Source organism: Myroides albus, from assembly GCF_009711045.1.
Lineage (GTDB): Bacteria > Bacteroidota > Bacteroidia > Flavobacteriales > Flavobacteriaceae > Flavobacterium > Flavobacterium album_A.
In genome coordinates, this window is the sequence record NZ_WMJX01000022.1 from 1 (window position 1) to 47,825 (window position 47,825).

A 47,825-nucleotide genomic window follows, 5' to 3' on the forward strand; every position below is an offset into this window, starting at 1 on the left:
ATTTATCAGGACTTCTAAACGAGTAGGTTAGATAATCTAGCGCTAGGAGTAAATCTTGTTCAATATCGACTAATACCACTTGATAGGGCTTTTTAGAAATAGTAGTATTTGACTTATAATCGGTTGAGGTCGTGTAGGGAATATCTCCATAGAGTTGTACTAGATTTTGATAGTATAGCGCTCTAAGCGTATAGGCTTCTCCCAACAATGTTTTTTTCATTTNATATCTCCATAGAGTTGTACTAGATTTTGATAGTATAGCGCTCTAAGCGTATAGGCTTCTCCCAACAATGTTTTTTTCATTTCTTGTTCAATGTAAGGAGATTGTGTTAAACCTTCAATAAAAGCATTGATGGCATACATATCTTGATAAGCATTATTCCACCATAGTATAGTTTCTTGACCACTTGCTTGTATCATATTTAGATAATAATTATTATCCGATGTTCCAATGTGTTCAAGTTCATCGTCATATAAACTTAAACTGTGATGTATCCCTGTTGGACTTTTAGATAAAAAAGCATTATTTCTAATATTGGTATATAAATAAGTTAAAGCTGCTTTTGTAGTAGAAATATCTTTGTAAACATCTTCTTTATTAACCATATTAGTAGGTGAATCAACTTCAATCATACGCTCACAAGAAGTCAAAATACTTGCAAGTAAAGCAATAGTCATTGAGACAATTGCGCCTATATTTATTCTGTTTATTTTCATAACAATAGTTTTAAAAAATTAATTGCATTCCAAAGGCATACGTACGTAGCGGAGGTAGATATCCAAAGGTTGTGAATTCTGGATCCATTCCTTTGTAAGAAGTTATTGTCCAAAGGTTTTGTCCTTGCAGGTAAATTCTCAATGATTCTATGTGAGCTCTTGGGATTTTTAAAACATAAGAAAGAGATACATTTTTTAATCTGATATAAGAAGCATCACTAATAGTGGCATCACTTCGTTTAAATGGGGTAGCGAGTTTATTAAGATCACTATTTCTATAACCAGCAGGCATGTAGGTTCCATTTGGGTTAGATGCAGACCATCGATCTGTCATCTGTATAGGTTGATTAACAATAGCAGCACCAGCTACATTGTAGTATTGATTTAGGTTGTAGTTTTCCTGCTTTTTAAAGTAAAACAAAAAGTCTAGAGTAAAATTCTTGTAAGAAATTGTGTTTTGTAAACCTCCATAGAATTTTGGATTAAGATTTTTTATTACCTGCTGATCTTGAGCGTTAATAATACCATTATCATCAAAATCTTTAAAAGTAAATTTCCCTGTATCTGGATCAATACCTTCATATTGATAGAGTTTAACGATGTTTAATGGTTCTCCTACAACATAAAAACTACTTTGAGTTCCTTGTTCAAGCCCAGGATAGGATACTAATACGTTTTTAGGAAAAGATATATTAAAATTTGTAGACCATTTCCAATCAACAGTACTAATGTTATTAGTGTTAAGTGTAAACTCCCAACCTTTGTTTTCAACTACAGCAGGTGAATTCATTAAAATAGTGGAGAATCCAGTAGTTGTAGGTAGTGTCATTCCAACTAGTTGATCTGTAGATCGGTTGTTGTAATAAGCAATAGAAGTATTGATCCTATTCTGCAAAAAACTAAGTTCTAAAGCTGTTTCAAACTTGGTCGTTTTTTCCCATTTATAACTTGTATTGTGTAATGAGGTAGGGGATAATCCTGTTTCTGCGTTGTATTGAGGAGTAAATACAGTATAGGAGTCTAGATATGCATAGTCTCCAATATTATCACTCCCAGTTATCCCATAACTAGAGCGTAGTTTTCCAAAGGATAACCAGGTTAGATTTTTAGCAAAAGATTCTTCTGAGAATATCCAAGCGGCACCAAGGGCACCAAAGTTTCCAAAGCGGTTATTTTCAGCAAAACGCGAAGAGCCGTCTCTTCGTCCAGTTAAGTTTAGATAATATTTGTTGTCATATTGATAATTAATACGCGTGAATAAGGCAGCATATTTATATTGTGCTTTTGATGATATTCCTATGTATTTATCCTTTGCTGCACTAATATTTCTGATGAGTGCATTTGAAGAGAAATTTCTACCACTAATATTTTGATTATCTGATTCTGTGGATTGCAAAGTAGAACCAACTAAGAGCTCAAAAGTGTGTTTGTTCCAACTCTTTTTGTAGTTTAATTGGGGCTCTACAATGAATGATTGGCTCTGACTGGTAGCTAAAGAAGATTCAGACATTTCACTGGTATATTCATCACTAGGATTGAAAACAGTATGAGGGATGATATTTCTTTCTTCAAGATTATTCGTTGTCAGCCCAGTATTTATTCTAAAATCTAAATTTTTAAAAAGGCTGTAAGAGAGGTTCATATTAAGTATTAGTGAATTTGTTTTGTTTTCATAGGAACCTTCTAATTGAGCTAATGGATTGGTAAAGGTTCCCTCTTGCCAATTGAGATTCCCATTTTGATCATGTAAGGCTGGCGCATTGGGAGCTAAGGTCAATGCTTGTCTTGTTAGATCCATTGTTGGTAGATTATTGCTTTGGTTTGAGTAGGAAGTAGACAGGTTAAGGTGTAATTTATTGTCTTGACTTTGATGATTAATTCCTATTAAAACAGAGTTTCTTTTATATCCTTTATCAATCGGAAATACTGTATTGGAATTATTATGATTTAGATTAATATTAAAATGAGTTAGATTACTACCTCCATTTATTCCCAGAGAGATGTCTTGGGTTGTTGCTGTTTTTCCAATTAATTCTTTCTGCCAATTGGTATAGCGATCTCGATCCCAAGTACCGTTTAAATCATACGCATTAACAGGAAGAGTAGTAGTACCACTATTAGCAAAAGCTTCTTCGCGCATTTGTATATATTGCTGTGTATTCATAAGTTCCATGTATTTGGGTACTTTGCTAAAACTAGTTGCAGATGATACGGTAAAGCGAGTTGTTTCTGATTTACCTTTTTTAGTGGTTATAAGCACTACACCGTTGGCTCCACGTGAACCATAGATAGCTGTGGCATCCGCATCTTTTAAAACTTCAATACTTTCTATATCATTTGGATTTATGGCATTAAGTGGAGATATTCCATTTTGCAGTATCTCAATACCTGTATTTCCACTTGATAGACCAAGGGCATCTGAGAGAAAAGGAACACCATCAATGATATAAAGAGGGTTGTTTCTACCAGAGAGTTTATCTCCCATAAAATTTCTTCCTCGTATTTCTATATCCATATTACCTCCTGCAACACCACTGCTTTGTGTAATATCCACACCAGCTACTCTTCCTTGAATAGCTTGTAATGGATTCACCACTGGCTGAAACTCGATATCCTTAGCTGTCACTCTTGCAATACTTCCAGTGCGCTCTCGATCTTTTACAGAGTAGTACCCAGCATTAACAATAACTTCGTCTAAAAGTTGATCATTAACCTCTAATGTTACATTAAAAAAGTTCTGATTTGTTATTTTTATTAATTGCGTCTTGTAACCAATTAGTGAGATTTCTAAGAAAAGCTCTTTGTCAGTGTTTGATTGTTTTGGAATATCAATTGTAAAACTACCATCAAGACTAGTTGTTACAGCTTTATTTGTTGATTTTATCTTTACTATCACTCCTGCTAATGGACCTAAATCATCATTAACAACGCCTTTAATCTCACGAAAATAGTCTTGATTAATTTTATTGGAATTAGAATTAGGTTTGTTAGTTAAGATAACTTGATTGTCCATTATAGTGTAGTTAATTGTAGAGTTTTTAAAGAGTTTTTTTAGTACTTCTTCTACATTTAGATTATCTACTTGAAGAACTTTTTTCTCATTTACGTTGACTTCATTTGTATTATAAATAAAACGATATTCAGACGACTCTTCAATAATCTCAAGTATTTCATGTAGAGGTATGTTTATAACATCTACTGAAATTTTTGATTGAGAATAGGTGTTTGTTGCAAATAAATTAAGTGCAAAAACAAAGGAAAAAATAAAGGATAGTTTCATTTTTAACTCGAGTTTTAACAGAGGAATTCCTCTACTTCTTAATAAAGAATTTTTCATATATTTGAAATAGTTAAAGGTTGTTACTTAGGTAATAATCACATTGTAAACACTGGTTATTTTGCCGAATAGCCAGTGTTTTTATTTAATAATAATTTTATTGTTTTTAATGGTATATTCTATGGCAAATACTTCATTGAAGTATGTCATTATCTCTTGTATTGTTTTATTATCAAATGAAGCTGTAAAGACTGTATTTGCTAATTCTTTGTTTTGATTAACAATCTCTACATTAAAGCTTCGTTCTAAGGTTTTAATTATTTGATCAAAGCTTTGGTTTCTGAAGATTAATTCTCCACTGATCCATCCTAAGTATAGTCGGGTATTGACATTTTCAACTTGGATTTTTGAGGTAGAATTCTCTAGGCTTACTTTTTGTCCTGGTGTAACTTCTGCTTTTTTATCTTGTTGTGAAGTACTTGAAAACTCAACTTTACCATGAGTTAAAACAAGCGAAGTATAGTTCTGTTTTTCATATTCAGAGAACAAGAACTTAGTACCAAGAACTCTAACTTTTGCATTTTTTGATTCAACTAAAAAAGGTTTATCACTTTTTTGTATTTCAAAATAGGCTTCACCTGTTATAGAGACTTCTCTGTTTTTAAGATTTTGAAAACTTGTTGGAAACTCAATGCTTGTTTGTGCATTTAAAAATACCTTTGTTCCATCTGAGAGAACCAATGAAAAGGTTTTACCTTTTGGTACAATAAGCTTATTTAGTTGCATTTGAGTAGTACTTGGATCAACAGTCATTGTTTTATCTTCAACTTTAGCTAGTGCTTGACCATTTTCATCAAATATTGTTTCACTATCTGTATCATTTATTTGAATTTGTTTTCCTTGAGAGGATACAATTGTTATACTTTCTTGGTTAATATTAATAGACTGCTTTGTTAGGGAAAAAGGCTGAAATACAATAATTAAAACACAAGCTATTATTGCAAAGGGAAGCACTGTGGTTAATAATGTTTTTTTTAATTTTTTAGCTCTTTTTCTTTTTGTGATAAAGTAACTTATACGTTTAAGGGCTAAATCCTTATCAAATGACTTTATAACATTATCAGCAATAAAGTCATTTTCAATAATTCTTTGTATTGTTTGATTGTCATCATTGGTTTGTAAGAGTTTTAAAAGTTCTTGTTTTTCTTGGGGCGTAATTGACCTTGAAATATATTTCAACATTAATATTTCTGTTCTATTTTCTTTCATTTCACTAGCTTTTATACTCTTATTACGTCTGACTAAAGTAATACCCTATGTTTTTTTAAGTTTTTTTTTAGTTTTTATTGATAAATTATTTAGTATAAAAAAAGGCTATCCCAATTTCTTTGTGTTTACAAGAAAAAGGAATAGCCTACTGCAAATTATTATCTTAGAATTCAAAAGGTAGAAAATAGCACTTAGCTAACTAACTAATAATTGATTTGAAGAAAATTGATTTGACTTGTGCTAAAAACTAAAATTGATTTAGTTGTGATACTTTCTTTTAAGCAGTGCCTTGTGTTTTCATAGATAATGTAAGTAATAAAGTTCGCAGTTTGTAATAAAAAAAAGAATTTTCATTTATATTTTGATGATAAATGTTAAATACATCATTTAGCAATTAATTTTATATATATTTGGATTTCAACATTTATTTCTAGTATTTATTAATCATATTTCACTTTATAGTTAGTAACGTTACATTTTTACATAACCCTATGTTTGAATGTTTTTTTATTTTTTTTCTTATGAATAACCTTACTACAGATACGGAATTAGTTGAAATGATTGTCCTAAGTAATGAAAAGGCATTTACCTTGTTGATTGAAAAATATTATCAATCACTATGTGTTTATGCCTATAAGCTTATTGGTAATGAAGAAGCTCAAGATTTAGTACAAAATGTATTTATGAAAATTTGGATTAAGAGACTAAAGCTCAATCCAGAGGCAAATATTAAGAACTTACTTTATAAGTCTGTTTTTAATGAGTTTGTAGATACCTATCGCAAGAATAAGAAGCTTGAGCCTTTAGAATATCAATGCTTGAAAGTAATCAATGCTTATGTGGAAACAAATTCTCAAGAAGACCTAGAACTTGCTATAAATTTAATGCAAAGGGAGATAGATAACTTACCTAACAAAAGTAAAGAAGTCTTTATTTTAAGTAAACGTCAAGGATTAACAAATCAAGAGATTGCAGATTATTTAAATATTTCTTTAAAAACTGTTGAAGCTCATATTTCAAAGTCATATAGTATTTTAAAGAAAAGATTAGGAGAGAATACCAATATACTTCTTTTCCTAGTTTTTGGTCGAGTTAATTAAATTTCGGTAAAAGAAAAGTTTTTCTTGACATATGTAAAAACTACAGCATGTTGTAATATTTAATATTACCTTACAAACCTTCTAATAGTGACAAAGATTGTTAGCTATTAGAGGTTTTAGATAATGTGACTATCTGTTTACTTCAAAAAACATATAATATTTAGTGATCTAATTTTGTAAGAAATTTTAAAAGAGATAATCTAATGTGCGGCTTTTATTGTCAATAACAGATGTTGTTTTTTTTGAATTTTCTCTCTTTGTTACTTTTATATAACGCAATAGGGGGTGAAATATGTCACAATAAGGGATAAAATGTCATTTTAGGGGATAAATTTATCTTAGATCATTATAGAACTTTGTTTTAGTAGAATACACCCTTTTATACTACTTTATGTAAAACAATTTAGTTTATCACTTTAAATTAGCTACTTAAAGTGACTTATTACTGATTAATTCTATAGGCCAATAGAGTTAACTATTAGATTGTGTTTTTAAGTTAACCTAAAGCAAAGCAGTGTGTTTTGTTCAAATATAATATGGCTAAAGACAAGGTGTTTTTAGTTTAACATCAAAAAGCAGAAAAAATGAAAAATTATATTAAAAACCTATTCACAGGATTAGCTGTTATTGCAATGCTGAGTGTAGGTGCATTCACAGTGAATGCTAGCGAATTAAAAAAAGATTCCCAGAAAGAGAGTCCTGTTGTAGAATCAATTGAAACAGTAAAAGCTGAAAATGGATATAGTGGAAAGATTTATTATAGATATTTAAATGAATCTGAAGAATATGTCTATGAATTGATTGATAATGTTGAACAAAGTGATTGTACAGAGTTGATCTCTAATGAGAGGTGTACAACTTTCGTTGACGGTATACAAAGAAATCTTTGGGGAGAATTAGCTCCGGGACATTACATCCCACTTTATAAAGAAATGTAATATTTAAAGTAATATAGGGAAGCTGGTAAAGCTTCCCTATTGTTTTTATAAATAACTTTTTGAGTACTTATTTAAGTTTAACCCATTTTCAATCCATTGAATGTCTTTATTGTTTTTTAAATGGTAATCAAACCAATCAATAATTCTGTAGGTTAAATCAATGTTAGCTTTAGCTTCGTTTTTCTGTCTTGAAAGATTGTGTGCAATTTTATTATAAAATAGAGCTATGACAGGTTTTTTTTCACGTTTTAAAGCTAGAAACATTTTTTGTGTATTTTTCCACGGTACATTGATATCCTCTAACCCTGTCCATAATAGTATTGGTGTATTGATTTTATATGCGTTTAGTAGAGGAGAGTTTTTATAATATTTTTCAGGGTTTTCTGAATATTTTTGGTTGAAATTTAATTGGACTTTTTCAGTGCGATACCAATCAGGCATAAGTCTCATATAACTATATGCAAAATTAAACTGTCCTAAGATATCATATAAACCTGCTCCTGCTATAGCTGCTTTAAATATATCTGTTCCTGTAATAATAGCTGCAGATTTATACCCTCCGAAAGAGTGGCCAATAATTCCAAGATTTTCCTTATCAATTGCATGCTCAACAATTAATGCTTTTTCTACGGCATTTACAGTACAGTCAATAGCACTTATAGTAGCACCTTCTTCGCTTACATAAGTTTGTGCTTGAAGAACAAAGTAACCTTTTTCAGATAAGAGTGTTGGGTTAAATCCTGAATGTGATGCAACTGGTAAGGGGGTAGTAAAATAATTCAGACTATTGGAAAAAGTTAAATCATATACATTTACAATCATGGGGTATTTTTTATTAGGATTGTAATCCTTTGGATATAATAAGGAACCATGTAAGGTTACTTTATGTTTGTCCGAGTATGTAAATTCTACTTTTTTTCTCCAAGAATATAAGTCGGGATCTATCGGTGAGTTTATTAGTTCTTTGATCTTCCTTCCTTGTAGTATTAGTATTTTAGGAGGAAGATTATAATTCTCTATTGAAAACAATACGGCATTTGCTTTATCAGAATAGGGATTATTGAAGTTAGTTTGTAAATTAATAATGTTATCGGTCTCGTAGATATGTTGTAGGTTATCTTTTTCATATATATAGATTCTATTATCTGTTTGTGAATTTACATAAAAGTAAAGAGGACTTTTTAGATTTAAAAACTGTGAATTATTCTCTTTTTGTTTATTATTGATTAGATATATTTTTTGTCCTTGATTTGCTTTTATAAACTCTCCAATTTCTCTTATTTTTTTATCTTCTATATTAAAAATCTTTAGAATAGAGTTACTGGCGTAGATGATTGATTTTGAATCTTTAGACCATATTGGTGTTAAATTAACTTTTTCAGATTTACCTTTTATTATTGGAGTCTTTTTTAATGTTTCAAAACTTAATATTTCCCATTGTGCATCATCACTAGTTTTAGGATATAACAAATGTTTGTTGTCTTTTGACAAAGAAAATACTTTACTTGTTGTTGTTGTTAGTAAGGCTATATTTTTTAGTTTTTTTATATCAAATAAGTGATAGTCTATAATAGCATTAGAAGTTGAGAAGTCTTGTTTTAAGTATGGGTTGAATGATAATAAAAAACCTGGTACGCCTATATTTAAATAATTTGTATCATTGGAGGTATCTAATTGGGTTAAAATATTTTCTGCAGTTTTATATACAAAAGCTTTTTGTAGTGTAATGTATTTAAGGGAAAAAGAGCTTGGTATTAAATGCTTTGAGTTTGTTTGCCAAATATCAATGTATTGAGTCTCTGGTATAGGCTGGTTCGTTATTTCGTTAAAACTAATAAAAAGATCGTTGTTTGAAAAAAAACTAATATCAATAGCACTTGTTTTTTCAGGAAAAGGTATTTTAATTTCAGATATGTTATAAGTATTTAGATCCACGAGTTTAAACTTGTTTTTATTAGATTTTATTAGAAAAGCATCTTGTTGAATATTCCATTGTAACTTTTCAATACTGTAATCTATTGAAGTTATTTTTTTTATACTAAAATCTGAAAGATTGACATGAAGTATCTTATTGTCTTTACTAAGTAGAATTAAATGCTTTGAGTTCTTACTTAAATAAAAGCTTTGAATATTACTTTTTGTAAGTATTATTTTATTACGATTTAACTTTTCATTTAGTTGCATAATACTAACATCAAATTCATTATTTAGATATATAAGTAATTGATTTTGTTTACTTACATCGAAATTTTTAATATTAGAAATAACTAAAGAGTCATTGTGATTTAAAGTATGTACAATTATTTTTCCATTGTCTTTAGCAATAAAAAGGCCATCGTCTAAGAAGTAATCATAGAAATGATCTAAGTGTGAAAACTCTTTTTTTTCCTTAGTTTTTGTATTTACAAAGTATGTTTTATTAGACTTAGAACTTGTATTGTCTGTCTGAGAAATAATCGCCCATTTACCATCAGGTGATAATTTAGTAGGAATTACTGTATTCCAAAATGATTTTTCATTGATTGAATCATTATTATCTTGTGCTTTTAGACTATGTAAAGCACAAATAATTACCAACAAAATGATATATAGATTTAAGTTTTTATTCATGATTAGAGTTCTAAATTAATGATTGTATCTTGAGTGATAAAAAAATGCTTTCTTAAATTAAATGCATCAATAATTATCTGAGAATTTTCAGGTGTTTCTATGAAGAACTGTCCTAAGCTATCTGTTAAGTGATGAATAGAAGTATTATTAGTATTGTTCTGATATAAAAGACTAATATCTTTATTCACTAAGGGTTCATGTGTATTAGAGCTAGTTATTCTACCGGCTACTCTTACTATTTTATCAGGATTTATTTTAGAGATATGTTTTTCAAATATTTCAAAGCCGTTGTTTTGATATTGCTTTCTTTGTGATATGTATCTCTCAGGCGTTTCTTCTAGTTCAATATTGAGTGTTTGATTATGAGTAAAGCCTGTAAAGAAATTAGGTTTTTTGTAAAGAATATCTGGTGGCAATAAAACTAAGGTATCATTCTTGTCTATTGTGATTCTGTAGTAACCATCTTTATTTACAAAAACTCTTTCATTTTCTCCATATGCTGTTTGACTTTTAAGTTCTTTAACAAACGACCATTTATTTTTAATATTCATTGTTGTTAAACCAATAGGTGGATAGTCACGATCTTTAACTGTAACTTTTCCTTGAATAGTAATGGACCCATCATTATTAGTCTGTTTTATAGGTTCATTGATATTGTCTTTTTCTATTGAATGTTGACAAGACATCAATGTTATGCTTATAGCACACAATATTATTGGTTTTATCATTGCAGTATAATTCATGTTAGTATCCAGGATTGTTAGGTAAAAGGTTTTTATTTATTTGTATTTGACTTGATGGTATTGGAAATAAATCATGGTAAGGCCTAAAATTTGGTTTACTCTGAGTTAATTCATTTAGTTTTCCAGCTCTTTTTAAACTAAAGAATCGTCTACCATTCTCAGTATAAAACTCCTTTAAGTCTTCTTCAAGAATTGCATTTATTGTTTCTTGCTTACTTAGAGTTAAGGAAAGGTCTGAAAGTCCTCTTTTTTGTCTTAATTGATTTAAGACAGTTAAAGCCTGTTCTTGTTTTTCTTGCATTGTTAATGCAAAAGCTAAGTCTATATATATTTGCTCTATTCTATATAGAATTGAAAACTCATCAAGATTGTTTGTTTTGTTTTTGTATTTATAAACTTGATAAAACGTTTGATCATTAATTATGATCTTATTTAACCAATGTTGTTTTCTTTTATCATTGTCATCAAATAGGCTAAGTACTTTTTTAGATAAAACGGAACTTGAAGTGGTAAAATTTGAAAAGATGTATAATGTAGCTTCAGGTGTTGCGCTATTTGCAGTTAAAAACAATGGGCTAAACTGCCAAATAGTACTTGTAGCCTCTTTTTTAAAAGTGTTAAGTAAATCATCTTCAATTTTGTATTGTTGTCTATCTATTATTGAACTTGCTAGTTCTTCTGCTTCTTGGTATTTTTTTTGAAGTATATAATTTTCAATTAGTAGTAGCTCTGGTACAGTTTTATTGATATAGAATTTATCTTTATTTGTATAGGTATAATCTAAATATTCTATAGCTTGATTAAGGTCTAATTCTATTTTGGTAAGTACATCGAGATACGTGGTTTTTGAGATGTTTTTGTTTTCCAGATAGTTGGTGGAAGTTGTATAGGGTATATCACCATATAGTTGTGCTAAATAATGATAGTACAATGCTCTTAAGGTTAGAGCTTCTCCTAACATTTTTTGTTTTAGTTCAATGGAAATAGCATCTGTATTTGTAACACCTTGAATGAAGTCATTTATTGCGTATAAATGTTGATATGAAGTATTCCACCATGATGTACTTTGTGAGTTATTATCTGAAAATGTATTTAAATACATCTCTGAGCCAGAGATATTTGTACCATAATAATCTAAGGCATCAGTATATATCGATAGGTTAAAGGAAATTCCACTACCACTTTTATTTAATAATGAGTTATTTGAAAGATTCAAATAAAGGTTGTTTAATGCTGCTTTAGTTGTAGATAGATCGTTGTATACATCAGTTTTGTCAATTTGAGTAGTAGAGGAATCAATATCTACAAGTTTGGTACATGAACTTGTAGATATTACTAATAAAAACAGGTAAAGTGATATTAGTGTTTTGTATGTTAAAATATATGTTTTCATGTTGTTTTTTATTAAAAGGTTAATTGAGCACTAAATGAAATTGTTCTAAGTGGTGGTAGGTAACCAAATGATACAAATTCCGGATCCATACCTTTGTAGGAAGTAATAGTCCATAGGTTTTGTCCTTGTAATGAAAGTCTTAGCGATTCTACTTTAATTTTTGGTATTTTCATTACATATGATAGAGCTACGTTTTTTAATCTGATATATGAAGCATCAGATATTGTAGCGTCACTTTCTGTATAGTTTATTTGTAAACTGTTTTTGGGATTATTGTATATAGCTGGCATGTATGTTGCATTTGGATTGCTACTTGAATGATAATCATTCATAGCAGAAGGAAGATTAAGCATAGCTGCTCCAGGAGAGTTGTAATACTTGTTGATATTGTAGTTGTCTTTTTTAACGAAATAGAAGAGAAAATCTAAACTTAAGTTTTTGTAAGAAATTGTATTGTGTAATCCTCCGTGAAATTTTGGTGCTAAACTCACAGTATGTTCTTTATCAAGTGATGTTATTTTTCCATCTCCATTGTAATCATAAAAGGTAAACTCACCTGTTTTTGGATCTAATCCTTGATATTTATACATTTTTATAATTTGAATCGGTTTACCAATAACATATTTACTACTTTCAGTTCCTTGTTCAAGGCCAGGGTAGGATACTAGTTCATTTTTAGGAAATGAAAGGTTAAAATCTGTAGTCCAAGAAAAGTTTTTAGTTTTTATATTTTGACTAAAAATTGAAAACTCCCATCCTTTATTTTCAACCACAGCAGGTGAATTTCCAGATATACTATTAAAGCCCGTTGTGGATGGTAGAGTTGTACCTATTAATTGATCTGATGATCGATTATTATAATAAGCAATTGATGAACTTAATCGATCATTAAAAAAACTAAGTTCCGTTGCTATTTCAAACTTTGTTGTGTTTTCCCATTTAAATTTTGGATTATATAGAGCGGTAGGGCTTAAAGTTACTTGATCATTATATTGATATCTATTAATTGTATAGGTATCTAGGTAAGCATAGTCACCGATATTATCACTACCTGTTATTCCATAACTTGTTCTTAGTTTACCAAATGAAAGCCATGAGATATTTTTAGCAAAATTTTCTTTGGAGAATATCCAAGCAGCACCTATAGCTCCGAAGTTTCCAAATTTATAGTCATCTCCAAACCTACTAGAGCCATCACGACGAGCAGTTAAGTTTACTATATATTTTTGTGCATACATGTAATTTATTCTAGCAAACACTGAGGCATATTTGTATTGGTTTTTTCCAGTAGAAACTATAAGTTGTTCTTTGGCTGCTCCAATATTTTTTATAAACGCATTTGAACTAAAATTTTTCGCCCTAATTTGATCAGATTCGTTGTCATTTTGTTGATAAGAGAATCCTATTAAAGTGTTTAAGCTATGTTTTTTAAATGAAAGATTGTAAGCGAGTTGTGGTTCAATAATGAAGCTTTGGCTTTTTTGGTTTGATAGGTTTGACTCTGAACGTTCACTCGTGAGATTTGCAGCAGGATTAAATATTGTGTGTGGAATAAGTACTCTTTCTTCAAGGTGATTATTTGTATAACCAATATTGATTTTAGCATTTAAGTTTTTAATTAATGTATAAGATATACTTGAATTAAGAATAATTGTTGATGTTTTATTCTCATAAGAACTCTTGAGATTAGCCATTGGATTTCTAAAAGTTCCATCTTGCCAGTTTATTTCTCCATTTTTGTCATATAGTGAAGGTGCATTTGGAGCAAGGGTTAATGATTGTTTTGTCAGGTCTGCAGTTGGCAAGTTATTACTCTGGTTAGAGTATAGTGTAGATGAGTTTACAGAAAGTTTTCTGTTTTTACTCATATAATTATAGCTCATAAGTGCAGAGTTTCTTTTATACCCTTTATCTGTTGGAAAGACTGTTGTGCTTTCACTATGTGAGTAGTTAATGTTGAAGTTTGAGAACTCATTACCACCTCTTATTCCTAATGAGGTTTCTTGAGCCGTTGCTGTATCTCCAATTAATTCTTTCTGCCAATTGGTATATCTGTTTTTATCCCAAACTCCATTTATATCATAGGCATTAGCAGGAAAACTTGCATTAGCATTCAAATATGCTTCTTCACGCATTTTGATATATTGTTGGGTATTCATCATGTCTAAAAACTTAGGCACTTTACTAAAACTTGTAGTAGAACTTATAGTGAAACTAGTTTTTGATTGTGTTCCTTTTTTCGTTGTTATAAGTACTACTCCATTAGCTCCACGAGATCCATAGATGGCTGTAGCATCAGCATCTTTTAATATCTCTATACTTTCTATATCACTTGGGTTTATTGCATTTAAGGGACTTATTTTAGCTTGTAATATTTCGTATGATAAGTTGCCATTGTTTGTACCTAATGCATCGGATAGAAATGGAACTCCGTCAATTATATAAAAAGGATTGTTTCTGCCAGAATTTTGCAACCCCATAAAATTCTGTCCTCTAATTTCTATGTCTATTCCACCGCCAGGTACCCCTGAGTGTTCTGTTATGGAAACTCCGGGTGTTCTTCCTTGAAGTGCTTGTAATGGATTATTTATTGGTTGAAGCTCTATATCTTTTGCCGTTACACGTGCTATACTACCGGTACGTTCTCTATCTTTTACAGAGTAGTACCCTGCGTTGACAACAATCTCATCAAGTGTACTTGTTTTTTGATTTAAGACTATATTGAAGTTGTTTCCACTTTGATAAGTAATAGTTTTATCTTCAAATCCAATCATTGAGAAAACTAGGGTTTGTCCTTTAGCTACCTCAATTGTGAATTTACCATCTAAATCAGTTGAGGTAGCTACGTTTGTTTGCTTGACTATAACGTGAACTCCTGGAAGCGCTCCGTAATTGTCTTTAACTAGGCCAGTTACTTTGTTTTTTTTATTTTGATCAAAGTCAGTAAGGTTTGCATCAAAATTTACGGCATGTGTGTTATAGGTGAGTAGTATACTTAGAAAAAGTGCCATCCTATAACCGATTTTGATTGTGTAATTTAGTTTCATAATGTTTATAATTGATTGGATACACTAGTTTTAATCATTAAGATTTTTATTGCCGTTAAGTATCACTAGGGTATCTCTTTAGTTAGTTAATAATATTTATAGACTATCTCTAGCCTCTATAGCATGTCTCCCAAAATGCTTTATCTAAGAGACAAGAGATAGTCATAGGACTTAATAGCGCTTTTCAAAATCCCTTTGACCAGCGCATTGTGTTGTTTTTAGTGCCCTTAGCTAAACTATCTTTCCCGTTCTAACTTTATGAATTTTGGATTACTTTACTGTTAAAGAAGTTTATGCTAAGAGCTAAGTGTTTCATAATTAAATAGTTTTAGTGGTTAATAAATAGCATTAATAGATTTGCTTCTACGGCAATTTTTTAAATAAACTAACACTATAGCCTTGTTGTCGAATGGATGATTATTGTTGTTGTTTAATTGTGGATTAAGGCAATAGCTATCCTGTACACTGAAAAAAGAGTTGTCTTTTTACGGTATACTAATTATCTGTAGTATTACAATTCAATGAATTTTAAGGTAGATTTTACCTATGTCTTATCTTTTAGCAGCGCGCTATATGTAATTGTGATAATTAAGGACATAATAGATAGTTTAGTTTTATAGTTGTTGTTTGTCTTTAATGCTTAATTGACCATTACTTTTTATTTGCTTGATCAATTAAAAAGTAATGGTGTTTGTCTGTATGCCATTTAGCTTCCCGCTAAAGTATGCATGAAGTGGTTTGATATATTAAACTTGTTAAGCAGTACTAACTAATTCACTAATTCAATTTTATATCAAAGTTTGTCTGCTTGTAAAAGTGAGTTTATTGGTAAGAAAATAAAGTTTAGGACGTTAATATCACAATTGTAAATAATCACTTTAACAAGTTTGTTTTTTCATAGTAATTACTTGGTTTAGTTTGGTTAATAATTGTTTTTTTGTAATAAAAAATAATTGAAAATTCTCGAATAGGATTATTCGATAAGTCCTTTAAGGAAGTGGTATTGCTTTTATAAAAAAAAACACTTATACCTTGTATTTTAATCTCTTAATGCCTAATTGGGAGACTGGCATGAATAAGAGATTTAGTATTATTTAAGCATAAAAGATATAAATCCAATGCTTTAGTTTCACTGAGATAGCCTAGCAATTAATTGCTAGACTATCACTTTTGTTGCAACCTTTTGCTTTTAGACTTGCTTAAAAATGTATCTGTTTTGGAAAACAGCAAGAAAGGAATTACTTTTAGAGTGCGAATCTTAAAAATAGAAAAAACCAATCTTAGGTAAAGCTATGTCTTTAACCAAAGGTTAGGGTAGTGTATTATAGGAAACAACCTTTTTTTACACCACTTAGTATGTGAGTGATAATATTGTCTATTCACATATAAACAACCCTTTTTATTTATAAGAATTGTTAGCGATGTTATTAAACAAAATCGCACACATAGATTATATAAACGATGTATTGTATAGTCGATTAGCCATGTAAATCTTTACATGGGAATATCTGCATACAATCAAGTCGTAGGTGTCCTAAATTCTAAATGAGAAAACTCATTGAATATAAAAGTATACGTGAGTATTACTCGTATGTAATGCAAAAATATAAACCTTTTTGCATAGAGTGATTTTACGGATACTCTATTCTGTATTGTAGGATTTTACACTACGATAACATCGTTGAAAACGATAGAAAGCTTAATAGCTACATCTATATAAAAGCAAATATAGTAAAAAAAACATTAAACACAAAAAAGATTTGATTTTAAATCCATTTTGTGTTTAATATAAAGTATTGGAAAGTTTATGTCTTATAAGAAGTTGATTGGTAAAAAACTGAGAAGTAAAAGAGATTCTCTTAATCTAACAAAAGAAAATATAGTTGATTTGACAGGTGTTTCGAAAAGTAGTATATCTAAAGTTGAAAATGGAACAGCTAAAGATATTGACTTTTATGTGAAGTATGCTAAAGCAGTTGACTATGCTCTAAGTGAGTTAATGGATGTTAGTTTAAATTCTGTTACAATCTACAAACTAAAAGCAGATTTAAAGCAAAAAGTTAACCTAACAGCTAAAGTACGTAAATTAGTAGTTAGTAAATATTTCGCTGACTATAGAACAGTAGCTGAGATTAAGGAGAAAATGCAAAGTGATAAACTTATTGATGTATCAGTTACAAGTGGTGCTATATCAAATGTTTTGAATAATCTAAGAAAAGAAGGAATTGTGATTTCCATATCCAATGGTAGAAAGAACCTATATAAGAGAAAATAATTTAAATTCATCTGCTAAACTATGTATAATCTATCTGACCATTTTAAAGAATTCGCTTTAACTTATAAGTATAATAATAAGGCTTTACAAGAAATAGTAACAATTTTAATCTCTAAAGACACTTCAATTGCTAAGTTAAAAACTTATTTGTTTGAGAATAGTATCATAATAGAGCAGATCAAACAAGAGGCTTTAGATTTTCTAGTCTTGTATGCATATTATACTTTAAAAGATGACTGTATCACTGAGGCAGAGCTTAATGACTTTATTGCTTTAAAGAGAATTTTAGCTATAAAAGAAAATGATTTTATAATTTACAAAGAGTTTCAAGTAAAAGAGATTCTAAAGCAACAGTTTTTAAGAATGTATTCCGATAAGTTTATTGATTCAAATGAAGCCATAACTCAGGTTAACCTGCAAATTATGTTTGGGCTTAGTTATGATGAGTTTGAAGAATTAAAGCAAGATGAGGTTATTAATGCTCTACTTCAAGGAGCTAATCCTAAAGACTTGGACATCTCTAGCTTACCTAAAGGCTTTGTTTTATAGTGTTTAATTATAGCAATCAGCTATTTTATTTTTATATATAATTCTAAACAATAGGAGATTAGGCCAATATATTCCAAAAGTGTCCTTTGTATTCCATGATAACTTAATTGACGTTTTATTAAGTAGATTTTGTAAATCTAAATAATAAGACTATGAATACTAATGATAAAAAGATGGTTTCAAGGCAAAGTAAAACTACTAGAAAAATAGTAAAAACACTTTCCATTTATCTAACTGAATCAGAATCTGAACAGTTTGAGAAGGTCATTGAAAAATATCAAGTTAGAAACAAATCTAATTTTGTTATCTCAAGAATATTAAACAATCAGATCAAGAGTGTTATTATAGACCCAATAGCTATAGAATACCACTCTCGTTTAACTCAACTTATCAATCATTTTAAAGCAATCGCTGTAAATTATAATACTTTAGTTCAAAAAAGCCAAGAGCAAGACAAGAAGTTAGAGGTCTATCAACAGCTTTTTAAAGAAACTATTGATCTTTCAAAACTTTGTAAAGATATAATAACGCTAACCCTAGATTTTGAGAAGATTGTCATAGATAAACAAAAAGAATATGATAGTTAGAATTGGCAAAAGCAAAGATATTCTAAATGTGCTTCGTTATAATCAAAATAAGGTGAAGGCCTGTGAGGCTAGTATTTTATATTTACACAAAGTAGCGTATCCACTTTATAAGGTGGAGGATTTATCTGTGTATTTTCAAAGGTATTTCCAAGCTTATCTTTTAAAAAATATTTCAACTCAAAGGCCAGTGAGGCACATATCGCTTAATCCTCATCCTAAGGATAAATTAAGTGATAAAGAGTTACTGCTTATAGCTAAAACTTATATGGCTAAAGTAAATTTAAAAAACCAACCTTATATTGTCTATAAACACTTTGATTTAAAAAGGATTCACATACATATTGCTACTATTGCAGTTAACTTATGGGGCAAGAAGATTGAAAAGCTCTATGATTACTCTCATGCGCATAATGCTTGTAGAGAAATCACAAAGGAGTTCGGGTTAACGGGGTATCAGAAAAAAGACAAAGGTTATAAGCGGTTTTTACTAGATATTGTAAATCACGCTGAGTTTTCGGTTTATGATCAAATAAATAGCGTTGTTTGCACTTTGCCTAAACACTATTTGTTTACAAGTTTTAAAAAGTATAACGCACTTTTATCACTTTTTAATGTCCAGGCTATTAAATCAAAAAGAAAAGACCATGTGTTTTATGTGGCTTTAGATAAAAACAAGAATAAAGCCAGTAATATTTTTTCATGTCACCGCTTTGATTTAGTAGTAGATGAAGATTTTTTAAAGAGTCACTATAATAAATCAACACAGCTAAGAGTGGATAAAACTAGTGAACTTTCAGAGCTAAAAAAGATGATTCAAGCTTATTTTAAACAAAGTAAGTCTTTTTCGGAGTTTAAAAAGCTATTGAAAAATCAAGGTATTAATATAGTTGAATTATCCAATAAGCTTAAAAAAGACTTTGTTTTTATATCTCATGAGCTTAAAGTGGTGTTTAACTTTAAAAAATTAAGTCAAAAGTTAAACTCCAAGGACAACTCCTATTTTAATACGCTTAGAAAAAAGATTGAAAATCCAATTAAAAATTTAGTGCTGCAAAGATACAACCAAAGTCAAAAGGAGTATAAAGATTTGCAGAGCCATGAGAGTTTTAATTTTTTAGAGGATTTTATGCTAGAGAGTAATCAAAGTAGTTTTGTGTGCTTTTTCAACTATCTGCTTTCAGGGCCAAGTTTTGATATGCAAGAAAAGCAGTTTGAAGACTCGATAAAGAAAAAGAAAAAAAAATCCAAGAGTAAATACTTGGTTTAACCCTAATTAATATAATGTAATATGTTTGAATTTTTCTTAGGACTTTATTGGTTGTGTTACTATTTAACTTTTAGTATAGCAAGGCTAATTTTTTTCAATAATTCTAAAAAGGATTATTATGATATAATAGGGCAGAGTAGAAGTGAGATTAACTATGAGAAATTAGAAAATAATAACCTGAAAACAAAAAATATTGATACGCTTTTAAAAGGGGAAGATCATAAATCAGCCAAAGAAATTGCCAAGCGATTAGATTAGTTTATATCAAAATTGAAAAAAGAGTAAAACCCCCTTAAAACTTTATTTTTTAGTGTCTGGTAAAATATATATTTAATTATCTTAAAAGGGTGATTTATTGCTGTTTATTTAAATTTATACTGTTTTTTTATTTGCAGTAAAGGTTAAAGTCTTTTTAATGAGATAATTATGTCTTTTTTACTCCTAGCAATTGGCAAACAAATTCATTTTTTTTTCGTATGTAAAGCCTTAAAAACTACTATTTTACTACTTTTTTAAAATGTGCTTTATTCCTGATTTTATACCTTTTTTATTTTTGTTTTTACCTTAAAGCCAGTTAGTGTCTTACTTTAGAGAGTTTAACACACCTTAAAACATGCCAATTGGCAATTTTATTCAAAAAGAGTTTACAGATTTGTAGTGTTAGCTAACATGTATTAATCACTAAAACTTGAATTATGAGTATTAATCGTTTAGAGTTTCTTTCTTGGATGAAGAGACTAACTACCAGACTAGATAGTTTAAATGAAAATATTTCTAAACTACAACTCCAAACTTTAAATGTTGATGGCGAAGAGCTTTTAGATAATCAAGATGTTCTTCAAATTTTAAAAATTTCCTACCGAACCTTGCAAAGGTACCGTTCTGAGAAAAAGCTGCCATATTATAAACTAAAAGGTAAGATTTACTACAAACTCTCGGATGTTGAAAAACTCTTAAGGGATTGTTTCTCAAGACCCATTAATGATTAACGGCCTGTAAAGGACAAATAATAACCAAATGGGGTCAACTAATAGATTCTATAGTATTTGAATATAGTTTTAAGTATTAAAAAACCTAAAAATTTATATTATGGAAACTAAAGTAAACAAACAAGAACAGCAAGTTCTTTTAGTTAGCGATGCTAAGGACAACAAAATTAAAGGAGTTAAGGGATTAAGCGAGAATGGTCGTTTACAAAGTGCGCCGGTTAACAAAGCAAATCTCAAATCCTTTTTAAAGGTAGATAAGCACGGTGATTTTTTCTCTAATTTCTTTTCCAACTTCTTTTCTCAATTAAAAGATCCGACTCAGTTTAGCTTTTTTAAAGTCCCTGAATCACTAGCCCTTAATCTAGCCAAGCAAATGCAAGAAGAGCTAGATCAAAAACAGTCTATAAACAAAGAACTTTACCTGGAGCACCAAATCGATCCAGGTAAAGTTATAGAGAGTTTAAAAAGAGAAGAATCTTCTTCTTTAATAACCAGTAAAGAATACAACCCATATAAGTACAATATAAACGAGCTTAATTGGGAGGCGCTCTCAGAGATTGGTCTATCTAAACAAAAACTTGATGAAATGGATTTATTAGAACCTTTACTAAAGGGATATAAAACAAAGGATTTAGTGATGGTGAGTTTAGACTTAGGAGCGGCTGTTTTCTCTTTAGATGCCCGTTTGAGTTTAAAAAGAGATCAAAACGGAGAGGTGGTTATGAACCTAGAGGGAGTTAAAAAGTATCCTAATTTAAATGTTCCTTTTCAAGGGCATGAATTTACCAAGCTCGATAAACACAATCTTTTAAAGACTGGTAATATGGGCAGAGTAGTAGAGCTTATCGATCCAATTTCAGGACAGAAGGTACCCTCTGTGGTTAGCGTTGATAGATTAACTAATAATCTTGCCGTGACAAGTGTGCAGGCTGTAAAAGTTCCTGTTGAGATAAAGGGAGTAGAGCTTAGTGCACAACAGATTCAAAAGCTAAAACACGGTGAGGCGGTGCTTGTGCAAGGAATGAACTCTAGTAAAGGCAATCCTTTCGATGCAGAGATTCAGTATAATGCCTCTAAAGGACATATTGAATTTTTGTTTGACAATGTCAATAAGAAAAATCAAAAAACGACCCAAAAAGACTTAAGAGTTTTTAGAGGTAAGACTCTTTCGGATTCTGAGTATAATGACCTTTTGCAAGGAAAAGCTGTATTTGTTCAAGGGATTATTGATAAGCGTGGAAATCCCTACAACGGCTATGTGAGTTATGATAAGGTAAATAATAAAACGAGTTTTTCCTTTGACAATCCAATAAACAAAGACAGTAATCAAATTAAAAACACTCAAGAGCAGAGTCAAACAAGTAAAGATAATGCTGTTTTAAGACCTAGATAAACTTTAAATATGGAACTAATAATAACTCGTAAAGCAAGTGTGGCAAGTGTTCTTGCTACGCTTGTTTTAGCTTTTGAAAAAACAAATAACTATTATTATTCAGATAAATACTATGTAACTTGGATTGGTAGTAGAGATATTATACTTAAAGCTGTTCAAGTCAATAAAAAAAATAAAGGCGAAGGCTTTGCATTTCAAGTTAAAGCCTTTGACAAGCATAAGGCAATCTTTATAGAAAATGACCATTATTATTTAAATCAGTTTACTACAATTAAAGAGTTGGCCAAAAAAAGTAAGAGTATTCTCTTTGCTACAGAGCCCAGTGAAAAAGCTGATGTTTTTTTTGCGTACTTATACAAGTATTTAAACTTAGAATTACCCTTTACAAGATTGCCGCTATTTAGTTTGGATAAGAAAAGTTTAGAAAAAGCTTTCGCAAAAAAAATGCATTATTGGCAAAAGTTGTGTTTGTTTGATAAGCCTTTGCAAAAAGATCTTGTTTATACTTTTTTAAGCGATAAGCTAAGCTATAAACTAAAACAGATTGTAAATAGCTCTGCTGGGCCAAGTTGCCTGATATCCTTTTTTCTTATTTCATTTGTTTATCAAAAACAAAAAGAGTTTCAATCTCTTGGTAGAAAAGCAAAATACTCAGTATCTGTCAGGGTTTTAATAAACGAACAAGAGTATGATAGTAATTACACTAAAAAATATAAGAATAGACAATCAGCGTTAGTTGTTTTAAATAAAATTTTAAAATCTAAATCAATATCTATTTCAAAAGTGCAAAGGGAAGTTTTAAGTGCTCAAAGACCACTTTTTTTTGATTTTATAACCCTGTGTAAAAAAGCTTATAAACAGTATGGTATCCTTTATAAAGAGACATTGAGTATTTTAAAGACTTTGTATTATCAGGGTTTTCTATTCTATCCAATTACGCTATATCGGTATCTGCCAGTGAAATTTAAAAAGGATATACCTGGGGTTTTATCACAAATTAGAGACTATTCAGATTTTAAGCATCAAATGATTTTTATAAAGAGTAAAAACCTTAATTACAAAGGCATATTAGATAATTCCAGCAGTTGTAAGTGGCCTTTGCTTGCAAGAGGACAAATACCAAAAGGCTTAGGAGTTAAACAAAAAGCTATTTATAATCTTTTGATAGAACAGATAATTTTGTGTTTTAAGCCATTTGAAGAAAAACAGCAAAAAAAAGTTCAAATATCCCTTGATTCTAATAAGCACTATTTAGAGTTTTATCTTATTTCGAAAGATAATTTTTCTTTGGTTGCAAGTAACGGTTTTAAAGCATATAATATAGTTGATTCATTAAAAGATGAGCTTTTTAGTTCTAAGAGTAAAATTCAAATAAAAAGCGCCCTTGTTGAAAAAACAAAAGTTAGAAAAAATTGTTTCTTATCTGCAAACTCTGTTTTAAAGTCATTAGAAAGGGATTTTTTGCAATTTTTAAAAACCATGGGAATAAGTCAAAACGAGCTTTGTTTTTTTGAGGACTTTTTTAAACGTGCTATTCTCTGCCTTGATAGTTTAACCTATAGTAAGATTTTAAAAACATCTAAAGCTGGAGTTACGCTAAATGGTGAAGTAACTAAACTATTTAAGGGGTTAGATTATAATATAAGTGAATTCTTGCAAAGAGTTTTCGAGCTTGAAATATTGTTTTACAGGTATACAAAAACAGACATTGATAAAGCAAATTTAGATAAGAAAGTAAATGAGCTTGTTGGGTTTTTTAATAATACTAAAAAGGTTTATTCTCTAGAGAATAAATCCACTTTATGTCCTTTTTGTCAAAAGCATAACCTAGAGTTTTACTTGGATAGGGTTATTTGTCAAAACAAGCAGTGTAAATGGAGTCTAAAGCGTCAGATATCGGGTGTTTATTTATCTGTTTGTGATGTAAATCAGCTTATACAAAAAAGAAAATCATCTTCTTTGTTTGAGTTCAAAATAGGTAAACACAGTAAAGTTAAAGGTTATTTACGTCTTAATAAAAACTGTGAGTTACAATATGAATTTATATAATTAAAGTGGAGACTTTTTAGGATTTGCTTTTATTTAAAAGATGGGCCAAATCAGGATCGTTTTCAATTCTTAAAAGCTCATTTTTTATAATCTTTTCAATGTCTTTTTTGATTTGGTTGTAGTTATCTTGAATTGCTTTGTCTAGAAAGTCTTCATTTTTGTAGTTTGTAAAAGAGGTTATAGTGGGGATTGTTTTGTAGTTTTTTTGCTCTTGATTGACTTTGTTTGTGTCTATTTTAATGTGAGCATGGAAGATTTTCTGCTCTATTTTTTGATCAAAGTTATCAGCCACGGCCCCAACGAAGATTCCTTGACTAAGAGTGGATATTTTCGAGGAAGGTATTAACATATCTAATTGAGTGGATATTGAAGAAGATCTATCGTATCTATTAATTGATATGCTTTGACGCTTTTGTAGAATTTTTCCAAATCTCTCGGATAATTGTTTGGCTGTTTCACCAACTACTTGACCTGAAAATATATTTCCCACTGTGTTTTGAATAACTTTACTTTCTTTGTCTCCATAGTCTCTATTTAGTTGAGAGAAGTCTTGAAATCCTAAACATACTGCTACTTTATTACTTCTAGCCGTGGCTATTAAATTGTCGAGTCCTCTGAAGTAAATTGTAGGTAACTCATCTATAATAACAGCGCTTTTTAGTTTATCTTTTTGATTGATTAGTTTTACAATTCTTGAATTGTAAAGTCCTAATGCAGCTGAGTAAATATTTTGTCTATCCGGGTTATTGCCAACACACAATATCTTAGGTTCTTCTGGATTATTGATATCAAGGCTGAAGTCATCTCCACTCATAACCCAGTAAAGTGAGGGTGATATCATTCGCGATAAAGGGATTTTAGCCGAGGCTATTTGACCTTGTAGTTGTTCTTGCGCGCCACCTTGCCATGCGTCCATAAAGGCAGATAGGTAATTCTCTAAAGAGGGATAGCTTGTTAAAATGGTAAATACATCTTTATACTTTTTGTTTAGTAGTTCTATGGCATGAGGAAAGCTACAATACTTACCTTTTTTGTAGATTTTCAAAAACCAAATTATTGCCGCTAACAGGATAATTGGCGATTCAACAAAAAAATCTCCTTGTTTTTGAATCCATGATCTATTTAAATTAAGCATAATGGTATAAGCCGATTCATAGGCATCGGATATGTCTTTTATAAACTTGGAGTTTATAGGGTTGCACCTGTGACTTTTTCTGGGGTTATCAAAGTTAATAACATAGAATTTGGGCTTTACTTTGTATTTATCGCTATGTAAAAGTAGATGATTATAAGCTATAGTGGATAGGTCATCAAATTTAAAGTCATAGATATACATTGAAAACCCTTTTTCGATTAATTGCTTGATATAGCTGTTAATAACCGCAAAGCTTTTACCCGAACCTGGTGTACCCAGAACAATGGTGGCTCTAAAAGGGTTAATAATGTTTATCCAACCTTTGTGCGTTTTGTTTTTATATAAAAACTCAGTGGGTAAGTTAACCGAATATTTATTTTCAATAAGACGGGTTTCTTGCCAAAAGCTTTCATTTTCAAAATTAAATACATCTTCAAGTAAATCATCTGATAAAAGCCTACTTATCCAAGCTCCTGATATTAGAAGAAGTAGGTATCCTAAAAAAGTGCTTAAAATATAAGTGATATTTGACAGGGTAGATTGATAGTCAAGTAACCAAAAGTTTAAAAAGTATAATATAAAACCAACAAAGAACACAAAAAATATTTTTCTTAGAGTTATCAACGGATCTTTTACACCTTTTTGTCCCCAAAGACTTAGAGCTAGCAAAACAAAACAACAGAGTTTTGTAACTAAAGGATGATAGAAAAGAAAAGAGTGTTTATTAAAGCCTAAAAGTATTTGGTTTACAACCAGACTATAGATGTTAGTCTTAACAAACAAGTAGTAGCAATACCAGTATAGGTGAATAAGTAATAGTAGAATACTAACTGCTCTTAATAATGAAAGAATTTTAGATAGCGCTTTTAAATCATCTTCACTTTGCATAGCATATTAATTAGTGGGTTAGAATTAAAAGTACAAAGCCTTGTTTTAATTCTTAACCCATGACCTTGTATTGTACTGTTTGTCCTTTTAAAACCTATGCTTGTAAGTCAATTGTATCAGTGCTCAGTAATTTGATTATAATAATTAACATTTTAGAGTTTTCTTAAATTAACTCACTTATGATAGCTATTTATTTTTATTAAAGTATTTAAAATTTGTAATTAAAGTCTAATACGATTCTTTGTTTGAGTGAGTGATTATAAATGAAATAAAATGTCTTTTACTAAAAGAAAGTGAGTGTCTACGGAATTTTTAGGAAAATTCAAGGTTATATAATGTGAATACCGTACTTTTGTTTTTTCGTTGTAAAAGGACAATTTTTTGACTAAATACGACGTTTGGAAAAGGAATAAAAGTTGTTGCTTTGCAAAGCGGCAATAAATAAAAATGTTATGAGTAAAGAATATAAAATCGCTGTCATAGGTCAAGGCTATGTTGGTTTACCTTTGGCATTAGCCTTTGCTAAACACTATTCTGTTGTGGGGTATGATATTAAAAAAGAAAGAGTAGAGCAACTTAAACAAGGGGTGGACCTAACTAAAGAGGTAGAAATTGACCAGTTAAAAGTCTCTCTTTTGGAATATCAGACTTCAGGAGGAATACGGGGGTATTTGCCAAGTTACACTTTAGAGGATTTGGCTCAAGCCAATGTTTTCATCATAACTGTTCCAACGCCAATCAACCAGTTTAATGCACCAGATTTGTCTCCGTTAAAAGGAGCTTCGAAACTCATCGCCTCTGTGATTAAAAAAGGAGATATTGTGATTTACGAATCGACAGTATATCCAGGATGTACAGAAGAAGAGTGTATTCCTGTTATTGAGCAGTTTTCAACGCTTAAGTTCAATCAAGATTTTTACGTAGGTTATTCACCAGAGCGCATTAACCCTGGAGATAAAGTCAATACCTTAGAGACAATTGTCAAAGTAACTTCAGGTAGTACACCAATTGTCGCAGAAGAAATAGACCTATTATACCGCATGATTATCAAAGCGGGCACCCATAAAGCACCTTCGTTAAAAGTAGCAGAAGCTGCAAAGGTGATAGAGAACGCTCAGCGCGATGTCAATATCTCTTTTGTCAATGAATTAGCCCTGATCTTCGATAGAATTGGAATAGATACCCAAGATGTTTTAGAGGCAGCAGGAACTAAATTCAATTTCCTTAAATACAAACCAGGATTAGTAGGAGGACACTGTATATCAGTAGATCCGTATTACTTAGCACATAAAGCCATTCAAGTTGGGTATTACCCTGATGTGATTTTATCAGGACGTCGTGTGAACGATGAGATTCCTGTATTTATTGCGAGTAAGGTGGTGAAATTAATGATACAAAAGGGGATAGACGTGAGTCGCTCTAGAGTATTGTTATTGGGTTTTGCCTTTAAGGAGAACTGTCCAGATACACGTAATACCAAGGTGGCTAAGATCTATGAGGAATTAGTTTCTTATGGTATCGAGGTTGATGTATATGATCCATGGGTAAACCCTGAGGAGGTGAGAGAAGAATACGGGATTGAGGTGATAACCACTATTGATGAAGTTGAAAAAAGAGTGTATCAAACAAGTGATCATCGTTTACCTTCTACGAATAAACATTATGAGGGAGTAGTTTTAACTACTGCACATACTGATTTTCGTGCACTTGACATCGAGAATATGATATCTTCACCAGCGGTTATCTATGATGCGAAAGCAGCATTAGATAGAGAAATAATAGATAGTAGATTGTAATAATATTTAAGTATAGAGAAGCATAAAATGAAAAAGAATTTAATTGTATTTGGTACAAGGCCAGAGGCTATTAAAATGGCTCCACTGGTAAAAGAGTTTAAAAAGCACAATGATCAGTTTGACACTCGTGTATGTGTAACTGCGCAACACAGAGAGATGCTTGACCAAGTTTTAGAGTTTTTTGATATCGTACCTGAATACGATTTGAATTTAATGAAGCCTAATCAGAATTTATATTCTTTAACAGGAGATATTATCACAGGATTAAAGCCTGTTTTAGAGGAGTTCAAGCCTGATTATGTTTATGTTCATGGGGACACTACTACTACAATGTCAGCGAGTATTGCAGCTTTTTATAGTGGAGCTGAAGTGTGTCACGTTGAGGCAGGGCTTAGAACCCACAATAAGCGTGCTCCTTTCCCAGAAGAAATCAATCGTCAGATTACTGGTCGTGTAACAGATTACCACTTTGCACCAACTCAAGCTTCTCAAGAGAATTTATTAAGGGAGAATATATCTCAAAAGAATATCTTAATTACAGGAAATACTGTGATTGATGCTTTATTAGAGAGTGTAGAACGAGTAGAAGATTTAGAAAACGAAGAAATTATACAATTAAAACAAATTGTTGATTCTTCTAGGAAATTAATACTTGTTACAGGTCATAGACGTGAGAATCATGGAGATGGCTTTATTCGCATTTGTGAGGCGCTAAAGGAAATAGCTTTAACACATACTGATGTTCAAATTATATATCCAGTACATTTAAACCCGAATGTAAAAGGGCCAGTTTATGATATACTTTCAGGGATTGACAATATCAAATTAATTAATCCATTAGCTTATCCTTCTTTTGTTTGGTTGATGAATAAAAGTTATATGATTGTAACGGATAGTGGAGGAGTACAAGAAGAAGCACCAAGTCTTGGAAAGCCTGTTTTAGTTATGCGTGATACAACAGAGCGTCCTGAAGCAGTAGCAGCAGGGACTGTGATTTTGGTAGGAACAAGTAAAGACAAAATTGTTAAAGAGGCGAATAGTTTATTGACAGATACAAATCGTTATGCGAAGATGTCAGCTCTACACAATCCTTACGGAGATGGAAAAGCATGTGAACGTATAGTAGAGTTTATTGGGAAATTAAAGTAAGAAAATAAAGTTATTTGTAATAGAAAAAATATAGTGATGAGTACACAAGTAGTAACAATAGGTTTAGGTTATATTGGGTTACCAACCTCTGCATTAATAGCTCAAAATAAGATTGCAGTGCATGGTGTGGATATTTCACAGCATGTAGTAGATACAATTAACGCAGGTAAGATTCATATTGTAGAACCTGATTTAGACAAGGCGGTGGCAGAAGCTGTACAGGCAGGTTATTTAAAAGCAGCAACAACTCCTATTGAAGCCAATACATATTTAATTGTTGTTCCTACTCCTTTTAAAGGAAATCACGAACCAGATATTTCATATGTAAAAGCGGCGACTACAGCTATACTTCCATTATTGAAAGAAGGTGATTTATATATCATCGAGTCTACCTCTCCTGTGGGTACGACAGAAAAGATGATGGAATATATCTTTACAGAACGCCCAGAGCTTGAAGGTAAGATATTTTTAGCTTATTGTCCCGAGCGTGTATTGCCAGGAAATGTAATGTATGAATTAGTACATAATGACCGTGTTATTGGTGGTGTTAATGAAGCTTCTACCCAAAAGGCTGTAGCATTCTATAGCCAATTTGTCAAAGGAACCTTACACAAAACAAATGCGCGTACAGCAGAGATGTGTAAGCTGACAGAAAACTCTTCTCGCGACGTGCAAATTGCATTTGCTAATGAGTTATCGCTTATTTGTGATAAAGCAGGGATTAATGTATGGGAATTAATCGAATTAGCAAATAAACATCCACGAGTAAATATCTTGCAACCAGGATGTGGAGTAGGGGGGCATTGTATTGCAGTAGATCCATACTTTATCGTATCTGAATTTCCTATGGAATCAAGAATTATTGGTCAAGCTCGTGAGATTAATAATTATAAGTCATTTTGGTGTGCAGAGAAAGTAAAGTCAGCTCGCTTAGAATTTGAGCTAAAACAAGGTCGTCAACCTGCTATTGCAGTAATGGGATTAGCATTTAAACCAAATATTGACGATTTGCGTGAGTCACCAGCTATTTATATAGCAGAGCGTATTTTACAAGACTCTGGAGATGCAGATTTGTTTATTGTAGAGCCAAATGTACATGATCATAAAGTGTTTAAATTAACAGACTATAAAGAAGCTATAGAAAAAGCAGATATCATTGTGTTCTTAGTGGCGCATAATGAGTTTAAAGCATTGGAAATTCCCCAAGATAAAGTAGTGTTGGATTTTTGTGGAATTAAAAGACTTTAGAATGCATTTAATATTTAAAATTTTTGATAGAATTTTTAGATTTACTAGGGGTTTCTTTTTTTATTCTTATGTAAAGTTATGTGGGGGTACTATTAAAAGTATTCCGAGAATAGGTAAAAATGTAATATGGAAATATCCACCTCATAAAGGTGTTTCTTTTGGTTTTAATTTAGATATTGGTAGCAATTCTTTTATAGAAGTACCTAAAGGTAGTACTTTAAAAGTTGGAGATAATGTTAAGTTTACTTTTAATGTTGTTATTTCAGCGTTAAATAGAGTCGAGATTGGTAACGATACTTTAATTGCTGAGTTTTGCAGTTTAAGAGATTCTACTCATAAAACGGAAAAATTCTCACCTATTAGAAAGCAAGATGCTTTATATGGAAATATTATTGTTGGTAATGATGTTTGGATTGGTAGAAATTGTACTATTCTTATGAATGTAGTACTTGACGATGGATGTATTATAGGTGCTAATTCTTTATGTTCTAAGAATAGATTTAAAAAGAATTGTGTTTACATTGGAGTTCCTGCAAAATTTTTAAAAAACAGATAAAATATAATTTAATGAGGGTTTTAGTAGCAGTTCAAACATATTCAGTGCCTGGAATGAAGGTTTCTCATTTCTTTGTACAAGTTAGAAATCTATATTATAAAAAATTTGGGTTAGATATAGATGTGTTGAATTTTAGTACCAAAGAGGATTATGTAATTGATGATATAAAGGTATATTCGAAAAATAGTGCTTTAGTAAGAGTTAAGAAAGGCGAATATGATATTTTAATATCCCATCAACCAAATTTGAGGAGTCATTTGTTTTTCTTTTTAAAGTATAGCAAGTATTTTAAAAAGAAAATTCATGTGTTTCATGGACATGAAGTGTTAAATGTTAGAAAAGTGTATTCTAAGCCTTATAGTTTTGATAAATCTAATAAGTTTTTTAAGAATATTTTTCAAAGTACTTATGATAATTTAAAGTTAATTATATGGAACAAAGTTTATAGTAGGGATATTGTCAATACACATTATTTATTTGTTAGTAATTGGATGTACGACGAGTTTTTAAAATGGACAAAAGTCGATAAAAATACTTTTGATAGAGTATCTTCAATAACATATAACTGTGTAGGTGAATATTTTGAAACGAATAATTATTCATTATTGCTTCCTAAAGAATTTGATTTTATCACTATAAGAGGTAATTTAAATGGTTCTAAATATTGTATAGATTTAATAAACGATTTAGCTTATAATAATCCTAACATGAGTTTTCTTGTTGTAGGTAAAGGAACTGTTTGGAATTACATTAAGAAAGCACCAAATATTACTTGGTTAGATACTTTTTTGACACATGATGAAATTATAAAGTTGTTGGATAAGAGTAAATGTGCTTTAATGCCAACAAGAACTGATGCTCAAGGATTAATGATGTGTGAAATGGCAACATTTGGTATACCTGTAATTACTTCTGATATAAAAGTTTGTCATGAGGTTTTTGATGATTTTGAAAATGTAAAGTTTATTGATAATAACGATTTAAAAACAGATTTAGAAGTAATTTTAAAAGAGTTAGAAGCAGGCTTACCTTATACTAAAAACACAAAGTATTTTGCTGAAAATACTGTGGTTAAGGAAGTGAAATTAATTCGTGATTTTTTTAAATAAATGGAGTATATATTTGGTGTTTTACAGCTACTATTAATTATTGTAATCATTAAACGTGAATATGATAATAAGTCACCTGTTATCTTTATGTGGGCCACATTGTTAATTATGTTTGCTATTCCGCATTTTATAACAGTATTGTTTAAAAGTTCTAATTATTCTGATAGCGTTTTATTTGAAGCTTCTGTTTTTGTAACTTTATTTTGTATAATATATTTATTATCACGTGTTTTATTGTTTAAAGCAAATAGAATCGTATTGAATTCAAATTTGTTTAGGATACCTATTAATAAAGAACAGATATTTACTATTTTATTAATAGGTTTATTCTTAGTTGTAGCATTTAAATTTTATATGATAGTAAAAACAGCAGGTAGTTTGTTTTCATCCTCTTGGGCAACTGGTCGTGAAATTTCTAATTCTGAAAATTATTTGTCGCTATCAAACTTAATTCTAAGTATGTATTATCCTTTTAGTTCTGTTTTATTACTTTCTTTAATTAATAAGAAGAGGAAATATGTTATTTGGAGTAGTTTAATTATTATTTTATGCGTGTTAGTTACAAGAAATAGAATAGAAATTTTACCACTTTTAATAAGTTATATTTTATATTATATCTCAAAAGGAGCAAATTTATCTTTAAAAAAAATAGTCTATTTTTCGTTTGTTGGACTTGTAAGTATGTATCTTATTTATGCTCTTTTGATCTTCCGACACTATGGCACTTTTGGTGACTTTATTAGTAATTTCGAATTTAATGATTTTAATTCTAGAATTTTTGATAAAGTTAGTGAAGGAGGCGAGTTGAATTTAAGGGAGGTTTTTTATTATTTCATAGAAAATGATAATAATTTTAAAGATTTTGAAAAAGGACATACTTATATTAGGATGTTATTAGTACTAATACCAACTAGTTTTTCTTTTGGAATTAAACCTCCTGATTTTGCAATTACTATGGGGGCTGCATATATGCCTTATTTACAAGGATTTAGTACTCATCCAACTTTATTTGGTGATGCTTATGCGAATTTAGGTGTTTTTGGATGTTTATTAGGTGTTTTCTGGGCGTTTTTTGCTTTTTTTTGGGATAATGTAATTCGTAATTTAAAATCTTCTTTAGCACGTGTTATGGTCGTCGTATCTTTGTGTAGTTCATATATTATTATTGCACGTGGTTCCGTTTATAATGCTTTTGCTATATTTATTTTCGGTTTAATTATTATTTATTTTTACAGTATAGTCAGTAAAATTTTTTTATCAAAAGTTTAGGATGAGTTATAAGAAAGTGTTTTATTCTATTTTGACAATATTTTCAGTAAGTATCGTCGCAAAAGCTCTTGGTTTTTTAAGAGAGACTTTTCTTGCAAATTACTTTGGAACTTCTCTTGAGATAGATCTGTATTATTTGGTCTATGGTATTTTTTTTGCTTTATCAGGTATTATTGGTTCTTCTATTGGTATAGCATATATTCCTGAACATTTTAAAAATAAAAGTTATAGTAATTGGAAAGAAAAATCTTATGAAATGTTTTTATTTACAGGTATTATATCTTTTTTTATAGTTTTAATAACATTTTTGTTTGCAGATGATTTTGGCAAGATGCTTAATTCGAATGGAACTATTAATAGTTTAGAAAAAATAGTATATTATATTAAGATAAATAGTTTAGCTTTTTTCTTTCAAACGTTAACCTTTTTTTTGGTAGCAGTTTTGAATGCGGAAAAAAAATTTGGTAGAGGTGAGTTGATTGGTACAGCATATAGTCTAACTGTTATTTTTTCATTATTTTTTTTGTATGAAAGATTGGGAATTCAAGCTATAATTTATAGTTTTTTAATTTCGTCAGTTTGTACATTTATTATTCTCTATTTGTATATATATGGGGTAAGGTATTACTTACCAAAGGTTTCGATTAAGTATTATATTCTGATTACTAGTGCTACTTTGATAGGGACAAGCACGATTTATATAGGACAAATTTATGATAGAATTATAGCTTCACGATTAGTTGAAGGTAGTCAATCTGCTTTGAGTTATTCTGGTAATATTCATAGTTTAGTTAATGTTTTTTTTATTGTTTCAATTGTTAATGTAATTTACAGTGAGCTTAATTCTTATGATAAAGAAAGTTTAGAGTTTAAAACGAATGTTAGTAGGTTAGTTAGTTTTTCTTTTTCACTTTTTTCTATAATTTTAATTCCTTTATCACTTTTTTTGTATTTATATTCATCGGAGGTAGTTTCTATTATTTTTAAGAGAGGTAATTTTGGCGATTATTCTGTTTCATTAACAAGTGATGTATTTCAAATGTATGTAATTGGATCTTTCTTTTTTGCATTGAGAGATCTGGGTAACAAACTATTTTATACGTTTGATAATAGGAAGATTCCTATTTATTTAGGAATAGTTTTTTTATTTATAAATTTTGCTTTATGCTATATTTTAGCATTATTTATGGGAGTGAAAGGTATTTCTTTAGCAGTCACGATTACAAGTTTGTTTTACATGATTTATGTGCTTTTTTTACTTTGGAAAAAGTACTCAATCTATATTAAAAGAAGGAATTTGTATGATTTTTTTAAAATTATATTTTTTTGTTTAATTGTGTATATTTTATTTTATTGCTTTCCAAACTGGCTTGAATTTGGAACTTCAAAAACGGATAAAATTTTTAGTTTAATTCTTAGTGGGGTAATTTATGTTGTTTCATATTTAATTTACTGTTATATTATTAATATTTCTTTGATTAGAAATAATGTCTTTAAATTGTTTAAAAAATAGTTAATGTGAAGTTTCTAATAAAAATAAAGCATATTTTGTTTGTAATACCTAGAATTGGTGTATATAATTTTTTTTATATTCTCTATTATTCTTTTTCTTTGAAAGTGGGTATACACAAGAGAAAATTTAATCTTGGTCCTTTTGTTGTAACTACTGATTTTTTTAGTAATGTTTCTTTTGAAAAAGTAAAGTCGAATTTAACACAAGAGGAAAAAGAGTTAATTGTTCATAAGGCTAATGGTGTAATAGAGAATTATTTTCAATTTTATAATTATTGGTTTTTTTACATTCCAGAAAATAAATATTGGTTTTTTGATCCATTTAGTAAAAAGAGTCTAGATAGCCTTGATAAACACTGGTGTGAGATTAACGAGTTTGATTTAAATACAGGTGATATCAAAAACTTATGGGAATTATCACGATTTGATTGGGTTCTCAGTCTAACTAAAGCCTATTGTTTGACGAATGATGAGGCTTATCTTTTGAAGTTAAATGCACTTTTAAAAGATTGGTGTACACATAATCCATATAATCAAGGGATTCATTGGAAATGTGGACAAGAAGCCTCTATAAGGGTAATGAAGTTATATAATGCTAGTTTACTTTTAAAAACACTATATGAGGTAAATGAGGGTCTTTTTGACTTTGTATTTAAGCATATCGAACGAATCAATGGAAATATTAACTATGCAATAGCTCAAAATAATAATCATGGTACTTCTGAAGCAGCTGTACTTTATATTGGATCGATATGGCTTTTAAAGCAAGAGAATTCTACTTTACTAACTAATCAAACAAAGAAAAGACTGATAGAGTATAAAAGCAGAGGAAGAAAAATACTCGAAAATCGTATTCAAAAGTTAATTTTACATGATGGTACTTTCTCTCAAAAATCAGTGAATTATCACCGTGTTGTCATGGATACTATCTCTTTTGTTTTATATGGAATGCAAGAATTCAAAGAACCAGAATTTTCTGCCGCTATTTTACTAAAATTAGATAAACTTGGTATGTGGTTACTTGATTTAGTTTCAAATGACAAAGGTGAAGTACCTAATTTAGGATCTAATGACGGTGCTATGTTTGAACAATTGCATGAATTAGATTATAGAGATTTTAGACCTAGTATTCAACTTTTTTTCGGATTATTACACCAACAAATAATTTGGGATTCAAGGGATGTTTTAGCTCCTTTAATTTGGCGTAATATAGATATGAGTCAATTCAAAAGAAACTATGAAGTTATAAATAAATGTGATGTAAAAGATAGCGAGTTTGTACAACTAGTGTATAAAAACCTTAAAACATTAGTAGTTGCTAAACAGGATAACTTCAGACCATCTAATGATATCCTTCATTTGGATGTTTTTTATAAAGGGGTAAATATTATGTTGGATACGGGGAGTTATTCTTATAATGCCTTGGAAACAAATTATTTTAAATCAATACGTGCACATAATACGATTCAGTTTGGATCAAGTGAGCCAATGCCTAAGATCAGTCGCTTTTTAAATGGAGAGTGGGTTAAGGTTGTTTCTGGAATTATAGCTGAAAATGATAACCAAATTTCCTGGGAAGGTTTTTATCGTGATTATAAAAAAAATCAACATAAACGAAAGATTTATATTGATAAGAGGAATCCAGAATTAACTGTTGTGGATATTTTCAAGTCTTCAAGTAAGGGACAAAAGGTATGTTTAAATTTCCATTTAATTAATGACTATGAAAACTATTTAGATCTTACTTGTTCAGATCAAAATGGAAACAATATTGAAGCGTTAGTTCATAAAGGAGAGCATTCATTGTATTATATGAATAAGAAGAAACATGTTATTGCTTCTTATATTTCAACAGAATCGGAAGGGACTTTTACAACGACTTTAAAATTTAAGTAATGAAAATACTATTAATACATCAATACTTTAAAGAAGCTGATGTGACAGGTGGAGCACGTTTTAATGAAATGACTCGTATTTGGAAAGAAGCAGGACACGAAATAACAGTATTAGCTGGAGATTTGGATGGGCAATCTTCTAAAAAACGTGAAGAATATAAAAAACATTTTGTAACTAAAAAATATCAAGATGGAATAGAAGTATTTCGATGTAATGTTTCGGAAACATATAATAAGAATTTTTTAGGCAGATTATGGGGGTATTTTTCTTTTGTTTTTTCTAGTACATATGCTGGACTTTTTAAAGTTAAGGGCAAGTTTGACGTAATATTAGTAACTTCTCCTCCTTTATTTGTTGGTATCACTGCATATATCTTATCTGTGTTTAAACGTACACCTTTTTTGTTTGAAATACGTGATTTATGGCCTGAGTCAGCTATTGATACGGGAGTTTTGAAAAATAAGTTAATTATCAAATTTGCTTATTGGTTTGAAAGGTTTATTTATAAGAAAGCAAAAGTAATTAATGTTTTGACGCCTGCTTTTTATACTAAGTTAGTTGAGAATAAAGCTGTAGCAAAGAGTAAAATTATAGAAATTCCAAACGCAGCTGATTTTGAAATGTCTGATGATTTGTTGAGTAATTTTGATTTTCAACAGTTTAGAAGGGATTTAGGTTGGAACGATAGGTTTGTAATTACTTATGTAGGTGCTCATGGTGTTGCAAATGGACTACATCAGATAAATGAAACAGCAAATCTATTGAGAAATACCAATGTTTTATTCGTTTTAATTGGAAACGGAATGAAGAAGGAGGAGCTTAAAAAGCAGACTATAGATATGGATTTAAGTAATGTAGTTTATTTTGATGCAATGCCTAAAAAGGAAGTATTAAAATATGTTTTAGCTTCAGATATGGGGGCATCAGTTCTAATTAAAAATGATACTTTCAAAACTGTGTATTCAAATAAAACATTTGATTATATGTCTTGTAGAAGACCTATTTTAATGGCAATTGATGGAGTTTCTCGTGAACTAGTAGAATTAGCTAATGCAGGAATCTTTGTTGAGCCTGAGAACCCAATTGATTTTGCAGCTAAGATAAAACATTACATGAGTGATAATAACTTAAGGTTAAAACAAGGAGAAAATGGATACAAGTATGCTAAACAGTATTTTGATCGAAATTATTTAGCTTTAAAATATTTAAATGAATTAAAAAAATTCGTACATAATGTATAAGTGTTTTTTGAAAAGAGTATTTGATTTTTTAGCAGCCTTTTTTGGTTTGTTGTTGTTAAGTCCAATATTTATAATTGTAATGATTGGATTGGCCTTTGCTAATCAAGGAAAGCCATTTTTCTTTCAAGCTCGTCCAGGTAGGAATGAAAGAATTTTCAAAATTATCAAGTTTAAATCCATGAACGATAAGAAAGATGTGGATGGAAATTTGTTGTCAGATGCGGAGCGCTTAACAGCTATAGGAGCTTTTGTACGTAAAACATCTTTAGATGAGATACCTCAGTTAATCAATGTATTGAAAGGAGATATGAGTTTGGTAGGGCCTAGACCATTAAGAACGTATTATTTACCATTATATAGTGAAGAACAAAAAAGGAGACATGAAGTTAGGCCAGGTATTACAGGTTGGGCACAAGTAAATGGACGCAATGCAATTTCATGGACAAAAAAATTTGAATTAGATGTTTACTATGTTAAACATATTAGTTTTTTATTTGATGTTAAGATCTTCTTTTTAACAATTAAGAAGGTATTTGTGAGGGAAGGAATTTCAAAAGAAGGACATGTTACTACTGAGGCATTTAATGGGAAAAATTAAAAGATGAAAGAGAAAGCTATAATTATTGGTGCAGGAACTTATGGACAAGTTTATGCTGAATATTTGAAAGAAGATTATAAGATATTAGGATTTGTAGATGATGATTTGAAACTGAAAGATAAAGTTATCAATGGATATAAGATATTGGGTAATATTGAATGGCTTTTTAATAACTGTGAACGTACTATTAATGTTTTTGTACCAATTGGAAATAATAAAATTAGAGTTTCTTTACTTACTAAACTAGAACAACAAGGATTTAATATACCAAGTTACATCCATCCAACTGTTAATATGCATAATTCTGTAAAAGTAGGTAAAGCTGTATATGTATTACCAGCGTGTAATTTTATGCCCTTATCTATAATTGAAGATTATGTCATGATCAGTATGGGGGTTAATGTTGCACATCATACTATTTTGGGAAAAGGTAGTTTTTATTCTCAAGGTAATAATGTTGGAGCTTCGATAAATATTAAAGAAAATGCTTATAGTGGTATTGGAGTTACTATAATGACTGGAGTAAAAGAAATTGGAGCTAATAGCTTGTTAGGTGCAAGTGCTGTTATTATAAGAGATGTACCAGATTATGCTGTTGTAGTAGGTAATCCTGGAAAGATTATTAAGTATACCAATCTTATTGAACAAATAGGATAACAACTAAATATACGAAACCACTCTATACGAGTGGTTTTTTAATAGATAGTATATCTAATTTTTGAAGTATATTTGAAGTAGTAAAAATGTGTTTTTAGAAATTTAAGTTACCTTATGAAATGGTTTATTAGTTATCTTATTGTTTTTTGTGTTGTTGTTAATTTTTGTTTAGTTTCTTGTAATCAGCAAGGTAAAAGTAATGAGAGTTCGACTGAATTGGAGTTGAAAAGGAAAGAGTTAGAACTACGTGAAAAGGAACTTGAATTAAAAGAAAGAGAATTTAACAGGAGTCAACAAACTGTAAATTACAGTAATAATTCTCAAAGTAAAGAAAGAAATCTTAGTGAGTTATACAACGAGGTTAAATCGGGAGTTTATATTATCTATGCGTCTAATGATTATTCTGTCTCTCAAGGATCTGCTTTTGTAGTAGACGATTATGGATTAGCAATTAGTAATTACCATGTTTTTGAAGGTGCAGATAACTATATAGCTGTTAATCATTTGAATCAGAATTTTATGATTACAGATATATATGAGTATGATAAAGAAAATGATTATGTTATCTTTAGAATAGGCGAAAGTATAGGACTTGATTTTTTAGACATTGCTAGTAAAAAATTAGCAGTTGGTGACAAATGTTTTACTATTGGAACTCCTCGTGGGATGAGTTTTACTCTATCTGAGGGGATAGTTTCTGGATATAGAGATAACAATAGTCTTGTTCAAACTACTACCAATATTACTCATGGTAGTAGTGGAGGTCCTTTAATGAATAGAGAAGGGAAAGTTATTGGTATTACAACGAGTACTTTAGGTGAAGGTAATTTGAATTTTGCAGTGAATATTAAGAAATTACCTTTGAGCAAATATTTGGGTAAACAACCTTTTGTTAGTTCAGGACAGCAGAATGATGTTAGTCATAGTGAACTTAAGTACTTTGTTCAACGCTATTACGAAATTTTAACGGATAAGGATTTTAATAGTTTATATACTATGTACGCTCCTACTTTGCGTAGATATTATAGTAAGTACGATATTTCTGTTAGCCAAGTGGTGCAAATAGCAAGAGATTATAATGATATTTTTAACATCAGAAAAGCTTCACATTACGTTCGATGGGATACTTTTGATTCTGATAAAGTGGGAGACTATTATGTGGTGGACTTTATTTTAGATTTGAAATTAGATCGATATGATAGGAATAAAGCTTCTAATTTTGTTAGTCATATTATTATGGTTTTAGATGGTAGTAAAAGGATTGTAAGTATCTATGAAGATATAATTAATAAGTATTAAGTGAAGGAGTTTTACTGACGCTATAGTTGATTAAAATTTAAAGTGCTTGTAACTCTTTTTGATTAGAACGTTTCGTTCCCTCAAAATAAAAGCTTGTTCCCATAATATTTTGATAGACATATTTATTTCGAATTATATTTGAACCTTTATTTTAGCGCTCTCTACTAAAGTAGGAGAAACGTTTTTAAAGTAGTCAGTATGGAAAAGGTAAAAACAAAGTGTACCCATTGTGGAGAATGGATAGAAGTAGAAGAAGGCCAAACAAAAGAGCAAGATAAACATCTTTCGGGTATTTTAGAATTATTTAGTCAGCATGAGGAGGAACAAGAGAGTAAAAGAATTGTTTTACAGTTTATTAAGTTAGAGGTTTTGGCCATGATACTTTATTTTACTGCAGACAAACAATTGCCTTGGTGGATTGTTTTTATCTGTATTGCATTAGTTTTTACATTATTTAGGAATGTGTTTGTGTGTTGGTTATATGTTTTGAGTTTGTCTTTTGCCTTGGGCTATATCGTCTTTCATAGTTTAGTTCAATGGGAACAAGGCAAGTGGTGGTGTGCGGCAGTGGTGTTTGTATTCACCTTTTTTATTCACGGTGCAGCCTTGATAAAAGATCGAAAACTTTTCAATTAATTGTTTAAAACTTCTTACCTTTAACCTTCAAATTTGAACAAAACATTACTGTATAATGAAGTCAAAAATATGGTTATCCTCTCCACATATGGGAGGTAATGAATTGAAGTATATTCACGAGGCATTTGATTCGAATTGGGTTGCTCCCTTAGGACCAAATGTAAATGGATTTGAAGCTGATTTGGAAAGTTTTTTAGCAGATGGTGTACAAGTTGCAGCTTTAAGCGCTGGAACTGCAGCTCTGCATTTAGGATTAGTAAACCTTGGAGTAGAGGCTGGAGACGAAGTAATCTGTCAGACAATGACTTTTTCCGCTTCTGCTAATCCAATTGCTTATTTAGGTGCCAAACCTGTCTTTGTGGATAGTGAAGCAGATACGTGGAATATGTGTCCAAAGGCTTTGGAGGATGCTATCAAGTCTCGCGCGATGGCAACTGGTAAAAAGCCAAAGGCTATTATCCCTGTTCACTTATATGGGATGCCTGCCAAGATGGATGAGATCATGGCGGTAGCTCGCAAGTACGAAGTGCCTGTATTGGAAGATGCTGCAGAGGGACTGGGGAGTACTTATAAAGGACGTCAATGTGGTACAATAGGACATATGGCTGCTTTGAGCTTCAACGGAAATAAAATCATAACAACTTCAGGCGGTGGTGCTTTGGTTTGTCAAACAAAAGAGCAAAAAGATCACGTGGTGTTCTTATCCACACAAGCTCGTGATACAGCGGCTCACTATCAACACTCTCACATTGGATACAACTACCGCATGAGTAATATCGTAGCGGGGATTGGTCGTGGACAAATGGAGGTGTTAAAGGATCGCATCGCGGCTCGTCGTTCCAATAATGCCTTTTACCAAGAATTGTTTAAGGATATCGAAGGGGTGACTGTATTTACTGAGCCTTCTGAGGATTTCTTCTCTAACCATTGGCTAAGCTGTATAACGATAGATGAAGCTGTTTGTGGAAAAAACAGAGAACAATTGCGTTTGGCACTTCTTGAGGATAATATCGAAACGCGTCCACTGTGGAAGCCAATGCACATGCAACCCGTTTTTCAAGATGCTCCATACTACGGAACCAATGTCGCTGAGAAGTTATTCGACCGAGGTCTTTGCTTGCCATCGGGAAGTAATTTAACAGATGAAGATAGAGCGCGTATAGCTAAGGCTGTAAGAGCGTTTTTTAAATAGAAAATAGTTCACAGTTACACTTTCCAGTTAATGGTAGTAAACATCCTGAGGCCTTCCAGGGCCTTCGCTAAAATTGTCTACCAGACATTTTCTTTAAGCTCAGTCTTTTTGTAAACAGTTAATTAATAACTAATTATATAAATTAAAAGCTATTGTTGAGAGATAATAGCTTTTTTTATTAGTTGCAGACTGTAGTTAAAACTATGTACTTTAGTGAATTTAGCTTTCAGCTTCTAAAAATGTTTACCTTTGATATATGGAATATTCACAGACTTTAGTCTGCTTTAACAAACTATGAACTTTCAATCCATAGTGGTTTGTTTTTTTTTAGTGTGTTGTGGTGCTTTATTGCTTTTTTATTTGAAATTTATTTAAATTTGAAGCGTATTTTTAAACTATAAATTTAGTGTTTTGAAGGGAACAAGATTATTTATATTATATGTAATGATTTCCGTTTTATTTATGGGGTGTGGAATGAATTCTAAAAGGGAATTGATTGCGCTTAAAAGGGAAGTTGTCGAAAGTTTTGTTGAAACTTTAGATTCTTCTCAATTGGTACAAATTATGTTAATTGAAAATAATAATGATTTTCACATATGGAGTGAGTATCTGAATTGTTCTGTATATTCTCTTCAACGAATAGAGAAAGGTAGAAGCTATTTAACAAGTAAAGGAGAAGATGCTTTGCGTAAAATTGTAAAAGAATTATTCGTGTTAAAAGCAAGTAAACGCATTAATTTCACTGATAATTTTAAGGAATTACGTTTAGTTATTTTTAATGATATTTTTAAGGGGCAACTATCTGAAAACAGAGATTTGACACGTTTTGAAACAACTATAGATTTAGTATGGGAAGAATTAGATTAACTTTAGGTAGATATGTAAGTACGTTTTTGACAATTCTGAGTGTTTTTTTCTTAGTTGGATGTAAGAAAGACAAAATACAAGAGATGGAAGACTTAAAGGTGAATAAACAAGCATATTTGTTGGAGAATATACGATTGGAAAAAGAAAGCCATATCAAATTTGTAAGTGAAATAAGTGAGCAAAAGAAAGAGTATTTTGATGAAAAGATAAATCAGTTTATTGAAGATTACGATAGTTTTGGAATGGTGAATATTCTAAGAAGACGTGTATTTAAAACTAATGAAGAGAACGTTAAGGAAATTTCCCAATCTATGCACTTAGCATTTAACTTGCTAGATTATCAGGAGTTTGAGCAAAAGAAAATAAATGAGTATTTAGATAGATTACAACTAAACAGAAGGCAGTTTGAATTAGGTGAAAAAGAGTTTTATACAGAGCAAGAAGTCTTAGATTGGAGAAATGGTACTGTACTGCAGAATATTAAAATGGGAGCAAATCAAATGGTAAATAATATTGAGGAGGATGCTACTAATGAAATTTTAAATCTAGTTCTTATAGTATGGGATTTTGTTGCTATTGTATTGTTTATATTATCCTTGGTGTTTGGAATTAGTTCTTTTGTAGTTCCTCAACCTTTTTCTATAGCTGGATCAATATTTTCTTTCTTTCTTGGTTTTATATTGCTTTTTTATACAGAAGGAAAACGCGAGGCTATTATACGAGAGAGTCTTAAGGATGTGGTATCAAATGAGTTTGTCTTTAAAGAAAGTAATGCTTTGTTGATTGGTTTAAATAAGAATACGGAGTTTTATTATAATTCAGGTCAAGAAGTGGATCCAATGCAAGTTCGTTTGATTATGGATGAAGACTTATCTAATGATGATTCTATTTATATAGAGGATAGTCAAAGTTTAGAGGTAGAGGAGATGGAGTATATAGAGGTCATTGAAAATGATGTAAAATAGGAGGAGGAACAAGATCGAGAAGAAAAAAAGAAAAGGTAAGTGATAAACATTAATGCAGTAAACTCGGCTATGTAAAAAAAAATATAATGAAGTATAAGTTATTAGTTTTAACGGTATTGTTTATATTGTTTTCTTCTTGTAATAAAGTTGCAAAACAAACAGTAAAAAGTATGCCTAAGCGTTTTCTTGTTACTGCCTTAAAGACTAACGTGGTTGAAAAAAGTTCAATTTTTACTAAAAACCTTGAAATTAAAAATGCAAAACTTTTTTTAACTCAATTTAAAATTGATTCTAAATATTTAACGAAAATTAATATTTTAGATGAAAAGCAATGGGTTGATCTAACGACAGAAATGAATAAGTTTGCTGAGTTTAGAAAATGGATTATATCCAATCCAGACCAGATTGTTACATATAAAAAGATTTACGCTAATCGTTCTCTGCGTACAGATATGGGCTACTTAAAGAGTGTTTCAAGACAACTAATAGAGAACCCAAATAAGAAGCCTGTAATAGTTATTCGAAGAGGAGCAGTCAATAGAACAGATTACAAAGTTAAGTTAGTTGCTAAAGTGTTTAAGCATAAAGAATTTCACATTAAAGGTGTTTTTCCTGATTTTTCAAATTATACTGCTTTTTCTACAAAGCTGCGAGCAGAACAGTATTTTTTAAGTGATCGTGCACAGTTTAAAATAGCTAAGAGAGAACTTCAAAGAGTAGTAGTTAATAATAATTCAAAAGCTATAGAAAAAAAGCTTCTTGAGATAAATGGTCATTCAAAATATTATCACCCTAATTATGGAGATGTTTCAGGTCGAAAACTTGTTGATTTGCAGATGAGAGATATTCAAAATCATAGTAAAGATAGAATTATTGGACTTACATGGCATCATAAGGAAGATTATGGAATAATCGACTTAGTGAATACTGAAGTACATAACAAAATACCCCATACTGGTGGAAGAGCTATTTGGGGAGGTGGCCGTCATTATAGATAAGAAGTAATTTCTTAATTTTATTATTAAAGTTCTTGATATTCTTAAAGCACTGATTCGGCAACGGGTAAATGATTTGGTAACGGGTAACCGATATAGGAGCCGAGAGGTTACGTGATAAAATATAAAATTAGTAGAGTAAAAAGCTGTTGTCGAAAGACAATGGCTTTTTTTATTAGCAGTGTTCCGGCTTCCGGTTTTCGGTTCCCAGTTCCTTGTTTCCTAATTGTCATTGATAAATTATTCATAATTCCCTTAAAATAAGATATCTTTATCATCAAGCTAAAAATACATTCTATGTTGGTAAAGCATTTTTACTTGGTGTTTTCGTCTTTTCTTTTTTTGTTTTCTTGTGATCGTGCAATTAAGCAAGATGTGCGTATCTATGAGCAGCTAATCGACAAGTATACCTTAGATGCTGTTGATTTAGAGCATGAACAACAAGATTTTACAGCCATTGAGCTTGAGAATGTCAAGGTGTTAAAACAAGCTATAGCATTAGTTAAAGCGAGTAAGAAAGGAGAGCTGACAGAAGGGGTATTTCTAAAGCAGGTGAACTTGCTTTATGATGCACTTCAAAACCCTGTGATTAGCCTTAGTGTTAAGGCTTGGATTTATAGCTATATAGGCTTTTATTTTTATGCAGAGAATGAGTATGTGCAAGCAGCTCCATATTTTATAGAGCTTTCCCTTCTTATCGAGAATCAACTAGAAGAGTTGAGCTTAGGTAAAGAGGATATATTGCTAAATACAGCATTCTTTTTTCAAACCTTAGAGGAATATCGCCTTGCACAGGAGTATTTCTCACTTATTTTAAATTTGCCTTTATTAGAAGATACCACAGCAGCTAAGGTTTACTTCAACTTGGGGGAGTTAGCCTATAGGCAAGTCAATTTTGTAAAGGCTAAAGAATACTATTTAAAAAGTCAAGGCTTTGCATTAGATACGAAAGATACTTTGCGCTATGCAAAAACTCTTGGAGGATTGGGACAAATAGACATGAAAGAGGGCAGGGTAAAGATGGGCAGGGAGTTGTTGGAAAAGGACTTTGTACTCTCAAGGCAAGTAGGGGATGTAAAGAATATGATGTACAGTAGATTGCTTCTCGCACAAGGATTGTTTGAGAATAATCAAATCGATAGCGCGTTTACTGCTTTAGAAGAGGCTTATGCTTATGCGTTTAAAATTGGAGGGGAAGTTGGTTATGAGTTTGAAATTCTCAGCTTTTTAAAACAAATTGCTCAATTAAAAAAAGAGGACAGCTTAGAGCTATACTATTCACGTGAAGTGGATAAAATAGCCCCAATAGCCAAAGAAAAGGAAGGGGAGCTTGCCATTCAATTAGTCAATGGAAAGTTGAACTATCACAAGATTCTTTGGGACTTAGAACTGAAAAAAGCAAAGGTTGAATCACTTTGGTATCAGCGTATTGTTTTATTTCTGGTTGTGAGTTTTCTGTGTTTGCTTTTATTAGGCGTTTATCTGTTTTTTAAACGCAGAAATAAGATGCAGGCATTTGCATATCAGACAAAGCTGATGCATTTTGAGTTAGCGCGAATCAAGTCAGAAGACCGATTGCACAAAGCCGAGAATACGCTTTCAGCGCATCAGCAGTTTCTCAGTGAAAAGACGACGCAAATTGCACAATTAGAGGAAGAATTACAAGCGCTGAAAAAATCATCCAGCACTTATTTAAAACACAATACACCAGCTATCCAGGAGTTGTTGCAGTCCCATCTTATGACAGAGGAAAACTGGGACTTGTTTAAGCTTGCTTTTTATAAAGAGCAAAAGCAGTATGTAGATTATCTTCAAAAACACTTTGCTGACTTAACAGAGAGTAATCTGCGTATTGTTTTATTGCAGAAAATTGGACTATCAAAAGAGCAAATTGCAAATTTGCTCGGTATAACTTCAGAGGCAGTTCGAAAGGCAAATCAGCGACTTAAAAAGAAATATGGGGAAAAGTATCATTTGCTTTAGGTCTGCTTTCCTTGGTCAAATTCGCGCTGTGAACGCAGCATTTTTTCTTTTTTTGGATTAGTTAGCCATTTACTATTTTCTTTTTCTCAGGTATTTGTTCTCTGTGATTACTTGGTTTTGAATTGTAATATTATTACAATTACGCGATTTAATTTTGTGAAATTAAGGGCTTAATGTACTTGTATGCTGTGTTTTAGGTGGTTTTTCATGTGTGTTTTTCTCTATTTGTCCCACTTTTGTCCCAGGTGTTTATTAGGTGTTTTTAGTAAGATTGATAAAGTTTGTAAAGCAAACAAAAACAATTATGCTGATGAAAACATCAATTACTTTTTTATATCTATTTCTATTTTCGCTTTTAAGTAGTCTGTGGACATTGTCAGAAGCATCTGACATAGCTTCTTCACTTAAGTTAGAGCGAACTGTGAAACAACACGATGAAAATTCAAACTTGTTTTTCGAATTACAGGGTGATCCTTTAACTGATGCAAGCTCGTTTATTACTACTTGGAAAATTTCATCCAGTAATGATTCTATTGCGTTTAATGTAAGAAATAATTATCAATACTCGTATGATGTTTATTGGGAGAAGGTTTGGATATCCAAACGAAATCTGGACAATTAGTTAAGCAGC

General features: G+C 30.6%; 38 protein-coding genes. 29 read left to right on the forward strand and 9 right to left on the reverse strand.

Annotation, left to right across the window (positions count from 1 at the left end; all coding sequences use genetic code 11):
• The 4 genes from GJV76_RS10425 to GJV76_RS10440 form a co-directional block, all read right to left on the reverse strand.
• On the reverse strand, positions 1 to 220 hold a 220-nt coding region (locus GJV76_RS10425; protein ID WP_196216223.1), incomplete at its 3' end, for a RagB/SusD family nutrient uptake outer membrane protein.
• Positions 217 to 717 (reverse strand): RagB/SusD family nutrient uptake outer membrane protein, encoded by a 501-nt coding sequence (locus GJV76_RS10430; RefSeq protein WP_155092558.1) that lies wholly within the window; start codon positions 715 to 717, stop codon positions 217 to 219. The genes GJV76_RS10425 and GJV76_RS10430, both read right to left, overlap by 4 nt.
• Positions 718 to 727: 10 nt before the next feature.
• Positions 728 to 4,054: a TonB-dependent receptor gene (locus GJV76_RS10435; protein WP_230381534.1), complete on the reverse strand. Its 3,327-nt coding sequence runs from the start codon at positions 4,052 to 4,054 to the stop codon at positions 728 to 730.
• Between the two features lie 81 nt (positions 4,055 to 4,135).
• Positions 4,136 to 5,263: a FecR family protein gene (locus tag GJV76_RS10440; RefSeq protein WP_155092559.1), complete on the reverse strand. Its 1,128-nt coding sequence runs from the start codon at positions 5,261 to 5,263 to the stop codon at positions 4,136 to 4,138.
• 521 nt (positions 5,264 to 5,784) lie between these two features.
• Here GJV76_RS10440 and GJV76_RS10445 point away from each other — a divergent pair.
• Together GJV76_RS10445 and GJV76_RS10450 are read left to right on the forward strand one after the other, a co-directional pair.
• The gene (locus GJV76_RS10445; RefSeq protein WP_160340158.1) at positions 5,785 to 6,363 is read left to right on the forward strand and encodes an RNA polymerase sigma factor; all 579 of its coding nucleotides are present in this window, start codon (positions 5,785 to 5,787) and stop codon (positions 6,361 to 6,363) included.
• Positions 6,364 to 6,947: 584 nt separating this feature from the next.
• Positions 6,948 to 7,301 carry a hypothetical protein gene (locus GJV76_RS10450; RefSeq protein WP_155092561.1) on the forward strand — a complete coding sequence of 118 codons (354 nt, stop codon included), beginning with the start codon at positions 6,948 to 6,950 and terminating at the stop codon, positions 7,299 to 7,301.
• Positions 7,302 to 7,346: 45 nt separating this feature from the next.
• Here the strand turns inward: GJV76_RS10450 and GJV76_RS10455 are convergent, their stop codons facing one another.
• The 4 genes from GJV76_RS10455 to GJV76_RS10470 are packed head-to-tail and all read right to left on the reverse strand — an operon-like array spanning position 7,347 to position 15,094.
• Entirely contained in the window at positions 7,347 to 9,911 is a 2,565-nt protein-coding gene (locus tag GJV76_RS10455; RefSeq protein ID WP_155092562.1) for an alpha/beta hydrolase family protein, read from the reverse strand.
• A 2-nt stretch (positions 9,912 to 9,913) separates the two neighbouring features.
• Positions 9,914 to 10,654 carry a hypothetical protein gene (locus tag GJV76_RS10460; protein ID WP_155092563.1) on the reverse strand — a complete coding sequence of 247 codons (741 nt, stop codon included), beginning with the start codon at positions 10,652 to 10,654 and terminating at the stop codon, positions 9,914 to 9,916.
• A 1-nt stretch (position 10,655) separates the two neighbouring features.
• Positions 10,656 to 12,047 (reverse strand): RagB/SusD family nutrient uptake outer membrane protein, encoded by a 1,392-nt coding sequence (locus GJV76_RS10465; RefSeq protein ID WP_155092564.1) that lies wholly within the window; start codon positions 12,045 to 12,047, stop codon positions 10,656 to 10,658.
• A gap of 11 nt (positions 12,048 to 12,058) precedes the next feature.
• A complete protein-coding gene (locus GJV76_RS10470; protein WP_155092565.1) occupies positions 12,059 to 15,094 on the reverse strand; it encodes a SusC/RagA family TonB-linked outer membrane protein in 3,036 nt (1,011 codons plus the stop codon).
• A gap of 1,807 nt (positions 15,095 to 16,901) precedes the next feature.
• On the opposite strand from GJV76_RS10470, the gene GJV76_RS10475 reads away from it, so the two are divergent.
• The 8 genes from GJV76_RS10475 (at position 16,902) to GJV76_RS10510 (ending at position 24,203) form a co-directional block, all read left to right on the forward strand.
• Positions 16,902 to 17,369: a helix-turn-helix domain-containing protein gene (locus tag GJV76_RS10475; protein WP_155092566.1), complete on the forward strand. Its 468-nt coding sequence runs from the start codon at positions 16,902 to 16,904 to the stop codon at positions 17,367 to 17,369.
• Positions 17,370 to 17,390: 21 nt separating this feature from the next.
• Positions 17,391 to 17,918: a hypothetical protein gene (locus GJV76_RS10480; RefSeq protein WP_155092567.1), complete on the forward strand. Its 528-nt coding sequence runs from the start codon at positions 17,391 to 17,393 to the stop codon at positions 17,916 to 17,918.
• Positions 17,919 to 18,070: 152 nt separating this feature from the next.
• Entirely contained in the window at positions 18,071 to 18,505 is a 435-nt protein-coding gene (locus tag GJV76_RS10485) for a plasmid mobilization protein (RefSeq protein ID WP_155092568.1), read from the forward strand.
• Complete coding sequence (locus GJV76_RS10490; protein ID WP_155092569.1) at positions 18,495 to 19,772, forward strand: relaxase/mobilization nuclease domain-containing protein; 1,278 nt, start codon at positions 18,495 to 18,497, stop codon at positions 19,770 to 19,772. The genes GJV76_RS10485 and GJV76_RS10490 overlap by 11 nt, the downstream gene beginning before the upstream one ends.
• Before the next feature lie 21 nt (positions 19,773 to 19,793).
• Complete coding sequence (locus GJV76_RS10495) at positions 19,794 to 20,030, forward strand: hypothetical protein (protein ID WP_155092570.1); 237 nt, start codon at positions 19,794 to 19,796, stop codon at positions 20,028 to 20,030.
• Positions 20,031 to 20,467: 437 nt separating this feature from the next.
• Positions 20,468 to 20,761 carry a helix-turn-helix domain-containing protein gene (locus tag GJV76_RS10500; protein WP_155092571.1) on the forward strand — a complete coding sequence of 98 codons (294 nt, stop codon included), beginning with the start codon at positions 20,468 to 20,470 and terminating at the stop codon, positions 20,759 to 20,761.
• A gap of 100 nt (positions 20,762 to 20,861) precedes the next feature.
• Positions 20,862 to 22,154 carry a DUF3945 domain-containing protein gene (locus GJV76_RS10505; RefSeq protein ID WP_155092572.1) on the forward strand — a complete coding sequence of 431 codons (1,293 nt, stop codon included), beginning with the start codon at positions 20,862 to 20,864 and terminating at the stop codon, positions 22,152 to 22,154.
• 9 nt (positions 22,155 to 22,163) lie between these two features.
• Entirely contained in the window at positions 22,164 to 24,203 is a 2,040-nt protein-coding gene (locus GJV76_RS10510; protein ID WP_155092573.1) for a DNA topoisomerase, read from the forward strand.
• A 16-nt stretch (positions 24,204 to 24,219) separates the two neighbouring features.
• Here the strand turns inward: GJV76_RS10510 and mobC are convergent, their stop codons facing one another.
• On the reverse strand, positions 24,220 to 26,226 hold the full coding sequence (gene mobC, locus GJV76_RS10515) for a conjugal transfer protein MobC (RefSeq protein ID WP_155092574.1): 2,007 nt from the start codon (positions 26,224 to 26,226) through the stop codon (positions 24,220 to 24,222).
• A 452-nt stretch (positions 26,227 to 26,678) separates the two neighbouring features.
• Between mobC and GJV76_RS10520 the strand changes: the two genes are divergently transcribed.
• From GJV76_RS10520 to GJV76_RS10610, 19 genes are all read left to right on the forward strand, one after another.
• Positions 26,679 to 28,022 carry a nucleotide sugar dehydrogenase gene (locus GJV76_RS10520; protein ID WP_155092575.1) on the forward strand — a complete coding sequence of 448 codons (1,344 nt, stop codon included), beginning with the start codon at positions 26,679 to 26,681 and terminating at the stop codon, positions 28,020 to 28,022.
• A 27-nt stretch (positions 28,023 to 28,049) separates the two neighbouring features.
• Positions 28,050 to 29,171 carry a non-hydrolyzing UDP-N-acetylglucosamine 2-epimerase gene (wecB, locus tag GJV76_RS10525; RefSeq protein ID WP_155092576.1) on the forward strand — a complete coding sequence of 374 codons (1,122 nt, stop codon included), beginning with the start codon at positions 28,050 to 28,052 and terminating at the stop codon, positions 29,169 to 29,171.
• Positions 29,172 to 29,207: 36 nt separating this feature from the next.
• The gene (gene wecC, locus GJV76_RS10530; RefSeq protein WP_155092577.1) at positions 29,208 to 30,419 is read left to right on the forward strand and encodes a UDP-N-acetyl-D-mannosamine dehydrogenase; all 1,212 of its coding nucleotides are present in this window, start codon (positions 29,208 to 29,210) and stop codon (positions 30,417 to 30,419) included.
• Position 30,420: 1 nt separating this feature from the next.
• A complete protein-coding gene (locus tag GJV76_RS10535; RefSeq protein WP_155092578.1) occupies positions 30,421 to 30,975 on the forward strand; it encodes an acyltransferase in 555 nt (184 codons plus the stop codon).
• Between the two features lie 11 nt (positions 30,976 to 30,986).
• Entirely contained in the window at positions 30,987 to 32,084 is a 1,098-nt protein-coding gene (locus GJV76_RS10540) for a glycosyltransferase (protein WP_155092579.1), read from the forward strand.
• Positions 32,085 to 33,353, forward strand: a complete 1,269-nt coding sequence (locus tag GJV76_RS10545) for an O-antigen polymerase (RefSeq protein ID WP_155092580.1) — start codon at positions 32,085 to 32,087, stop codon at positions 33,351 to 33,353.
• 1 nt (position 33,354) lies between these two features.
• Positions 33,355 to 34,866 carry a murein biosynthesis integral membrane protein MurJ gene (murJ, locus tag GJV76_RS10550; RefSeq protein ID WP_155092581.1) on the forward strand — a complete coding sequence of 504 codons (1,512 nt, stop codon included), beginning with the start codon at positions 33,355 to 33,357 and terminating at the stop codon, positions 34,864 to 34,866.
• Positions 34,867 to 34,871: 5 nt separating this feature from the next.
• A complete protein-coding gene (locus GJV76_RS10555) occupies positions 34,872 to 36,761 on the forward strand; it encodes a heparinase II/III domain-containing protein (protein WP_155092582.1) in 1,890 nt (629 codons plus the stop codon).
• Complete coding sequence (locus tag GJV76_RS10560; RefSeq protein WP_155092583.1) at positions 36,761 to 38,002, forward strand: glycosyltransferase family 4 protein; 1,242 nt, start codon at positions 36,761 to 36,763, stop codon at positions 38,000 to 38,002. Before GJV76_RS10555 ends, GJV76_RS10560 begins: the two co-directional genes overlap by 1 nt.
• Positions 37,995 to 38,600 (forward strand): sugar transferase, encoded by a 606-nt coding sequence (locus GJV76_RS10565; protein WP_155092584.1) that lies wholly within the window; start codon positions 37,995 to 37,997, stop codon positions 38,598 to 38,600. Before GJV76_RS10560 ends, GJV76_RS10565 begins: the two co-directional genes overlap by 8 nt.
• 3 nt (positions 38,601 to 38,603) lie before the next feature.
• Positions 38,604 to 39,257 carry an acetyltransferase gene (locus tag GJV76_RS10570; protein WP_155092585.1) on the forward strand — a complete coding sequence of 218 codons (654 nt, stop codon included), beginning with the start codon at positions 38,604 to 38,606 and terminating at the stop codon, positions 39,255 to 39,257.
• Between the two features lie 114 nt (positions 39,258 to 39,371).
• On the forward strand, positions 39,372 to 40,556 hold the full coding sequence (locus GJV76_RS10575) for a S1 family peptidase (RefSeq protein WP_155092586.1): 1,185 nt from the start codon (positions 39,372 to 39,374) through the stop codon (positions 40,554 to 40,556).
• Between the two features lie 198 nt (positions 40,557 to 40,754).
• Entirely contained in the window at positions 40,755 to 41,192 is a 438-nt protein-coding gene (locus GJV76_RS10580) for a hypothetical protein (protein WP_155092587.1), read from the forward strand.
• A 55-nt stretch (positions 41,193 to 41,247) separates the two neighbouring features.
• On the forward strand, positions 41,248 to 42,384 hold the full coding sequence (locus GJV76_RS10585) for a DegT/DnrJ/EryC1/StrS family aminotransferase (protein WP_155092588.1): 1,137 nt from the start codon (positions 41,248 to 41,250) through the stop codon (positions 42,382 to 42,384).
• Between the two features lie 411 nt (positions 42,385 to 42,795).
• Positions 42,796 to 43,251, forward strand: coding sequence for a hypothetical protein (locus GJV76_RS10590; protein WP_155092589.1), 456 nt, complete (start codon positions 42,796 to 42,798; stop codon positions 43,249 to 43,251).
• Positions 43,233 to 44,216 (forward strand): hypothetical protein, encoded by a 984-nt coding sequence (locus GJV76_RS10595; protein WP_155092590.1) that lies wholly within the window; start codon positions 43,233 to 43,235, stop codon positions 44,214 to 44,216. Before GJV76_RS10590 ends, GJV76_RS10595 begins: the two co-directional genes overlap by 19 nt.
• Before the next feature lie 86 nt (positions 44,217 to 44,302).
• Entirely contained in the window at positions 44,303 to 45,214 is a 912-nt protein-coding gene (locus GJV76_RS10600) for an HNH endonuclease (protein WP_155092591.1), read from the forward strand.
• A 294-nt stretch (positions 45,215 to 45,508) separates the two neighbouring features.
• Positions 45,509 to 47,194, forward strand: a complete 1,686-nt coding sequence (locus GJV76_RS10605) for a helix-turn-helix transcriptional regulator (RefSeq protein WP_155092592.1) — start codon at positions 45,509 to 45,511, stop codon at positions 47,192 to 47,194.
• A 310-nt stretch (positions 47,195 to 47,504) separates the two neighbouring features.
• The gene (locus tag GJV76_RS10610) at positions 47,505 to 47,816 is read left to right on the forward strand and encodes a hypothetical protein (RefSeq protein WP_155092593.1); all 312 of its coding nucleotides are present in this window, start codon (positions 47,505 to 47,507) and stop codon (positions 47,814 to 47,816) included.
• The last annotated feature ends 9 nt before the right edge of the window (positions 47,817 to 47,825 follow it).

Excerpts from the sequence above, each read along its gene's own strand:
- GJV76_RS10435 (WP_230381534.1), bottom strand. The coding sequence starts at position 4,054 with ATGAAAAATTCTTTATTAAGAAGTAGAGGAATTCCTCTGTTAAAACTC.
- GJV76_RS10440 (WP_155092559.1), bottom strand. The coding sequence starts at position 5,263 with ATGAAAGAAAATAGAACAGAAATATTAATGTTGAAATATATTTCAAGG.
- GJV76_RS10445 (WP_160340158.1), top strand. The coding sequence starts at position 5,785 with ATGAATAACCTTACTACAGATACGGAATTAGTTGAAATGATTGTCCTA.
- GJV76_RS10450 (WP_155092561.1), top strand. The coding sequence starts at position 6,948 with ATGAAAAATTATATTAAAAACCTATTCACAGGATTAGCTGTTATTGCA.
- GJV76_RS10455 (WP_155092562.1), bottom strand. The coding sequence starts at position 9,911 with ATGAATAAAAACTTAAATCTATATATCATTTTGTTGGTAATTATTTGT.
- GJV76_RS10460 (WP_155092563.1), bottom strand. The coding sequence starts at position 10,654 with ATGAATTATACTGCAATGATAAAACCAATAATATTGTGTGCTATAAGC.
- GJV76_RS10465 (WP_155092564.1), bottom strand. The coding sequence starts at position 12,047 with ATGAAAACATATATTTTAACATACAAAACACTAATATCACTTTACCTG.
- GJV76_RS10470 (WP_155092565.1), bottom strand. The coding sequence starts at position 15,094 with ATGAAACTAAATTACACAATCAAAATCGGTTATAGGATGGCACTTTTT.
- GJV76_RS10475 (WP_155092566.1), top strand. The coding sequence starts at position 16,902 with ATGTCTTATAAGAAGTTGATTGGTAAAAAACTGAGAAGTAAAAGAGAT.
- GJV76_RS10480 (WP_155092567.1), top strand. The coding sequence starts at position 17,391 with ATGTATAATCTATCTGACCATTTTAAAGAATTCGCTTTAACTTATAAG.
- GJV76_RS10485 (WP_155092568.1), top strand. The coding sequence starts at position 18,071 with ATGAATACTAATGATAAAAAGATGGTTTCAAGGCAAAGTAAAACTACT.
- GJV76_RS10490 (WP_155092569.1), top strand. The coding sequence starts at position 18,495 with ATGATAGTTAGAATTGGCAAAAGCAAAGATATTCTAAATGTGCTTCGT.
- GJV76_RS10495 (WP_155092570.1), top strand. The coding sequence starts at position 19,794 with ATGTTTGAATTTTTCTTAGGACTTTATTGGTTGTGTTACTATTTAACT.
- GJV76_RS10500 (WP_155092571.1), top strand. The coding sequence starts at position 20,468 with ATGAGTATTAATCGTTTAGAGTTTCTTTCTTGGATGAAGAGACTAACT.
- GJV76_RS10505 (WP_155092572.1), top strand. The coding sequence starts at position 20,862 with ATGGAAACTAAAGTAAACAAACAAGAACAGCAAGTTCTTTTAGTTAGC.
- GJV76_RS10510 (WP_155092573.1), top strand. The coding sequence starts at position 22,164 with ATGGAACTAATAATAACTCGTAAAGCAAGTGTGGCAAGTGTTCTTGCT.
- mobC (WP_155092574.1), bottom strand. The coding sequence starts at position 26,226 with ATGCAAAGTGAAGATGATTTAAAAGCGCTATCTAAAATTCTTTCATTA.
- GJV76_RS10520 (WP_155092575.1), top strand. The coding sequence starts at position 26,679 with ATGAGTAAAGAATATAAAATCGCTGTCATAGGTCAAGGCTATGTTGGT.
- wecB (WP_155092576.1), top strand. The coding sequence starts at position 28,050 with ATGAAAAAGAATTTAATTGTATTTGGTACAAGGCCAGAGGCTATTAAA.
- wecC (WP_155092577.1), top strand. The coding sequence starts at position 29,208 with ATGAGTACACAAGTAGTAACAATAGGTTTAGGTTATATTGGGTTACCA.
- GJV76_RS10535 (WP_155092578.1), top strand. The coding sequence starts at position 30,421 with ATGCATTTAATATTTAAAATTTTTGATAGAATTTTTAGATTTACTAGG.
- GJV76_RS10540 (WP_155092579.1), top strand. The coding sequence starts at position 30,987 with ATGAGGGTTTTAGTAGCAGTTCAAACATATTCAGTGCCTGGAATGAAG.
- GJV76_RS10545 (WP_155092580.1), top strand. The coding sequence starts at position 32,085 with ATGGAGTATATATTTGGTGTTTTACAGCTACTATTAATTATTGTAATC.
- murJ (WP_155092581.1), top strand. The coding sequence starts at position 33,355 with ATGAGTTATAAGAAAGTGTTTTATTCTATTTTGACAATATTTTCAGTA.
- GJV76_RS10560 (WP_155092583.1), top strand. The coding sequence starts at position 36,761 with ATGAAAATACTATTAATACATCAATACTTTAAAGAAGCTGATGTGACA.
- GJV76_RS10565 (WP_155092584.1), top strand. The coding sequence starts at position 37,995 with ATGTATAAGTGTTTTTTGAAAAGAGTATTTGATTTTTTAGCAGCCTTT.
- GJV76_RS10570 (WP_155092585.1), top strand. The coding sequence starts at position 38,604 with ATGAAAGAGAAAGCTATAATTATTGGTGCAGGAACTTATGGACAAGTT.
- GJV76_RS10575 (WP_155092586.1), top strand. The coding sequence starts at position 39,372 with ATGAAATGGTTTATTAGTTATCTTATTGTTTTTTGTGTTGTTGTTAAT.
- GJV76_RS10580 (WP_155092587.1), top strand. The coding sequence starts at position 40,755 with ATGGAAAAGGTAAAAACAAAGTGTACCCATTGTGGAGAATGGATAGAA.
- GJV76_RS10585 (WP_155092588.1), top strand. The coding sequence starts at position 41,248 with ATGAAGTCAAAAATATGGTTATCCTCTCCACATATGGGAGGTAATGAA.
- GJV76_RS10595 (WP_155092590.1), top strand. The coding sequence starts at position 43,233 with ATGGGAAGAATTAGATTAACTTTAGGTAGATATGTAAGTACGTTTTTG.
- GJV76_RS10600 (WP_155092591.1), top strand. The coding sequence starts at position 44,303 with ATGAAGTATAAGTTATTAGTTTTAACGGTATTGTTTATATTGTTTTCT.
- GJV76_RS10605 (WP_155092592.1), top strand. The coding sequence starts at position 45,509 with ATGTTGGTAAAGCATTTTTACTTGGTGTTTTCGTCTTTTCTTTTTTTG.
- GJV76_RS10610 (WP_155092593.1), top strand. The coding sequence starts at position 47,505 with ATGAAAACATCAATTACTTTTTTATATCTATTTCTATTTTCGCTTTTA.